The organism is Xanthomonas sp. D-99 (assembly GCF_017746145.1).
Classification (GTDB): domain Bacteria; phylum Pseudomonadota; class Gammaproteobacteria; order Xanthomonadales; family Xanthomonadaceae; genus Xanthomonas; species Xanthomonas cissicola.
In genome coordinates this window covers 1-56751 of sequence record NZ_JAGHWU010000005.1, presented here as the reverse complement: position 1 = coordinate 56751, position 56751 = coordinate 1, and the positions used below count along the sequence as shown (strand labels likewise).

Here is a 56751-nt window from a genome sequence, read left to right as displayed (position 1 = left end):
GGCGCAGGGAGGCCGGCGTGTGGGATGGAGGTGGTGCGATGCCGAGTGGATCGGCTTGCGCTGTTTGCGCCGTGTACTCCACGTCATCCATCAATATGCGGCACAGCGCGTGCAGTGGGTCCAACCGCCGCAACACGTGCGTTTCAGATTCCCATGCTGTGCCGTTGCGTGTTGGCGTGTTCGCGAAACAGTAATTCCGCGCGTGCGCCATCGCGTTGCTCGATGGCCGACACGATCGCGCCGTGTTGCCTGTGTCCGTAAAACAGATCGTCGTAGGCAAGCGCGGCAGTGCGTTGGCCGAACACGACGTTGACCGGGCTGACGAACGGCACCAATGTGCAGCGTTCCACGGTTTCGGTCAGGATCGGCTTGTTGGCCGCCTCCACGATGGCGCGGTGGAAACGGGCGTTCATTGCGCCATACGCCTGCTCATCGTCGGCGCAGAGGGTGCGGCTGGCCAGGATGCGGTCGCCTTCGCCCAGGCAGGCATACAACGTGGCGAGCAGCTCGGCGGGGGCGCCCCGTTCGGCGACGGTGCGTGCGGCCATGCCTTCCATCACTGCGCGCACTGCCAGTGCATCCAGGCTTTCCTGCTGGCTGAAGCGCCGCACGGCGTAACCACGGCTGCCCGCCTGCACCAGCAGCCCTTCCTGGCATAACGCCGGCAGGGCCTGACGGATCGGCGTGCGCGAAATCGCCAGGCGCTCGGCCAGTGCCGCCTCGGTGACGCGCTCGCCGGGCGCGAAGGTGCCGCACAGGATCAATTCGCGTAGCTGCTGAATCGCTTGCAATCGGTGGTTGTTCGCCATTGGCTCCATTCTCTCGCGCCATACCGCAGCGCACGTTCCTTCGACAGGGAAAACTCGCACTTACGTGTATAAAAACCTTGCGGATGAGATCGCTTGATGGCAATTTGGATCCCAAGGATACCGTTTTGGCGATCCGGAGTCGTTGGTCGCCCTCTTTTGGGATCCATTGCGTTGCAGATCCCGAATCACCCACTGATGCGCGCCTGCCCTGATCAGGGCCCGGCCCGCGTCGCAGGAGCGCAACATGGCAAGCATCATCGGCGGTATCGGGACCTCGCACGTTCCCACCACCGGGGTGGCCTACGACAAGGGCAAGCAGCAGGACCCGGTGTGGAAGCCGTTGTTCGACGGCTACACGCCAGTGGCTGCGTGGCTGGCCGAGCAACGAGCCGACGTGCTGGTGTTCTTCTACAACGACCACTGCACGACGTTCTTCTTCGATCTGTATCCCACCTTCGCGCTGGGCGTGGGCGAGCGCTTTCCGGTTGCCGACGAGGGCGCGGGCCTGCGCAACCTGCCGCCAATCCGCGGCGACGTGCAGTTGCAGGCGCATATCGCCGAATGCCTGGTCAATGACGAATTCGACCTGACCGTGTTCCAGGACAAGCCGATCGACCATGGCTGCGCGGCGCCACTGCCGCTGCTATGGCCGCATGTGCCGGACTGGCCGGGCACGGTGGTGCCGATCGCCATCAACGTGCTGCAGTATCCGCTGCCGACCGCGCGGCGCTGCTATCGCCTGGGCCAGGCGGTGCGCCGCGCGATCGAATCGTATCCGGAAGATCTTCGGGTGGTGGTGGTGGGCACCGGTGGGCTATCGCACCAGATCCATGGCGAACGCACCGGGTTCAACGACACCGAATGGGACATGGAATTTCTGGACCGGTTCCAGCATGCGCCCGAGACCCTCACGCATCTCACCCACACCGATTACGTGCGCCTGGGCGGTGCGGAGAGCGTGGAGCAGATCATGTGGCTGGCGATGCGCGGCGCGCTGGATGGGCCGATCCGCAAGCTGCATCAGAACTACTACCTGATGACCACCACTGCGATGACCGTGGTGCTTTACGAGCCCGGCGAAGAAGCGGCCGGCGCGCCGCGTTCGGCCGAGCTGCTTGCGCGCACTGCCGCCGCGGCCTGAGGAGGTGCTGATGAATCCGCAAACCCATGGCATGGAGCAGATCGGCGGCACGTACCTGTTCGATCTGCGTACCAGCAATCGCGCGCTGCGCCTCAACCGCTTTTTCTGGCACATGATCCGCGCCCCGTGGCGCGATCGGTTCTTGCAGGATGCAGAAGTATTGATGCAGGAAGCCGAACTCACCGAGCAGGAGAAGGCGCTGATCCGTGCGCGCGACTGGCTTGGCCTGGTGCAGTACGGCGCCAACTTCTTCGTCATCGAAAAATTCGCCCGTGTGGTGCGCATGACCAATCTGCAGGTCTACGCAATCATGCGCGGCGAATCGTTCGAAGACTTCATGCAGACGCGGCGTGTGCCCCATGCGCGCTGAGCGGTGCGTATTGGCCGTGCGCTGCATCGCCGCATTACCCGACTTCCCAACGTAAGGCCCACCCCCATGACAATGTCTTCCGTGTTCTTTGAACATCGCATCAAGGTGCGGCACCTGCGTGTTATCGAAGCGCTGGACCGACAGAAAAGCCTGTTGCGCGCCTCACGCGTCCTGAATGTCACCCAGCCCGCGCTCACGCGCGCCTTGCAGGAGATCGAAGAGATCGTCGGTGCGCCGCTGTTCGAGCGGCATTCGCGCGGCGTGCGCCCCAACGCGATGGGCGAGGTGCTGGTGCAGACTGCGCATGTGGTGCTGGGTCAGCTACGACGTGCGCAGGACACCTTCGAAGGGCTGCTGCAGGACGATGCGCTCACGATCACTGTGGGCGCCTTGCCGGTGGCGGCTAGCGGTTTGCTGCCGGCGGTGCTGGCCGCGCTGTATCGCACCGAACCGACGCTACGGGTGCGCCTGCTGCACGGCCGCACCGATGAGCTGTTGCCCAAGCTGGCCGGTAACGAGATCGATCTGGTGGTCGGGCGGTTGTATCCGCTGGCCCGCTACGACGCATTGATTCGCAAGGTGTTGTACCAGGACCCGATTGCGCTGGTGGCGCGCAGCGACCACCCGCTGTTCGCGAATGGGCCGGTGCGCATTGCCGAGGCGGTGGCCTACCGGCAGGTGCTGCCGACCCTGAGCCAGCATGTCGAACGCGACGTGGCGCAGGTCATGCGCGAGCACGGACTTGCAACGCGCGACCAGTTGCGTTCCAGCTCGGCCAGCTTCACGCGCGAAATCCTGCTCGGTACCGACAGCATTGCGGTGATGCCGAGCATGATGGTGGCCGGCGACATCGCACGCGGCGAGTTGCGTGCCTTCCAGTTGCAGCAACCCTCGCAGGCGCGCGCAGGCGGGGTGATCTATCGCGATGGCAGCGCAATCCACAAGCCGGGCGTGCGCTTGCTGATGCGCGAGCTGGAGCACCAGCTGGCCCTCATGGCCGAGCAGGGCGCGGTGTGGGTGGACGACCGCGTTGGCGAAGACGATGTATTGCTGGATGCGTCTGCGTGAGCGCATAAGGCTGGCGCAACGCGCAACGCTTGGCGATGCATGCTGGATTGCATCGACGCCCAGGGGCCATTGAGCGTGGCTGCATACATCGGAACGTGCGCCGCGCCACAGCAACGGGCAGCCCAGGCTGCCCGTCGTGCCGTTGGCGGTGCGCATTCGCGCCCATGCGACGGCACCTCAGGTGTCACTGGCCAAGGTGTCCTTCAAGCGCGCTTTTTGTAATTTGCCGGTTGCCGTGCGCGGCAAGGCGTCCACCACGCGCAGATGCTTGGGCACCTTGTACTTGGCCAGGCGTGCGGCCAGATAGTTGCGGATCTCCTCCAGGTCCGGTGCCGCAGCGGCCGGCACGATCGCCAGGTAACCCACCTCGCCCCATTGCGGGTCGGCCAGGCCGACCACCGCGCACTCGCGGATGTCCGGATGGTCTGCGAGCAATGCTTCGATCTCTGCCGGATACACGTTCTCGCCGCCGGAAATGAACATGTCCTTCTTGCGGTCGACGACCCAGAAGAAGCCGTCGGCGTCGCGCTGCACGATATCGCCGGTGCGGAACCAGCCCTGCCCATCAAGCACCTCGGCGCTTGCCTGCGGGTCGCGCCAGTAACCGGGGCTGAGGTTGGGGCCGCGCAAGAGCAGTTCCCCGGGAACGCCCGCTGGGCAGTCGTTGCCCTTGTCATCGACCACGCGCGTCTGCACCGAGGGCGTTGCGATGCCGGCCGCGCCCAGCTTGTTGCGGATCACATCGCAGTTCACCGACATGCCGAACACCGTGCCCGCTTCGCTCATGCCGAAGCCGCAGACCATCGGGATGCCATCGTCCAGCCAGCCAAGCAGATCGTCGCTGGCGTGCGGCGCACCGCCGCTGACCAATGCGGTGAGATGGCGCAGCGCTGCCGCATCGAAGCCGGGCTGATTGCGAAATGCCTGCATCATCTGCGGCACGCCGACGTAGTGTGTGATTCCCAGCGATGGATCGGCAAGCCAGCCCAACGAGCGTTGGGGCTCGAAGCCATTGGAAACCTGGATCGAGCCGCCCACCGCCAGCGCCGAGCGCACATTGGTGACCAGGCCGATGATGTGAAACATCGGCGCTTCGCACAGAAAGCTGCTGCGTGCGTCCACGCGCGTGGTGACGCCGAAGTTATGCGCGGCGTGCTGCAGATTTTGCTCGCTGAGCATCACGCCCTTGGGCTGACCTGAGGTGCCAGAGGTAAACAGGATCAGGCTCACACGATCCGGTGGAATCGATGGCGTGTCGGCAGGCTCCAGTGCATCGGCACTGGCGATAAAGTCCGCCAGGGCGTCCATGTCCGTGCGAGCGGCCGCGACATCGTCGCCCAGCAACACGCGCGGCGCTGCGCGTTGCAGCAGCGCATCGAGCTCGCTGGCGCTCAAGCGCCAGTTGAGCGGGACATAGATTGCGCCGACCCGCCCGCAGGCAAAGTGCAGGGCCACCTGCCACACCGAATTGCGCGCCAGCACCGCGAGCCGCTCTCCATCGACGCAGCCGCGCCGGCGCAACAAGGCCGCCAGACGGCCCACCAAGGCGTCCAGTTCGGCGTAGGTCCATTCGAGGCCCAGCACTAGGTCGCGTGCGGCAAACTGTTGCGGCGAGAGACGGGCGTGGAAGGCGATCGAGTCGGTCGGCATGGCCATGGCGCGGTCTTCTGGAAGAGTGGGAGGTGACTGGGTGTGGGTGCGGGTGCTGTGTGCGAAAGGTTGAGACGTCGCGCAAAAACGTGGTGCGCGAACGGCCGGTGCCGCCACACGCATGCCGGCGCACGGCAGGCAAGCAGTGTGCAATCGGTTGCTGGTGTGCATGCCAATACCCAGGCAGGCGCGCGTTGCTTGGGCTGTGCGCTAGCTCAGGTAGACGGTCTTGGTTTCGAGGAAGGCCTGCAGGCCTTCGATTCCGCCTTCGCGGCCGATGCCCGAGTGCTTGAAGCCACCGAATGGCATGCTGATATCGACCCACATGCCGTTGATTGCATGACTGCCGCTGCGCACGCGGCGCGCGATGCGATAGGCGCGTTCGGAGTCTTCGCTGTAGATGGTGCCGTGCAGGCCGTAGTCGCTGGCATTGGCCTTGGCGATGAGGTCGGCGTCGTCGTGGTAGTCGATGAAGCTCACCACTGGTCCGAAGATCTCCTCGCGCGCAATGGTCATGTCCGGCGTCACCTCGGCAAACACCGTCGGCTCGACGAAGAAGCCGCGCGACAGGTGCGCCGGGCGGCCTCCACCCATGACCAGGCCTGCGCCCTCGGCCTTGCCCTTGGCGATGTAGGACTGCACACGTTCGAGCTGGCGGCCAAGGGCCAACGGGCCCATGCCGGTGTCTGCCGCAAACGGGTCGCCCAGTTTCACGGCGCTCAATGCCGCGCAATACGCCTGCAGGATTTCTTCGCGGCGCTGCGCCGGCACCAGGACGCGGGTCAACGAGAAACACACCTGTCCGGCGAGCGGCATGGAGTAGGGCACCAGGCTGGGCAGCACCTTGGCGAGGTCGGCATCTTCAAGCACGATCGCTGCCGATTTGCTGCCCAGCTCCAGGCCAACCCGTGCCAGACGCTCGGCGCAGGCAATGCCGATCGAGCGGCCGGCCTGGGTAGAGCCGGTGAAGCTGACCTTGTCCACGTGCGGGTGGCGGATCAATTGCTCGCCCACCTCGCAGCCGGCGGGGAGCAGGTTGAACACGCCATCGGGCACGCCGGCGGCGCTGATGCACTCGGCCAGGATATAGGCATCGATCGAGGTTTCCGGCGAGGGTTTGGCCACCACCGTGCAGCCGGCAGCCAGCGCGGCGGCGACCTTGTAGCACAGCAATACCAGCGGCGCGTTCCAGGGCGTGATTGCGGCGACCACGCCAACCGGCTCCTGCACCACATGCACGCGGCCACCATTGGGGCGCACGCGCGGTTCGACGAATGCGTGGGTGGCAATCAGATCGGCGTAGTAGTCGAATAAATCCGGCGCCTGCTGCGACGCGCGCCTGCTGAAGCCGATGGTGGCGCCCACCTGGCCGGTCCATGCTTCGGCCAGCTCCGGCATGCGTGCACGCAAGTGATCGGCCACCCGCTTGAGCACCACGCTGCGCTCTTGCGCGGAAAGCTGCGGCCAGGGGCCATGGTCGAACGCGCTGCGTGCAGCAGCGATGGCCGCTTCGGTATCTGCGTGCGAGGGCTCGGTGTAGCACAGCAGCGGTTGTTCGGTGTGCGGCGCGATCACATCGACAGTGCGATCGCCGGTGCTTGCGCGCCATTGCCCATCGATGAACAGGCCCAGGGGACTGCGCGCGGCGATCCCGCGCAGCGTTTCGGACAAGGCTTCCATACTCCCTCCTCGGTGCAGAAAACCACTGGCAGCGCCAGCGATGCACGCAACGCGCACCGCTTCGGACGCCGTAGGACGCGCTTACGCGCTGTGTTTGCTGAGGTCGTACTCGCCCAGGCCGGGCTTGTAGCTCTTCTCGTCGATGAACTGACGGATGCCTTCCTTGCGGGCGTTGTTGTCGAACGAGTTGGCCGCTTCCTGCATGCGTACCAGGTAATCTTCGGCTTCGTCGTAGGTCATGGTGCCGACGCGGCGCACCGCATCCTTGGCGTACTTGAGCGCGACCGGGTTCTTGCGCAGCAGCAGTTCGGCCACCTCGCGGGTGCGGGCTTCCAGGCGTTCCAGCGGCACGCTTTCGTTGATCAGGCGCCATTCGGCCGCTTTCTTGCCATCCACCATTTCGCCGGTCAGCGTCATCCACATCGCATCGCGCATCGACAGCAGTTCCACCGCGACCTTGGTGACGCCACCACCGGGCAGGATGCCCCAGTTGATTTCCGACAGGCCAAACTGCGCCTCATCGGCGGCAATCGCCAGGTCGCAGGCGAACAGCGGGCCGAAGCCGCCGCCGAAGCACCACCCGTTGACCATGGCAATGGTCGGCTTCTGATACCAGCGCAGGCGACGGAACCAGCCATACGATTCACGCTGCGAGCGCCGCACGCCGCGCAGGCCCTGCGCTTCGGTTTCGCGGAAATATTCCTTCAGGTCCATGCCCGCCGACCAGGCGGTGCCTTCGCCGCCGAGCACCAGCACGCCGACGTTGTCGTCGAACTCCAGCTCGTCCAGCACGTCCATCATGCGGCGGTTGAGCGCCGGGCTCATCGCGTTGCGCTTGTCGGGGCGAGCGAACTTCACCCAGGCGATCCGGTTTTCGATGCGAACCGATACCACGTCATGCTCGTTCAAGCGGCGTCTCCTTCGAGTCGTGAGAGTGCTGATGTGTCGATGGGCTCAGAAAGCTTCGGCCAGCGCGCTATCTGGCGCGGCGGCGCGCTCCAGTGCAGCGCTGGCGTTCAACTTGCAGAGCAGGCGCAGCAGCGTCTGTTGTTCGCTGGCCTGCAGGCCGGTGCAGGTGCGTTCGCCTGCGCGCGCCAGGCAGCCCTGTGCAACCCGCAGCGTGCGTTCGCCCGAGTCGGTCAGGTACAGGCCCTTGCTGCGACGGTCGCGGCCGGCGAGGCGTTCGATCAGGCCTTGCTCGGCCAGCGCATTGGCGATCTTCATGCCGGCGGCGCGGTTGACCAGCAAACGGTTGCCCAGCTCGGTCTGGTCGCAGCCGGGTTGGTCGCGGATGTGGATCAACGCGGTCACGCGCGCCGGGGTGAGCTGTAGCTCGGCCAATTCCTGGCGCGCGGCGTGGCTGGAGGCCAGGGCGGCCAGTTGCAGCTGGTAGCCAAGGTCGGCGGCAAGTGAAAGGCGAGCAGTCATCGATCCGTCCAGATTGTATCCGTCAAATACAATCTGGCCGACCGAAGCGGGCGCTGCAAGAGGGGGCGAAAGCATGATGCGAAGCACAGTGCGCGGCTGCGTAGTAGCGCCGCGCCTGCCGTTACGACGATCAGCGAATCAGCCAGCCGGCGAGCTGTTCGCGGGTCAGGTACCCGCTGTGACGGGTGTCGAGCGCGTCGAATTCATCGGCCAGGGCAGGGTTGGCCTGCGCCTCCGCACGGCTGATGCGGCCATCGCCATCGGTATCCATGGCTTCGAAATCGATGCGATAGCTGCCGACCACGCTGCTGGGCTGGATCGAACGCACGATCACGCTGGATTCCCCGCGCGGGCGTTCCAGTTCGGTTTGATGGGTGACCTCGCCACTGGACAGCGGCTGGGTGCGGATGGCACTGGGCACGTCGATCAGCGGCATGCTGCTGGCCGGCGTCGTGGGCGCCTGTTGCGCCTGTGCGGCAGTGCAGAGCAAGAGCGACAGCGTGGAAACGAGTGTGGCAAGACTGCGGGTAGTCATCAGATCCCCCTGATGCGGAACAGCCCACAATCATAGGGCCTGGCGGCCTGTTGCGCTGGGCGTGACGGCGGCGCTGCGCTTGGCGGCCGGGATACGTTGCTGGAGTGTCACAAGCGGCGAACATGCCTTGTCGCGCTGCTGCGCAGTCAGCGTGAGGCGAGCACTGCGCATCGCATCGCGCAGTGCTCTGGTGAGCGCCACTCAGCCGGGGATGAAGGGGAACACGATCTTCAGCAACCCCTTCAGGCCGCCCTCCGCCGTGCTCGTCACCGCCTTGGCACCCAGGCTGTTGAGTGCCCGGCGCACGTCGTCCCAGCGCACCTGCGCGATGTCCTTCTTGAGCAGGTCCGACACCTCTTCTGCGGTGGGTGTGAGTTTCTGCAAAGCGCGCACGGTGGCTTGCGGATCCGGTTGCAGGTAGCCCCAGCGCTCGGCGATTTTCAGCAGCGTGTCGAAACGCACCGCGACCACTTCGCGGTTGCGTTCGTACACCGGCAGTGCACCGACATCCAAAATGGCTTGTTCGAACTGTTGCGCGTCGTCGGGGTGTTCGATGCGCACCGCCAAAAAGCCTTCCTTGCGGCTGCGTTCGCTGACATGTTTTGCGCCGGAGCGCAGATTGTCTTCGGTGAGCACGTTGGCGACGATCCGCTGCATCGCCGCGTCGCCCTCTTCGGGCACCAGCGAGCGCCAACGCGCATAGCCATCGCGCCGCAGCGCCTTGACCTTGGCCGAGGTTACCCGCAACTGCAATGCGACCGCCGCGTTGGAGCTGTTGCGCGAGATGGCGCCATCGCGTTCGAGCAGCACGAAGATCAACAATTCCAGGTCACGCTTGGTCAGCGACTGAAACCCCTGCAACAGGGTCAGGCGCAGAAATTGGCTGCCGAAGGCGGCCGCGTCCTTCAATTCGATCGGTTGCATGGGGAGTCCTCCACAGGTGACCTGCAGCATGCCAGGACGCTGTTGCGCGGCCTGAGAACCAATGCGACGCACACGCCAGTTTCAGTGTCCGGTTTCGCGCCCGCGACGATCGGACCTGAACGTTTCAACTGCGCCACGATCCTGCAAGGTGACGAACACCTGCTTGCCATCGGCACCGCCGAAGGCCACGTTGCTGGCCTTGCGTCCCTTCAATGCAACCGTGCGCAGCAGCTTGCCCTGCGGCGACACCACTGCAATCTGCCCGGCATCGTAGCGGGCGATGTACAGATTGCCGTCGGCATCGCAGCGCATGCCGTCCATGCCGAAATCGGCAAAGCTGATCAGCAGCCGTTTGTTGCGCAGGCTGCCGTCGCTGCCACGGTCGTAGACCCACACCTTGCGCGACATGCTTTCGTTGACATACAGGTGCTTGCCGTCGGGGCTGACATCCAGGCCGTTTGGCGTGGTCATCCCTGCTTCCAGCAAGCGCACCGCGCCGTCGCGGCCGATGTGCCACAAGCGCCCGCCATTGTCCTTCCAGTTCGGATCGCTGGCGTAGAAGCTGCCATCGGGCGCCAGCGCCAGATCGTTGGGGCCGTCTGCTTCGGGCAACGCCGCAAAGGTACTCACCGCGCGCGTTTGCATGTTCACCTGCAGGATCTTGTGGCCGGTGTAATCGGCGACATACATGGTGCCGTCGCGAAAGCGGATGCCATTGCCGGTGCTTGCCTCGGGCAAGGTAACGAACACTTCGGCACGTGCGTTGCCGTCCGCCTGCAGCGCAATGCGCGCGATGGTGCCGTCCTTGCCCAGGTTCACCGCATACAGCGCGCCATCCGGACCGGTCGCCGGGCCTTCGGCATTGTGTGTGAATGCGCCATCGCCGATCAGATCGCGCGCAACGAAGGGTGTGTCTGCAGCGATGGCGAGCGAACTGGACAACAGCAGTGCCAGCGGCAAACAGCGAAGATGGGCAGCGAGGGTCATGCGCAATGCTCCGGATGTGATCGCCAGCAGTGTGCCAGAACGTGCAGCGCGACCATGGGGGTGATCACACCCGATCAAGTAAGGTGCGCGAGCAGTACGCCCACACCCGCGAAGGAGGTTTGCATGTCCGTGGAATCGATCACACGTCGCCGCTTGCTTGCCGCCTTTGGCGGTGCAGGCATCCTGCTCGCTGCACCGACGTGGGCAGTGCCGAAGAAAAAGCCCGGAAAACCGCTCAATGTCGCGTTGGTCGGGTTGGGAAGTTATGCCAGCGAACAGCTCGCGCCCGGCCTGGCACTGACCAAGCATTGCAAGCTCGCCGGGATCGTCACCGGTACGCCGTCGAAGATTCCGCAGTGGCAATCCAAGTACGGCATCGCCGACCGCAATGTCTACAACTACGAGAACTTCGATCGTATTGCCGACAACGACGACATCGATGTGGTGTACATCGTCACGCCCACGCATCTGCATGCACCACTGACCCTGCGTGCGGCTGCCGCAGGCAAGCATGTATGGTGCGAAAAGCCGATGGCGATGCATGCCGGTGAATGCGAGGCCATGATCGCTGCCTGCAAACGCAACAAGGTGGCGCTGACGATCGGCTACCGCATGCAGCATGAACCCAATACGCGGCGCGTGATTGCGATGGCCAGCGAGAAACCGTTCGGCGCGATGCAGCGCGTGCGTGCCGAGGCCGGGTACAACGGCTACCAAGGCACCGCCAAGGCCGATCGCCCGTGGCGGTTGCGCTCGCAGTTCGGTGGTGGCGCGATGTACGACATGGGCGTGTATCCGCTCAATGCCGCCCGCTATACAACCGGCGCCGAGCCGCTGGCAGTGACGGCCAAGCGCTGGACCGACCGACCCGATCTGTTCGATGAAGTCGACGAGCACATGGACTTCACCCTGGAGTTTCCCAATGCGGTGCGCGCCGAGTGCAAGACCAGCTTCGGCAAGAACATGAATGTGTTGCGCGCCGAATGCGAGCGTGGCTGGTACGAGTTGTCGCCCTTCCAGAGCTACCAGGGCGTGACCGGCAGGGCCAGCGATGGCCGCGTGTTCGACGCCAAGGTGCCGCATCAGCAAGCGCTGCAGATGGACGAAGACGCGCTGGCGATTATGAACGGCACACCATTACGTGCACCGGGCGAAGAAGGTCTGCGCGACATCCGCATCGTCGATGCGATCTATCGCTCGGCGCGCGAGGGCAGCAAGCGCATCGTGCGGTAAGGGTGGCCGGCTCCGTCGATCGGCGGAGTGCGGGCACTGCATGCGCTGACCGGTGGGCTGGCTCAGCGTAGGCTGCACGATGCAGTGCGGGCGCGTTGTAGTGCTTGGTGAGCGCTGCTGCGCGCCCGTGGCTGACCACGAGCGCCGGCTACGCGGGTGAAATGCCACAGTCAGGCGTCTTAGGGAGCATGTGCCAACGCACGGCGGACTGCATCGCCTATCGATCGCATGATCGAAGCACTCTTGATGACTCTCCGCCCCAGCCCCACGCTTTTACGATTCCCGATTCCCGATTCCCGATTCCCGATTCCCGATTCCGCTCAATCCCGCATCGCCAGCACCGTGATCTCCTCTCGATCGTGATAGAGCTGCTTGGCGCGCACGCTCAATGATTTTTCTGCCTGTTGCTCGAACAGGTCCAGGCACAGACGGGTCTCGTCCCAGCGCTTTTTCATCGGTAGCTTGAGGTTGAAGATGGTGTTGCGGCACCAACCTTCGCGCACCCAGGTCGCCATGCGTTCGGCCACACGGCGCGGTTGCTCGACCATGTCGCAGACCATCCAGTCCAGCGGTTGCGCGGGCTTCCAGTGAAAGCCGTCGGCACGCAGGTGTTCCACCAGCCCGGTCTCCAGCACATGCTCGCGCAGCGGGCCGTTGTCCACGCTGGTGACGTGCACGTGCTGCCGCGTCAGTACCCAGGTCCAGCCGCCGGGCGCAGCGCCCAGATCGGCCGCACGCATGCCCGGCTTGACCAGTGCATCGCGTTCTTCGGGCGTGAGCAGCGTCAGCAAGGCTTCGTCGAGCTTGAGGGCAGAGCGCGAGGGCGCTTCCGGCAGCAATTTCAGCCGTGGAATGCCCAATGGCCACGGCGCGCTGTCGGCGCTGTCGGCCACCGCAAGCAGGGCGTGGTCGCCGTCGAGAAAACAGACGTGCAACCGCGGCAGGCGCGACTGCGGCTTGTCGGTGAGCAGGCCGGCCTTGCGCAGAGCCGGGCGCAGCGCATTGCCGAAGCTGCGCGCCAGGCCCGCCAGCGGCTTGCCCGCGTCCGAATCCGGGTGTTCTACCCACAGATCGCCGAAGCGCTGCTGCCCGTCCAACGCGGCCAGGATCGGCGTGATGCGGTCCTTGGGGTCGATGCCTTTCAGCTCGGCAATCACCACCAGCTTTTGCCGGGCGAAGATCAGCTCGCGCCACTGCAGTTTTGCTGCAAGTTGCGCGGCTTCGTCGCAGACGAACAGCACATAGCCGTCGTTGCGTTGGGTGCGCGCATAACCGGCAATGCCGACGAATGCGGCGCGCGCGCTCAGTTCTGCGGCCAGCTCTGGTTCGAAACCCTGCCGGCAGTAACACAGCAGGCCGCTCATCGCTGCACCTGCAGGGCGCCCGCTGCGCCCGCGACATCAATAATGGTCACCGCCGCCCTCGCCGTAGTTGCGCAGCACTGCACACGCCTGGTCGCGCAGTACGTCGCGTACCACCTCGATGCCGCGGCGGCTCAGTTCACCGACCCAGTCGGCCGGCAATGGGCCTTCGTCGAATTGCGTCAGCGCCATCACATCGTCGGCGCGCGCGCCGATCAGCAGGCGGTCGATGCCGGCCCACACGGTGGCGCCGTAGCACTGGCAGCACGGCTGCGCCGAGGTGGCCAGCGTCACCGGCGACAGCACATCGTTCAAACGCGGTGTCTGCAGGCGCTGTTGCGCGAGCATGTAAGCCATGTTTTCGGCATGCGCCAGCGAGGTGGTCTGCGGCACCACACGGTTCACTGCGGCGGCGATGATGCGGTGGTCCGGGCCGAACACCACCGCGCCGAACGGGCCGCCGCTGCGTTCGCGCACATTCATCCGTGACAGCTCGATCGCCAGGGCCACCTTTTCCTCATCGCCGGGATAGGCGCGGCTGTCGTCGACATGCGCGTGGATCCAGTCGGGCAGGGTGAGGTGGACGTGCGCGTAAAGCATCAGTGGACCGTTTCTGTAGGGGGAGTGGCGGGGCGCAGTGTATCGGCCTGCGCGTCCTTTGCGGCACATTGACCGGCGACGCACTGGCAGGCGCTGATCTCGCGGAAGCCGCACACGCTCATCATGCCGCCAGCCTGGCACTGCGCCAGTACGCCTCTGGGGTCGGTGGCGCTGTTGACGTTGACGCAGGCTGGAAACGCACCGCAACAGTTGCCGACGTTCTTCACCGTGCAATCGGCATCGGTGCGGCAGGTGGTGGTGACGATGACCGCTTTGCCGGCTGCCGGGCCGCTTGTCGAGCCGGTTGCCGGAGGCGGCGCGGCGGTATCGGTCGGTGGTGCGGCCACGCAGCCAGTCGACCCAAGGCAGGCCAGCAGCAATAGCATGCTCAGACACCGGGACAAAAGACGGGACATGCGGCCGCTCCGATCAGGATAGGTGAGCGGCCATGGTAAGCCCCGGATGCGCGGATGTGGCGCGCGCTGGATCAGCTACGACCATCACGCGATCCAGGTCTTGCGCGCGTTGCGGCTGATGATGCCAACGACGGCCTGGCGTGTGACCGAAACACGCCCGCAGCCTTGGAGCAGCTAACAAGACTGCTGTGCAGCCGCCAGGCGGGCGCTGCCGCTGCTCGGAATCGGCATGTACCACGCGGACCCTCCGGTTGCTCCGCGCGTCCGCACCCAGCTGATGACTGCTCGCGACGTTTCGTTAGCCGCTCTTGGTGCAGTCAACGCCGTCTGCGCAGTGCCCTGTGGCAGCGCGTGGCAAGGTCCAGTTGCTGCATGCTTTCGTCGCGGCGATCGCTGGGCAGATCGTCATCTGGCCGACCCGGCAGAAGCGTGCAGAACACCTCGGCCGGGGTCGCCGCGTTCGAGACGGGCGGCTGCGGCGAGCAGGCCGTCAGGCCGATCGACAGCGAAAACACCGCGCTGCGCAATGTGTTTGCAGGTGGGCGTAAGCATGGTGATGGCAGGCACATGGCGGCATCGCTGGCTGACACAGCCTGCAATCTAGGCCGATGCGTGCATCAGGTGCCGAGGTCATTTCGCTTCCGCATGCAGTGCTGCGCACCACAGCACGCCGACCAGCAGGCAGGCGATGGCGGCCAGCTCCAGTGGCGTAGGCAGGCGCATTTCCCAGGCGAAGCCGTACAGCAGCGCAAACACCGTCTCGAACACGATCATCTGCCCGACCAGGGTCAGCGGCAGCAAGCGGCTGGCACGATTCCACAGCGCGTTGCCGATGATCGAGGCCAGGATGCCCAGCAACAGCGACACGCCCCAGAAACTGGCCCACTCGAGCGGTGCATGCGCTGCACTGCCGATGAGGGCCGCCGGCGCCAGCAACAATGCCAGTGCGCCGGTGACCACGCCGGTGAGCAGCGACCAGTCGCCGCCGGACAGATCCGGGCGCCGTCGCAACCAGCGTGCGTTGGCGATCGAATAGGCCGACCACGACACCAGCGCACCGGCCGCGCACAGCAGGCCGGCGATCCGCGTCAGGCGATCGTTCACCTGTTGGCCGGAGTCGTCCTGCACGGTGTCCAGTGCCACCAATGTCACGCCGATCACGCACAGCACGCAGGGCGCGGCCAGACGTCGCAATTGCACCGCACCGGCGGCACGCGTCCCGATCACGGTGACCACCACCGGCAACAGCCCGATGATCAATGCCGTTGCCGCGCTGCCCGCCCACTGCACGGCGCTGCCAAGCAGCACGTAATAAACCAGATTCCCCATCAGGCTCAAACGCACCAATGCCCACCATTCGGCAGCGCCCAGCCGGGCAGCGGTCTGCCGCGCGCGTGGCGCCAGCAACAAGGCCGCGACCGTGCCATACGAGAGATACCGCGCCACCGCCAATTGCAGCGGCGTAAAAGCGCCCAGCAATTGCGGTGCCAGAAACACCAGCCCCCACAGCGCACCCGCACCGATTCCGCAGGCGACACCCACCATCAAGCGTTCACGCATCGTGCTGTTCCTCAGGGCGCGCATTGCAGCGTGCCGTGCGGCAGGGAGTTGATCAAGCCGAGCGCTGCAGCCGGAGGCAACACCGCCACGCCGCAACGGTGCGCTGTTCTAGCCGCTGTGATGTCCTCGGCCACACGCACAGCGCCGCGTGGGAACGATGGCACGGTGCAATCAGTGGGATGTCTTCGCAGTGCGTGCGCGACCGCCAAAACCGTGATGGTCTGGAGCGATCCACGGCGTGGCTGGCAGTGTGCGACGCATCGGCGCTGCGGCAGGAAGGGTGCGTGATGACGCAGATGCCGCCTCTGCAGCCGTGCACCCGCCGCCCGGTCCTCGGTAGCAGCGACGCCCGCCTTGCAAGGGCGCCGCTGTCCTGCGCGGTTACTTGGCCCAGGTGTCGCGCAAGGTCACGCTGCGATTGAAGACCGGCGTGGCTGCGCTATGGTCTCGACGGTCGGCAACGAAGTAACCGGTGCGTTCGAACTGGAACGCCTGCTCGGGCGCTGCCATCGCAGCGCTCGGCTCTACGTAGCCGCGCACGTTGCGCTTGGACTCGGGGTTCAGGTAATCGCGGTAGGTCTTGCCCTCCGACTCGTCGTCAGGCTTCTCCACCGAGAACAGGCGGTCGTACAGGCGGATTTCCGCTTCCACCGCGTGTGCCGCGCTCACCCAGTGGATGGTGCCCTTGACCTTGCGGTTGGCACCTTCCATGCCCGGTCGCGATTCCGGATCCAGCCAGCCGCGCAGTTCGACGATCTCGCCGTCAGCGTTCTTGATCACCTCGTCCACGCGCGCAATGCCTGCACCGCGCAAGCGGATTTCGCCGCCCGGCACCAGGCGCTTCCAGCCCTTGGGCGGAACCTCGGCGAAATCCTCGCGCTCGATCCACAGCTCGCGCGCAAACGGCACCTCGCGTGTGCCGAAGCTGTCGTCCTTGGGGTGGTTGGAAAACTGCAGCGTTTCGGTGTGGCCTTCCGGCAGGTTGGTCAGCACCAGCTTGAGCGGGTCGATCACGGCCATACGGCGCGGCGCCGCTGCGTCCAGATCCTCGCGCAGGCAACCTTCCAGCACCGAGAAATCGATCAGCGAGTTCTGCTTGCTGATGCCCACGCGGTCCACGAACAGGCGCATCGCCGCCGGCGTATAGCCACGCCGGCGCAGGCCCTGCAGGGTGTACATGCGCGGGTCGTCCCAACCGTCCACCAGCTGCTCTTCCACCAGCGCGGTGAGCTTGCGCTTGCTCATCACCGTGTAGTTGATGTTGAGGCGCGAAAACTCGATCTGACGCGGCTTGGCCGCTTCGCGCGGCAGGCCCTTGTCCAGCAGCGGCTGCAGCAGTTCCGGGTGACCGGCCAGGTCCACCTTGTCCACGCACCAGTCGTACAGCGGGCGGTGGTCTTCAAATTCCAGCGTGCACAGCGAGTGGGTGATGCCTTCCACCGCATCGCCGAGCGAATGCGCGAAGTCGTACATGGGGTAGATCGGCCACGCGTTGCCGGTGTTCTGATGCTCCACATGCTTGATGCGGTACAGCGCCGGGTCGCGCAGGTTGATATTGCCGCTGGCCATGTCGATCTTGGCGCGCAGCGTACGCGCGCCGTCGGGGAATTCGCCGGCACGCATGCGCGCGAACAGGTCCAGGTTTTCTTCGACACTGCGTTCGCGGAACGGCGAATTGCGGCCGGGCTCGGTCAGCGTGCCACGGTATTGGCGCACCTGTTCTGCGGACAGGTCGCACACGAAGGCATGGCCATCGCGGATCAGCTTCTGCGCGGCCAGGTAATACACCTCAAAATAATCCGAGGCGTGGCGCAGCTGCGCCCAGTCATAGCCCAGCCAGCGCACGTCGTCCTGGATGGCGACCACGAACTCGGGGTCTTCCTTGGCCGGGTTGGTATCGTCCAGGCGCAGGTTGCACAGCCCGCCGAACTCGGCGGCCAGCCCGAAATCCAGGCAGATCGCCTTGGCATGGCCGATGTGCAGGTAGCCGTTGGGCTCGGGCGGGAAGCGGGTGCGGATGACCGTGTGCTTGCCGCTGGCCAGATCCTCGCGGACGATCTGGCGGATGAAGTCTTTCTTCTCCGCCGGGGCGGTGGCGTCGGTGGCTAGGGTCTCGGACATGCGCGCATCAGCAATAGGTAAACCGCAAGTTTAGGCGGTGGCACCGGTTAGGGGTAGGCGCGGGGCTGCGGGCCGGCGTTTGGCAGCGTCTTGAGCGGGTGCAGCGGGCTGGAGCGCCCGCGGCGCCGGTGGGCGCTGCCGGTGCCGCTGGTGGCCACACTGCGGTTGGCCGGCGCGGTCACCTTGACGGACCCCCACGGCTGGCAATGCTCTGCGCGGTTGTGGCGCGCTGCTGCTTGAGTGCCGCGACCGCTGATCAGGAGCGATACGCGCGCGTAGCCAGCCGTTTGCGTGGCTGCAGACTGCGCAGTTCCCGCAATGCGTTGCCCTGACCATGCCGCAAGGGCACCGTCTGCACCGGCCCGACGCTACGCGCAGCCCTCTCGATGGCGGTTCCTGGGCAAGGCATGCCGCGCGCGGCCGGGCATGGCTGGCGGGCATCGGCCGCGACGCGTACGCTGCGCCGACCCCGTTGGAGCGCTCCTGCGATGCCACTGCCCCGCCTGGTGATCGGCGACAAGACCCTGTCTTCCTGGTCGTTGCGGCCGTGGCTGCTGTTGCGACACTTCCAGGTACCGTTCGAGGAAGTCGCGCTGCCGCTCAACACGCCCGTATTCCAGGCGCGCATTGCCGGGTATTCGCCAACCCGCCAGGTGCCGGTGCTGTGGGACGACGCCTTGCATGTATGGGATTCGCTGGCGATCTGCGAGTACATCAACGAGCGTTGGCTGGCCGGCCGCGGCTGGCCGGCCGACCTGGCCGTACGCGCGCAGGCACGCGCCGCCGCGGCGGAAATGCATTCCGGTTTTGCAGCCCTGCGCAGCCAGCTGCCGATGAATCTGGCCCGCACGCCAGGCCCGGCGCAATGGGATGCGGCCGCCGAGCGCGACATCGCCCGTGTCCAGGCGCTGTGGGCCAGCCTGCGCGCCGAACACGGTCACGCCGGGCAATTCCTGTGTGGCGACTTCGGCATCGTCGATGCGATGTTCGCGCCGGTGGCGCTGCGCTTTTCCAGCTACGGTGTGCCGCTGTTCGAAGCGGCCGGCGATTATCTGGCGGCACTGGATGCATTGCCGGCGCTGCGCGACTGGCGCAACGGCGCGCAGCGCGAATGCGCAGCGCGCGACTGAGATGCAGATCGCCTACCGCGCCAGTCACCTCATCGATGCGCATCTGGCCAAGCACGCGCTGGAAGATGCCGGCATCACCGCGTTCGTCTTCGGTGAATCGCTGCTGGGCGGTGCCGGCGAGCTGCCCGCCTTCGGCATGCTGCAGGTCTGCGTGGCCGACATGCATCTCAGCCAGGCCCAGGCGGTGCTGGCGGACATCGGACTGTGCGGGCAGGTCACGCGGGCGCTGTAGCGCAGCGCCAGTCGTAGGAGCGCACCAGGGCGCGACGAGGCTCTGCCGATAAACGCCACGTCGCGCCCTGGTGCGCTCCTACGATGTATGCCCATCAACTCTGCTGACGCCACCCCGGCGGCGCTGCATCCGGCGCGGCCAGTGCGCGCAGGCGCTTGAACAACACCGTGGTTTCGGCCACGTTCCAGACCCGCAGTGCGACTTCGAAAGTATCCAGCGGCTTGGTCAAAAAGTCCTTGGCGCCCAGGCCCAGGGCGCGGTGGCGCGCGCTGCGGCTGGGGTCGGCGGTGAGCACGATCACGGGCAGGAACTGGCCCGGGTCTGACAGCCGCGCCAGCTGTTCCAGCAGCGCGTAGCCGTCCAACTCGGGCATCTTCAGATCCAGCAGGATCAGGTCCGGCGCAAATGCCGAGACCAGGCCCATGACCCGCAACGGATCAGTGGTGGCGATCACTTGCTGGAAGCCTTCGCGTTGCAGCAGGTCTTCGAGCAACCGCACGTTGGCCGGCTCGTCGTCGACGATGAGGATGCGGGAACCGAGGATTTCTTCGCGTGTCATGCCAGCAACCCCTCGATCACGGTGAAGAATTCCGCCACATCGAGCGGCTTGGTCAGATAGGCGCGCACGCCTTGATTACCCACGCGCGCCAGTGTGGCGGTGGTGGCATCGGCACTGATCACCACCACCGGGATGGCCGCCAGCGCCGGCTGCGCCTGCAATTCGCGCAACAGCTCTTCGCCGTTGCCATCGCTCAGATGCAGGTCCAGCAGAATCAGGTCCGGCGCGCCGTGCTGCAATAGCGCACGCGCCTGCGCCAGGCTGGCCGCTTCGAGCAGTTGCCATTGCGGGCGACGTTCGGTGAGCGTGCGGATCAACGCCTGATTGGATGGATTGTCTTCGATACTCAACAGCCGGCACACGCCGCTTCCGGCACTGCTCGGCGGCACCAGCGGCCGCGCCGGTTCGCTGTGCTGATGCTCGCCCTGCGGCAGCGAAATCCAGAACCGCGCGCCGTTGCTGCTGCTGTCCACGCCAATCTGCCCACCCATCGCCTCGATCAAGCGCTTGCTCAGCGCCAACCCAAGCCCGGTGCCCTCCACCGCAGAGCGCTCGGCGCCCAACCGCTCGAACGGGGTGAACAGGCGTTCGATCTGGGCCGGGGTCAGCCCCGCGCCCTGGTCGGCGACCGTGATACGTACCTGCTCGCCATCGGCCTGCGCGCTTACCTGTACCTGCCCGCCAGTACGATTGAACTTGACCGCGTTCGACAGCAGATTGAGCAGCACCTGGCGCAGCCGCTGCGCATCGGCGCGCACCGTCCACGGTCCGTCGATGGAGGTCGGCTGCAGCGCAATGCCATGCTTGTCGGCATCCGGTGCGATCAGCCCCAAGGCTTCGTGCACGGCCGCGCGTACCGAGATCGGCTCCGGGCTCAGATCAAGTTGATCGGCTTCGATACGCGCGATGTCCAGCAGCTCGGTGATCAACCCGAGCAAGTGCCTGCCGGCACCCAGAATGTGCTGCAGATGCCGCCGATGATCCGGCTCGGGCAGATCCATTTCCAGCACCTGCGCATAGCCCAGGATCGCATTGAGCGGCGTCCGCAGTTCATGGCTGCTGCGCGAGAGAAATTCGGTTTTTGCGCGGTTGGCGGTTTCGGCCTCGCGCCGCGCCAGTTGCGCTTCGGCTGCGCGTGCGGCCAACAGTTCGCTGGCTTGCGCCAGACGCTGCCCGACCTGGCCCAGCTCGTCGCCGGCACGCGGTTGCGGTGCCAGCGGCAGGCCTTCGCCCAGCCGGTCGGCGTTGGCGGCCAGGGTGCGCAGGCGCCCGGACAATGCCGAGGCGAACCATGCCACCGCAAATACCGCGCCCAGCCCGCCCAGCATCGCCGCGCTCAAGGTGATGATGAGGTTGCGCTGGCGCAGCCCCTGCGCCTTGGCGGTACGCACCTGCAACTGCGCGGTTTCGTAATTGCGCAACTCGCGCAGCTCCGCGCGCAGGATGTCGAGTTTGTACTTGCCATCCCACAGTTGCCGAATCTCTTCTTCGCGGCTCAGATCCGGTGCCAGCAATCGGCGCCAACCCTGCATTTTTTCCGCAAAAAGTGGCTTGATGCGCGCAAAGCGCTGCGCTTGGCTGGGGTCGGTGATGCGTTGCGAAAGACGGTCGGCCACGCGCTGCAACCGCGGCTCGGCATCGCGATACGGGGTCAGAAATTCATCGCGCCGCACCAACCGATAGCCGCGCACGCCGGCCGCGGTTTCGGCTAACAGTGCGTGCGCTTCGTACAGATCGCTGAGCACTTCCAGGGTCTGCCGCACGTCGTTTTCGGCGGCGATGTTCTGCCGTTCCACGCTGTAGATCGCCATCAATGCAACGGCCAGCAACAGCAGTGGCAGGGTGACGACCGCCAGGCTTTTGCGGGTAATCGGCCAATCGTTCCAACGCACCGCCAATGCATTCATAGCGCAAGTCCGGATTGGACCGCGTACACCGCGGCCTGGGTGCGATCTTTTACCTCAAGTTTCTGCAGGATTCGCTCCACGTGCACTTTGACCGTGCCGGGAGAAATCCCCAGTTCAGCTGCGAGGGTCGCGTTAGTGAGTCCGCGCGGGAGCAACGACAACACCTGTTTTTCGCGCTTGCTCAGCGCGCCCAGACGGTCGTCCTGCAGCGGTTTGCGCCGCCGTGTGGCAACCGGTTTGGCAGGTTCCGCCACCATCGCCGGCAGCAGCAGCGCGAACGCCTGCAGCGCCTGCACGTCGTCATTGCCGGGGGCCGGGCGGCCTTCGCTCCAGGCCACGCACAGCATGCCGTGCGTGGTGCCCAGCGCGTGGATCGGCACCCTGGCTTCGCGGAGATCGGACGGGCGCGGTGGCATCAACCAGGCCGCCTCATGGCCGTCGCCGGCGGCGCTGGCCCCGGGCGGCAATGCACGGCCGCGGCTGGCCAACACTTGCGCGCGCGGGCCGCGCTGCGCCAGCACTGCGCCGTGTTCCAGGCCCAGTAACAGCAGCACCCGCCCGAGGACCGCATCGCAGGCCTGCTCGGGGCTCTGCACCTGGCGCAGCGCAACGGCAGCTTCCCAAAGCGCCTGCCAACGCGCGCTATCGGAGGCCTCGCGGCGCAAGGTCAGGCGCCAATCGCCAGCATTGGTGGGCGTCTCCATGGTTTCGCTCTAGGCCGATCAGCATATTTGAGTATATGCCACTCGGCAGCATTGTTGGGGCTGCTTGATTTCGATACTGAGCCTGCCCGATGAGGCACCCCATCAATCACACGGAGATTCCCCATGCGTCGCACACTCTTCTCTCTGGTTCTGGCTCTGGCTGCCACCCCGGCGCTGGCTGGCGGCGTGATGCATTACACCGACAAGGCCAAGCTGCCGGCCGGCGGCGAAGAGCGCGAAGTCGCTGCGCTGTTCGACACCTGGAACGCGGCGCTGGCCACCGGCAACCCGCACAAGGTGGCCGATCTGTACGCACCGGACGGCGTGTTGCTGCCGACGGTCTCCAATGAAGTGCGCGCCTCGCGCGAACAGATCGAAAACTACTTCGAGATGTTCCTGACCAAGAAGCCGCAGGGCGTGGTCAATTACCGCACCGTGCGCGTGCTCGATGACGACAGCGCCGTGGATGCCGGCGTGTATACCTTCACGCTGACCGACAAGGCCGGCAACAAGAGCAGCGTGCAGGCCCGCTACACCTTCGTGTACGAAAAGCGCGACGGCAAGTGGCTGATCATCAACCACCACAGCTCGGCGATGCCGGAAGTGGATACGCGCGCGGCGGTTGCCAAGGCCAAGTAATGCGGCTCGGGCGACAGGCGCTGGCCGGGCAGGCTTGAAAGTGGCTCTGGCCGGCGCCATCCAGCAGGCAATCCTGACGATTGCGGAGCTGCACCATGCTGGGAATCGGCGCCTTCAAACAACGTATGCCACGCCCGGGCGAAGCACTACCCGGGCGCGAGCAAGCGCTGCCGCTGCATAACACGCACCTGGTCAACGGCCATCCGTTGCGCGGGGAATTCACTGGTCTGGCCCAGGTGCAATTCGGGCTCGGCTGTTTCTGGGGCGCGGAACGCAAGTTCTGGAACGTGCCAGGGGTCTACACCACAGCAGTGGGTTACGCCGGCGGACAGACGCCGAACGCGACCTATTCGGAAGTGTGTTCCGGGCAGACCGGCCACACCGAAGCGGTGCTGGTGGTGTTCGACGAACATGCGGTGTCGTTCGCACAATTGCTGCGCACGTTCTGGGAAAGCCACGACCCCACCCAGGGCATGCAGCAAGGTAACGATGTGGGGACGCAATACCGTTCGGCGATTTACTGCACCACGCAGGCGCAGTACGACGCCGCGCTTGCCAGCCGCGATGCGTATCAGCAACAACTGACCGCAGCCGGTTATGGCGAAATCACCACGGAGATTCGTTTCCCGGCGCCCACGTTCTACTACGCCGAAGACGATCACCAGCAATATCTCGCCAAACACCCCAACGGTTATTGCGGGCTTGGCGGCACGGGAGTGAGCTGCCCGATCGGGCTGGATGCCTGACGGAAAGGCGGGCCGGATTGAAACGCTGTCATCCACAAGATCGTGGCAGCGTGCCGATGGCCGACAGTGACCGGCAGCGTTATCACGATCAGGCACCGCATGGGAGTGCGTGCTAGGCAACTTGAATGGCTGCGTCGGAGACGGCGCGGCCATCTTTTTTGCGGAGGTCGCAACACACGCGGGTGAGGGGGCGATACGTCTGTCAGGTGAATCGGCTCGGCGACGCCGTACAGCGAACCAGTGGTGTGAGTTGTTGCAGCGAGCGCCGCAGAAGACCGGGGCAGCAACTCATCGGAGGCTGCTCAGCGCGGGCAATTACTCCTCGTGATTCGCCGCGAACGGTATGGAGACTCGATACAAGCAATCAACACGGCGAGCCAGGACAGCGCATCCGCCGTACCGGCTTGAATCGGTTGGATTAAACGAATTCTCCGGCAAACATGCCGCGCAACTGAGCAAGCATGTCGGTGCGCTCTGGATGCAATTGCCGCATGCACGCCAATGCGAAACCCACCGGGCTGGTGCCGGGTGCGGTGATGACGCCGTCAGCGCTGACGACCTTTTCGTGGCGATAGTGCGCAGCGCCTGCGTACGGCACGACGTGCTCCTGCAAAAATGCCAGCGCGTTGCTGGTGTGCGCGCGCTCATCGAGCAGGCCGGCATAGACGAAGGCGAGGGTGGCGCCGCAAATCGCCGCGACCGGGCGCTGCTGCTGCACGCGCTCGACCAGCAAACCGCTCAGCCCTGGAATTTCGCCGGCCTGCCAGCGTTCGCTGCCGGGCAGGATCCACAGGTCGGCCTGCAGTGGCGCCAGATCGGAAAGGGCAAATACCGGCGTGATGCGCAGGCCACCGATGGACTGCAGCGGTTGCCCGTCGATACTGGCAATGGCGACCTGGTCGCCGAACCATTCGCGTGCTGCCGGCAGCACCACGCCGATTTCCCAATCGGCCACGCCGTCGACCATCACCACTGCAATGTTTGCCATTGTCCGTTACGCCAGTTGAGGGAATCCGGATTCTAGGCAGTGCGCGCGCCGCGGGTGTAAGCGATATGTGGAGAGCAGGGCGTTTGGTCCAAGCGGCACACGGCGCAGGTGTGGCTTTGCTGGGCCGCGGTCTTCTGTCTGTCGTACAGACGCGCTGATATGCGGCCGCCGTTGATCCCCGGCAAAGCCGGCTGCGGAAGCGAAAATTCCCACATTCACGAGCTGCCCGCATCCGTACCCGTTATCGCGACGTAGACCCGCTTGGCCGCACATCCCCATCTAAACCAAGCTCCAAAAACAACACCGCCCGCAGCCGAGCAGCTGCAGGCGGTGCGTGCAGAACAGGCTCGCTGCGTGATCAGCCAGTGAGTTTGTCGGCAATGGTCTTGCGCAGGGCCTGCAAGTCCTTGGCGAACGTGTCGATGCCGCCGGCCAGCTTCTCGGTGGCCATCGGGTCGGCGGCCAGGCCCGAAGCGAAGCTGTCGCTGTCGATCGGGGTGAACTGGGCATTGTCGGCCTGGGCGGGCGAGAGCTTGCGCGGCAACTCGCCGTCCTCGGCGTCGAGCTTTTCCAGCAGGTCCGGCGAAATGGTCAGGCGGTCGCAACCGGCCAGCGCTTCGATCTGGGCGGTGGAGCGGAACGAGGCGCCCATGACCACCGTGGACGAGCCGCGCTGCTTGAACTCGTTGTAGACGGTGCGCACGAACACCACGCCCGGGTCTTCGTCGATGCTGGCCGGGGTCTGCCCCTGCGCCACGTAGTAGTCCAGGATCCGGCCCACGAACGGCGAAATCAGGAACACGCCGGCTTCGGCACAGGCCAGCGCCTGCGAGCGGTTGAAGATCAGCGTCAGGTTGCAGTCGATGCCTTCTTTCTGCAGCTGACGGGCGGCTTCGATGCCTTCCCAGGTCGCGGCGATCTTGATCAGGATCTTGTCCTTGGACACGCCGCGCTCGGCGTACATCGCAATGAACTTGCGCGCCTTGGCGATGGTGGCCTGGGTGTCGTGCGCCAGATCGGCGTCGACTTCGGTGGATACGCGCCCCGGCACCAGTTCGGCCAGCTTGACGCCCACGCCGATGGTCAGGCGATCGGCGACTTCGTTGACGGTGGCGGTTCGATCGTCGCCGCCGTGCTCGCGGCCCCAGGCCAGCTCGCGTTCGATCAGGTCGGCATAGACCGGCAGGTCCAGCGCCTTCTTGACCAGGGTGGGGTTGGTGGTGCAATCGACCGGCTTCAGGCGCTTGATGGCGTCGTAATCGCCGGTGTCGGCGACAACGACGGACAGCTCACGCAGTTGGGCAAGCTTTGAGGGGGATGCAGTCATGCAGGTTCTCTCGAATCGTGGAACGGGTCGGGGATAGGACGCAGCGCGCTACGTTAGCGCGCTGCGCGCCGGAAGTCGCCCGCCGCTGCGGGTTGGTCGTGCACGGCAGTCACGCGCAGGCGCAGGTCGCGTCCGTCCGGCGTGCGCCAATCGATGCTCTGGCCAATCGATAGGCCGAGCAGCGCGCTGCCGACCGGCGCAAGCACCGAGATGCGGCCGTGCTGCACATCGGCTTCATGCGGATACACGAGGGTGAGCGTGTGCCGTTCGCCATGCAACTGGTCTTCGCATTCGATGCGTGAGTGCATGGTGACGACATCGCCGGGAATCTGGTCGGGCTGCAGCACACGGGCGCGGCCCAGTTCGTCGCTCAGCGCAGCGGCAGCGGGATGCTTGTTGAAGGTTGGCGAATCGAGCAATGCCTCAAGCCGGGCAAGGTCGTGGCTGGATACCAGAATGGATGGCGGCAAGCCGCTGTGGTGTTGCGAAGTCATGGCAGTCTCCTGACGAGTACGGCTTGCCGACATGGCAAGCGTGGTTGACAAGATGAGGGCGCCGGCGGCTGATCGCAATGCATGGACGTTGCGGACACAAGGCACCGGCAAGGGCCGCCACGCAGGTGCTGCAGGTCTGGTGCAGCGAGCAGGCGCTGCAGTTGAGACAATCGGAAGGGGAGGGCATAACCGCCGCTGCGAACGAGCCTGCTCACACCGCATGCCGCAAACACCGCACGATCAGTCTCAAGCGAGCGAACCAAGACACTGCTCGCAAATCGCATGGTCGCGTGGGCAGCGTGCTGCCGCCAGCCGCGTCCGGCAGACAGCGGCGGATTGATGCGCAGCCAACCTTCGGGCAAGACTGCTGCGCACAAACAAACAAAAAGCGACGCTCGCGCGCCGCCCAACTCCAAGCCTCCAACCGGCAGTCAAAGCGACCGCAACCGCAATACGCTTTTACGATTCCCGATTCCCGATTCCCGATTCCCGATTCCCGATTCCCTAAGCCGCCACCGCCTTCGGTCCTGTCGCAGGCTGATCCAGCGTGAACAGGCTCTCTGGCAATTCCTTGAACAGCTGCGACAGCTGCTCCAAAAACGTGGTCATTGCCGAACTGCGCCGCCACGCCATCGCAATGCGGCGGCTAGGCTGCTTGTCTTCACGGAAGCGGATCAGGCGGATGTTTTCCGAGCGCGCGACAGGAGGCTTGACCGCCAGCAGCGGCAGCAAGGTCACCCCGACATTGGCCGCGACCATCTGGCGCAGGGTTTCCAGACTGGTGGCCTGAAATTCGGATTTTTCCAGCGCGCCGGCCAGGTGGCAGACATCCAGTGCCTGGTCGCGCAAACAGTGGCCATCTTCCAGCAGCAACAGGCGCTGCTCGGACAAATCGTCCAGGGTCATGCTGTCGTGGCGCGACAGCAGGTGGCCTTCCGGCACTGCCAGCACGAAGGGCTCCTCGAACAGGAATTCGGCATGCAGCTGGTCATCCTGCAATGGCAATGCAAGCAAGGCGGCATCCAGGCGACCTTCGCGCAGCTGGTGCATCAGCTGATCGCTCTTTTCTTCGATCAGCAGCAGTTCCAGACGCGGAAAGCGCTGGCGGATGCGCGGTACCACATGCGGCAACAAGTACGGGGCCAGGGTGGGGAAGATGCCCAGACGCACCGTGCCCGCTTCCGGGTCCTGGCTGCGGCGTGCGGCTTCCTTCATCTGTTCCACCTCGGCCACGATGCTGCGTGCACGCACGGCGGCTTCGCGGCCGGCCGGGGTCAGCATGACCTTGCGCGGTGCACGTTCCACCAGCGACACGCCGAGCTCGTCTTCGAGTTTCTTGATCTGGGTGGACAGCGTTGGCTGGCTGACAAAGCAGGCGGACGCCGCGCGGCCGAAATGCTTGTGGTCGGCCAGGGCTACCAGATATTTCAGGTCACGCAGATTCATATACAGCAGCCTTCATTGCGGTGACGGGGAACGACTGGCGCGTGTTGCAAGCTTAGCGCCCGGGTTGGCCGGGCGCTAAGCGGGCGCTCGCTTATGCGGCCTGGGCCACACTGTCGGCAGTGGCCGGTGCGCTGGTGCGGATCAGATGGTCGAATGCACTCAGCGCCGCCTTGGAACCTTCGCCCATTGCGATCACGATCTGCTTGTACGGCACCGTGGTGGCGTCGCCAGCGGCGAACACGCCGGGTACATCGGTCTGGCCACGGTCGTCGACGATGATTTCGCCGCGCGGCGACAGCGCCACCGTGCCGCGCAGGAACTCGGTGTTGGGGAGCAGGCCGATCTGCACGAACACGCCTTCCAGCTCGATGTGCTGGATATCGCCGCCGGTGCGGTCCTTGTAGACCAGACCGGTGACCTTCTGCCCGTCGCCGAGTACTTCAGTGGTCTGCGCGCTGGTGATGATGCGTACGTTGTGCAGGCTGCGCAGCTTGCGTTGCAGCACTTCGTCGGCGCGCAGCTTGTCGTCGAATTCCACCAGCGTGACATGCGCCACGATGCCGGCCAGATCGATCGCCGCTTCCACGCCCGAGTTGCCGCCGCCGATCACCGCCACGCGCTTGCCCTTGAACAGCGGGCCGTCGCAGTGCGGGCAATACGCCACACCCTTGTTCTTGTACTGGTCTTCGCCAGGCACGTTCATCTGCCTCCAGCGCGCACCGGTGGACAGGATCACGGTCTTGCTCTTGAGCGAGGCGCCATTGGCCAGCCTGATTTCGATCAGGCCATCGGCACCGGCCGGGATCAGCTGCTCGGCACGCTGCAGATTCATGATGTCCACGTCGTACTGGCGCACATGCTGCTCCAGTGCGGCGGCCATCTTCGGGCCTTCGGTTTCCGGCACGGAAATGAAGTTCTCGATGGACATGGTGTCCAGCACCTGGCCGCCGAATCGTTCGGCCGCCACACCGGTGCGGATGCCCTTGCGTGCGGCATAGACCGCCGCCGCCGAGCCAGCCGGGCCACCGCCCACCACCAGCACGTCGAACGCTTCCTTTGCAGCGATTTTCGCAGCGTCGCGCTTGGCGGCATTGGTATCGAGCTTGGCGACGATCTGCTCCAGCGTCATGCGGCCCTGGTCGAACAGCTCACCGTTCAAGTACACGGTGGGCACCGACATGATCTGGCGGGTTTCCACTTCGTCCTGGAACCAGGCGCCATCGATGGCCACGTGCTTGATGCGCGGATTGAGCACGGCCGCCAGGTTCAGCGCCTGCACCACGTCCGGGCAGTTCTGGCACGACAGCGAGAAATAGGTTTCGAACCGGTAGTCGCCTTCCAGGTGCTGCACCTGCTCGATCAGTTCGGCAGCGGCCTTGGACGGATGGCCGCCCACCTGCAGCAGCGCCAGCACCAGCGAGGTGAACTCATGGCCCATCGGCAGCCCGGCAAAGCGCAGCGAGATGTCCTGGCCCGGCGTGGTCAACGCAAACGAGGGCTTGCGCTGGTTGTCGTCGCGGTGGATGTCCAGGCTGATCTTGTCCGACAGCAGGACCAACTCTTCCAGCAGGTCGAGCATTTCGCGCGAGCCGGCACTGTCGTCGATCGAGGCGTTGATTTGAATCGGCCGCGTCACCCGTTCCAGGTAGGCGGTCAGCTGGGTCTTGAGATTGGCATCCAACATGGAGAACTCCTGGGAATGGGCAAGGGGAGGGCATGGCGTCGCTGCGCTGAGGCAGGTCGCCGGGGAGGAAGGGAGTGAACCGCAGCCGGCGCGAGGTCGGGGTGCGTGCTGGCGGCGGCTGACGGGCAGCCCGGCACCGGCTCCGGTTCACCCCCGGCCCGAGTGGGCCGGAGATGACAGCCGGCTTAGATCTTGCCGACCAGGTCCAGCGACGGAGCCAGGGTCTTGGCGCCTTCCTTCCACTTGGCCGGGCAGACCTGGCCAGGATTGTTGGCCACGAACTGTGCAGCGGTCAGCTTGCGCAGCGTCTCGGTGACGTCGCGGGCGATGGAGTTGTCGTGGATTTCCAGGGTCTTGATCACGCCTTCCGGATTGATGATGAAGGTGCCACGCAGCGCCAGGCCTTCTTCTTCAATATGCACGCCGAACGCGCGGGTCAGCTTGTGGGTCGGGTCGCCGATCAACGGGAACTGCGCCTTGCCCACGGCCGGCGAGGTTTCGTGCCACACCTTGTGCGAGAAATGCGTGTCGGTGGTGACGATGTAGACCTCGGCGCCAGCCTTCTGGAAGGCGGCATAGTTGTCGGCGGCGTCTTCCACTTCGGTCGGGCAGTTGAAGGTGAATGCGGCCGGCATGAAGATCAGCACCGACCACTTGCCCTTCAGGCTGGCTTCGGTGACTTCGATGAAATTGCCGTTGTGGTACGCATTGGCCTTGAACGGCTGGACCTGGGTGTTGATGAGAGACATTGAGTTTCCTCGTGCGATGAAAGGGGGCGGGGGATGGAACAGGCGCCATGGTAGGCAGGATCGATAGATTCCTCAAATCGATTAATGGAATTACATAGATAGTCTTTGGCTATCGACTCGTCAGATGGCATCTGGCGCAATCGCGGTGCACGCCATCGTCGATAATGGTCAGCCGATGTTGCGTGTAGGTGAATAGCCCGTATGTCCGACGATCTCGCTGCCATTCCCGCCGATCAGCTGCTTCGCCGCGCCGGCGGGCGGATCGAGCGCTGCGATGCCGAGGCACTGCTGCTGCACGCGCTGGGTCGCGATCGCGCCTGGTTGTTCATGCACGGGCGCGATGCGGTGCCTCTATCGGTCGCGCAGGCCTTCGATGCCTTGGTGCGGCGCCGTGAGGCCGGCGAGCCGGTGGCCTATCTGACCGGGGCACGCGGATTCTGGACGCTGGAGCTGGCGGTCTCGCCGGCCACGCTGATCCCGCGCGCCGATACCGAAACGCTGGTCGAGCTTGCGCTGGAGCGCCTGGACACCCTGCCAGGCCGGCGTGTCGCCGATCTGGGGACCGGCAGTGGCGCGATCGCGCTGGCCATTGCCAGCGAACGTCCGCAGGCGCAGGTGATCGCCACCGATGCCAGCGCGGCGGCGCTGGCGATGGCCCGGCGCAATGCAGACAGCCATGGCCTGCACAATGTCGAGTGCCGCCTGGGCAGCTGGTTCGCGCCCTTGGCTGGCGAGACCTTCGACCTGATCGCCAGTAACCCGCCGTATATCGCCGCGCACGACCCGCACCTGCAGCAGGGCGATCTGCGCTACGAACCGGCCAGTGCGCTGGCCTCCGGCAGCGACGGGCTGGACGATATCCGCCTGATCGTGGCCGATGCGCCTACGCATCTGCGGCCGGGCGGCTGGTTGCTGCTCGAACATGGCTGGGACCAGGGGGCGGCGGTGGCCGAACTGCTGGTTGTGCGCGGTTTCGCTGCGGTGGCCACGCATCAGGATCTGGAGCAGCGCGATCGGGTGAGCTTGGGGCGCTGGTTGCCAGCTGCGGCCCAGGGCGGCTGAGCAACTGCCGGCGGGCTAGTGTCGGCAGACGCGGGGCCGCGCGTTCCGAAGCGGAGTACGCGCCTTCGATAGAGCGGTTGCGCGTATCGAGTGCGCGCTCGCCCGCCGGTCAGCGCAGAAGGTTGGGTGCGCTCTTCCGGGCTTGGCCCATCACGGCGAACCCTTCTCTTCGAATCGCATGGCGCTGCCCGTGTGCGTGCGCAGCTGCCGATACACTAGCGGTTTCCCGCAGGACCGACGCATGCGCACGCTCTATCCCGAGATCACGCCCTACCAGCAGGGCAGCCTGAAGGTCGACGAACGCCACACGCTGTACTTCGAGCAGTGCGGCAATCCGCAGGGCAAGCCGGTGGTGATGTTGCATGGCGGCCCCGGCGGCGGATGCAACGACAAGATGCGGCGCTTCCACGACCCGGCCAAGTACCGCATCGTGTTGTTCGATCAGCGCGGTTCCGGCCGCTCTACGCCGCATGCCGATCTGGTGGACAACACCACCTGGGATCTGGTGGCCGATATCGAACGGCTGCGCACGCATCTGGGGATCGATCGCTGGCAGGTCTTCGGTGGCAGCTGGGGCTCCACCCTGGCGCTGGCCTACGCGCAGACCCACCCGCAGCAGGTCACCGAACTGGTGCTGCGCGGCATTTTCCTACTGCGTCGCTTCGAACTCGAATGGTTCTACCAGGAAGGTGCCAGCCGCCTGTTCCCGGATGCGTGGGAGCATTACCTCAACGCGATTCCGCCGGTGGAGCGCGCCGACTTGATGTCTGCATTCCATCGCCGTCTCACCAGCGATGACCAAGCCACGCGCCTGGCTGCGGCCAAAGCCTGGAGCGTGTGGGAAGGCGCTACCAGCTTCCTGCATGTCGACGAGGATTTCGTCACCGGGCATGAAGACGCGCGCTTTGCCCTGGCGTTCGCACGCATTGAAAACCATTACTTCGTCAACGGCGGTTTCTTCGAGGTCGAAGACCAGTTGCTGCGCGACGCGCATCGCATTGCCGACATTCCCGGCGTGATCGTCCATGGCCGCTACGATGTGGTCTGCCCGCTGCAAAGCGCCTGGGACCTGCACAAGGCGTGGCCGAAGGCGCAGTTGCAGATCAGCCCGGCATCGGGGCACTCAGCGTTCGAACCGGAAAACGTCGATGCATTGGTACGTGCCACCGACGGGTTTGCGTAAGCGCGTGCATGCACATTGATCAGAGTTCGCTTTGGTCGATGTGCATGATCATTCTGCGGGACGCGCTGAGGTGCGATGACATACGCATGACGTGTAGGAGCGCGCTTGCGCGCGACGCGGCGTTACCGGCAACGCTCCATCGCGCGCAAGCGCGCTCCTACAGATTGCAGATGTTCAGCGCGGCTGCGATGCAGCCGCCAAACGCTGTTGCTCAACGCAGCAGCAAGGCATGCGCCAGCGGCGGCAGAATGCGCGCCAGGCGCGCTGCCCAGGCCTGTTGCCCGGCCGCGTCGGCAATCAGGTCCTGGCGGATTTCCAGTTCCACATGCAGCAGGCCGCGGCCTTCGCCATATACCGGAATGGCGTAATCGGTGGCGTCGCTGACCGCATACGGCTGGTTGTCGCCCACCACCAGATCGGGTTCTTCACGCAGCGCCTGCAGCAGGCGATGCGCCAGCCGCGTATCGCGGTGGTAGAGCACGCCGGCATGCCAGGGCCGCGCGTTGCCGGCCATGACGGGGGTGAAGCTGTGCATCGACACCAATACTGTCGGCTGATTGCGCTGTGCACGCGCCTCCAGTTCGGCCGCGATACGTGCGTGATACGGCGCGAAGATCGCATCGATGCGCTGCTGCCGGTCGCTGTCGGTCAGGTGCTGGTTGCCCGGAACCAACGTGCCGTCGCTGACCACAGGCATCAGGCTGGGTGCATCGTGCGGGCGGTTGCAATCGATCACAAGGCGCGAATAGGTCTGTGCGATGGCGAACGCATCCAGCGCCTCGGCCAGCAGGCGGGTGACCTGCGCAATGCCGATATCCCAGCCGATATGACGGTCCAGTTCGTATTGCGGCAGGCCCAGGTCGGCCAGCCGGGCCGGCACGCGCTGGCCGGCGTGGTCGGCGATCAACAGCCACGGCGATGCGGCCTGCGCGTTGTGCACGGTGAACGGCGCCGGGTCGTCGGTACCGAGCAAGGGTTCCATGGCTGCGTCAGCCACGCGGGGTGCCGTCCAATGCATGATCGACCAGATACAGGCCGGCCCACAGCTTGGGGTCCATCTGGTAGCCCTCGGCCATCTTCTGTACCAGCCAGGCGCCGACCTGCGCGCGCGGGATTGCGTGCACGGTGATGTCTTCGCTGGCATCGCCGCCACCGTCGCCGACCTTGCGCAGACCGGTGGCGCGCACGAACGCGATCCTCTCGCTGCTGGCACCGGCCGAGGTGGGGCCGATCATCAGCACTTCGGCGTGTTCGGCGGTCCAGCCGGTTTCTTCTTCCAGTTCGCGAATGGCCGACAGTTCAATCGACTCGTCGGCATGCACATCGCCCACCAGCCCGGCCGGCATTTCGATGGTGCGCGCCTGCAGCGGCACGCGGAACTGTTCGACGAACAACATCGCATCATCCGGCGTTACCGCCACGATGATCGCCGCCAGGCCGCCGGCATGCACACGTTCGGAATACTCCCAGGTGCCACGCACGACCATGCGCTGGTACTTGCCTTCGTAGACCACGGTGGGCGGGGTGTCGGGTCGGTTCATGGGCGGGGACCTTGTGCCAGGGAGACGGGAGGAAACGGTGCGGGGGCGCCGGTGCTGGCGGCCAACAGGCGGCGCCGGGTGAGCGGGCCGAAGCGCAGGCTTTCGCACAACCCGGCGAGCATGTCCGCATCGGCGTGGGCACGCGTGAAGCCGGCCTCGGTGAGCGCCAGCGGCGCGTCGAGCGCGATGGTGGTGAGCTGACGCCACAGCAATGCGTGTTCGCGCTGTTCGCGCAGCCGCACCGCCATTTGCGCCGCGCCGCGCAGGCGCAGGAAGGGAATTTCGTCGATGCGCTCCAGCAGCGCATCCAGGCTGCCGAAGTGCGCCAGCAGCACGGCCGCCGATTTGGCGCCGATGCCGGTCACGCCGGGAATGTTGTCGATGGCATCGCCGCATAACGCCAGGTAGTCGGCGATCTGGTGCGCATGTACGCCGTGGCGCGCCTTGACCCCATCCATGCCCCAGCGCTGGTTGCGCGCGTAGTCCCACTGCTCGTCATGCTCGAGCAATAACTGCGACAAGTCCTTGTCGGCCGACACGATCACCCCGCGCAAGCCGTGCGCCCGCACGCTGTGCAGCGCGCTGCCGATCAGGTCGTCGGCCTCGTAATCGCGGTGGGCCAGCACGCTCAGCCCGAGTGCTGCGCACAGCGCCTTGCAATGCGCGAACTGGCGTCGCAACGCATCCGGCGCGGGCGTGCGGTTGCCTTTGTAGGCCGGGTAGATCGCATGCCGGAAGCAGCTGTCCAGGGCTTCGTCAAAGGCGATGGTGATGTGCTGCGGATCTTCGCGTTCGAGCAGGTCCAGCAGAAACCGCGCAAAGCCGTGCACCGCATTGGTGGGCCACCCCTGCGCATCCTGGAATTCGTCCGGGATGGAGTGCCAGGCACGGAACACGTACAGGCTGGCATCCACCAGATACAGCGGGGACGGGCGCTGGATGGCCAGCGGCGCAGCGTCGAGCGGGTTGGTCGGTGTGGTCACGGCGTCCAGTCGCGCAGCAACGCACGCGGGTCCGGGCGCTCGCGTTCGGGCACCTGCATGCGCGGCGTGCCGATATGGATGAAGCCGGCGATGCGTTCGTTGTCTTGCAGGCCCAGGTAGCCCGTCACCGCCGGGTCGTAGGCCATCCACGCGCTCAACCACTGCGCGCCGAAGCCGTGCGCCTGGGCAGCCTGTAGCAACGCGAAACAGACGCAGCCGGCGGTGAGCAGTTGCTCCTGCACGGGTACCTTGTGCTCCGGGCGCAGCGAGGCGATCACCACGATCACCACCGGTGCGTCGCTGAAGCGTCCACGTTCCTTGGCAAGGGTGGCCGGCGATGCCAGCGGGTCGGCGGCCAGGGTGCGCTCGGCGAGGAACTCACCCAGCGCAGCGCGCGCGGCACCGCTGATGCGCAGAAAGCGGAACGGCACCAGTTTGCCGTGGTCGGGCACGCGCACCGCCGAGGTAAGCATGCGCAGCAAGGTGTCTTCATCCGGCCCGGGCGCGCCGAGTTGTTTGGAGGGAACCGAACGGCGCGCGTCCAGCGCCTGGAGCGAATACGGTGCGTGCATAAATCCGGGTCGGGGCAACGAAGCGTCCAATTATAGACGTGCCCTTCCCAACGCCCGCCGCATTATGGCCGGCCGGGGCCAGCGGCCCCTCTGCGATTCAACCTCCCGTGCCCGTCCAGTGCGTTGTCCAATGACCCAGTTTGTTGCTACCGAACCGCTGCCCAGCCGCAATCCGGACCTGCTCGATCAGGTCCGCGAGGTGGTGCTGGTGCCGTTGGCCGACGCGTTTATGGATGTGCAGGACGCGCTGGCCGAGGCGTTGTTCCGGCTGGCGGCCGACGCGGGCGCGGCGCAGAACGATTTCATGGAAGCGATCCAGGCCCTGCGCCAGCAGCGCGAACCGATCACCGCACGCTTTCGCGGCCATCTGGCCAAGGCGTGGCAGGGGTTGGAATCCGGACGTCCGCTGTCGGCCGAGCGCACCCTGGCACGCGGCGCCACCGGCCTGACCCTGCTGCCGGAGCAGGACCTGGACGTGCGCCTGGCGGTACGCAACCTGGCCGGCGCGCTGCAGCACCAGTGGCGGCCGGAGCTGATGCGGCTCAATCGGTATCTGGGTTTCATCGCCGGTGGGCTGCGCATCGATGGCGACAGCAATCCGTTTGGGCCGGAGCATCTGGGCGTGGCGCTGTACGAGGCGTTCCAGGGCGTGACCCTGGCCCCCAAGGTGCATCTGGCGGTGATCAAGGTCTGCGAGCAGCAGCTGATGGCGCGGGTCGGCCAGCGCTACGACGAGCTGGAACAGGCGCTGGCCCAGGTCGCGCGGCTGCGCGAGCTGCCGCAGGCACGCCAGCGTCAACGCGGTATTCCGCGCCAGGACGCCGCCGCCAGCGACGAGAGCGCCGATGCGCCGGACTGGATCGCACGCTTCTTTGCAGACTGGTCGGGCGGGCAGGGCGCACTGGTCGGCGCACAGGTGATCGATGTGCATCTGCGCAGCGACCGCTAGGTGCTGCCGGCGGGCCTGCACCAGCTGCTGCAGCACGCACGCCGCCAGCGCGAGCCGGATGCCGCCACGTCGGCATCGGGGCAGCAGCGGCTGCTGTCGCCGCGCGAGGTGATGTCGGCGCTGTCACTGCTGCAGACCATGCCCGGCGCCGGTTTCGAGGTCATCGACGGCACCCATCTGGGCCTGGCGCGCGGTTTGCGCCAGCAGTTGATGCGCGCTGCCGCCTCGCTCGGCGTAGACCCGGCCACCACCCGGCTCAACCCCAGTGACGAAGATGCACTGGATCTGATTGCGCTGCTGTTCGAGGCCATCCTGCTGCAGAGCCATCTGTCGCGGCAGCAACGCGACATGCTCGGCCAGTTGCTGGTGCCGGTGGCCAAGATGGCGATGCTCGACGGCCACCTGTTCGTGCGCGATGGCCATCCGGCCCGGCGCCTGCTCAACCTGCTGGTGGATGCCTGCGACGGCAATGGCGGCGAAACCGCTGCCGAACAGGCCCTGCTCGCCCAGGTTGCGGCAGCGGTGGACACCGTGGTGCGCGACTTCGACGAGCATCCATCGGTGTTCCTGGCGCTGGAAGCCGAATTCGGTGCGCAGTACGAGCAGTACCGGCGCCGGGTCGAAATCGCCGAGCGGCGCGCCAACGAATTGCAGCGTGCCGAAGAACGCCGCGAGCGTGCGCGCAGCATCGCCGCGCAGGCGCTGGCCGAGCGCCTGGCGCGCGGGCCGTTGCCGCCGGTGGTGGAACACTTTTTGAGCCGTGTGTGGCATCCGTGCGTGCAACAGGCCGCGTTGCGCGCCGACGGCGCCGGCCCGGCCCTGGACGCCGCGCTGGCGCTCGGCGACGCGGTGCTGCTGCAACTTGGCCGCGTGCACGGCGATGCCGCACTGGAAGCGCATCGTCCCCAGCTGCTACAGGCCTTCACCCTGGCCGGACTGGGGCAGCGCGAGGCCGAACAGGCCCTGCAGGAACTGCAGCGCGCGCTGCTGCCGACCCAACCTGCGCCCGCTCCGGAAGCACTCGCGCCGACCCTGACCGCGCTGACGCTCGCGCCCAGCCCAGCCGACCCGGTGGCAGAGCCGCTGACGCCGATGCTGGATGCCAACGCACAGGTGGAATTCGACCGTATCACTGCAGATTTCTTCCGCGTCATGGCAATCGGCACCAGCCTGGACTTCATCGACCGCGAGGGCCGCGTGCAGCCTGGCAAACTATCGTGGATCAGTCCGATTTCCGGGCGCCTGATGTTCGTCAACCGGCGTGGTGGGCGGCTGTGCGTTTCATCGCCGGAAGAACTCGCGATGATGGTGTGGCTGGACCGCCTGCGCCTGCACCGCGACGACGACGCCTTCTATAGCGCGATGCAGGACGTGGTGGACGGGCTGGATGCGCCCGCGAAGCTGAAGGCTTAACACCCGCGGGCGCAGAATGATGGCCGGCAAGCTCCACCGCGATGTTGCGAGCTAGGATGGCCGCTTGACACGCAAACCCTGGGCGGTCACGAGTAAAGTGAGTAAAATGTCACACTTAACGGATGCGCGAACCGCCTACCATGCACAGGCGGAATTTGGGGCCGCGTCTGTTTTTTCTCGTTCGAAAATTTTCACGCCTGCAGAGGCGGGGAGCCTTTGCGCATGACTTTTCAGCCCAGTCCGTCGGGACACCCGGGCCGTGACCAACGCTTGCTCGAGCAGGCGCACGACGTGTTCGTGCCGGCGCTCGCGCAGGTCTTTGCTGCAGCGGTCGCGCATTTCGACGATGTGCTGTTCGACCGTGCCGAATCCGCTGGCGCGTCGCAGTTGCTGTTTCTCGATGGCATGCGCGAATTGCGTCGCAAGCGCGAAGAGGTCGCCCGCCAGTTCCGCCAACAGCTGGAAGACGGCTGGCAGGCGTTGGTGCTCGGCACGCCGTTGTCGGCCGAAGTGGTGCTGGCCGGCGACATGGGCACCGGCCCGCTGAGTCTGGTGCCCGAGCACGTGCTCGAATCGCGGCTGGCAGTGCGCAATCTGGCCACGGTGCTGTTGCGCGATTTCAAACAGGTGCTGGCACGGGTGGACCGCCGCCTGGGCTGGATCGCCGGCGGGCTGGAGCTGATGGCCGACACCAACCCGATTGGCCCCGAACATCTGGGCGTGGCGATCCACGAAGCCTTCGCCACCTGCGACCTGGCGCCGGAAGTGCGGCTGGTGCTGATCAAGCTGTGCGAGCGCGATCTGGCCGAGCCGATCGGCAAGTTGTACGCACGCCTGGACGAAACCCTGGCCAAGGCCGGGGTGATGCCGGAAATTTCGCAGGCCAAGCGCGCCCCGCCGCGCATGCAGTCGCGTGGCGAGATGCCGGAAGAGCGCGCCCAGGCCGAGGCGCAGGGCGCTCACGCCGAGAGGGGCGGCGACGACCAGGGTGATCAGTACGCACCGGCCTGGGCCAACCGTTTTCTTGACCGCTGGGCACATAGCCGCGGCCGCATGCAGGCCGCAACGCAACGCGGCCATGCCGATGGCGGCGGGGATGGCGGCATGGACGGCGAGGCCGACCATCCCGGCGGCAGCCAGGGCATGTTGCTTGAGGCACTGCACGAATTGCTGCAACAGACCCGCAGCGTGCGCGACACCGCCGCGTCTGCCGCCACCGTCGCGGTAGGGCAGCAACGCCCGTTGAGCCAACGCGAAATGATGTCGGTGCTGTCGCTGCTGCAGGCCACGCCCAGCGCGACGCTGCAGGCGGCCATCGGCGACGACACCGAATCGCTTGCGCAGCGGTTGAAGAACGAGGTGCTTTCCAGCGCCACGCGACTGGGCGTGGACCCGGCCACCGCAAAACTCGACCCGATGGACGAAGATGCCATCGACCTGGTCGGCATGCTGTTCGATGTAATGCTGGACGAGCGCGATCTGGAAAATCGTTCGCGCGAAATGATCGGCCGCCTGGTGGTGCCGTTCGTCAAGGTCGCACTGCTGGACCGCAAGATGTTCGTGCAGAAGACCCATCCCGCGCGGCGCCTGCTCAACTCGCTGGCCGAGGCCTGCGAAGGCAACAACGGCGACAGCGCTGCCGAGCGCGTGCTGATGGGCAAGGTCGAAGAAATCGTCGACCGCCTGGTGGCCGAATTCAACGAAAATCTGGCGATCTTCCTCACCCTGGAAGAAGAATTCCGCGACTTCCTGTCGCAGCACCGGCGCCGGGTGGAAATTGCCGAGCGTCGCGCCACCGAAACCCAGCGCGGGCAGGAAAAGCTCGAACTGGCGCGCAGCCGCGCCCTGTTGGAACTGGAGCAGCGTGCGCCCGAAGGCGCGGGCCTGCCCAAGGCGGTGGATGACTTTTTGCGCCAGCCGTGGCTGCATCACCTGACCATGGCGATCCTGCGCGACGGCGAGGAAGGTCCCGGCACCATCGAGGCCCTGGCGGTGGCCGACGGCGTACTGGAAGAACTGGCCGAAGCGCGCCGCCATATCGTCGGCAAGCCATGGCTGCAGGTCTGGCAGCCGGCGTTGCACCGCGTGTTCGCAAGCGTAGGCCTGCACGGGGATGCGGTGGTGGTGGCGATCACCGCCTTGCACGACACCTTGCAGGCGATCGCCGAAGCACGCCCGGAACTGGAAAAAGCCCTGCCGGAACTGCCGCAGGTCAATCTGCCCCCACCGGCTGCCGAAAGCGTCAGCGTGGTGCTGGGTGCCGAAGCGGTCGCGCAGAGCATCGACAGTGCCGATGCCGAACGTTTCCGCGCGATGGATATCGGCACGTGGCTGGATTTTGTCGACAAGGACGGCAAGGTGCAGGCCGGCAAGCTGTCGTGGGTGAGCCCGATTTCGCAGCGTCTGCTATTCGTCAATCGACGCGGCGTGCGTTTCTGCGTCGCCTCGCCAGAAGAACTGGCGGTGATGGTGCGCCTGGGCCGCCTGCGCGAGCACATCAACGACGGCGCTTTCGACAGCGCGATGCAGGGTGTGATCGATCGTCTGGATCCGTTGCAGAACAACAGCACGGTGCACTGAGCTGTTCCACGCGCGTATGCGGTTAACGGCCGTGCGCCTTCGACGCTGCGGGGTGCAGGGCGCGAGTGCTGGACCCATTGCCGCATAACCGCGGCGCGGTGTGTTGAGCGATTCAAAGCGCGTGTGCGGCCGCCAGGCCGCTCGCTTCCCACAGCGCGATGCAGGCTGTGACCGACCTGCAGGCCCGATTACTTGGCGATGCAGTGCACTGGGCGATCCGGCGTGTGTGCATTTGCCGAGCGGCGCGATGGAACAGGGAAAGCACGTTCTGCGGTGCGAGGCCTTGCCACCGAGTCCATGCTGCTGAGGTGCTGCGCTCGGAGGCGGCTCGCTCGCAGGACAGACACAGCAATGACATAAACGCGCTGCGTCGCTTGTTTGCCCAAGACCTCATCGATGCGCGCTGCGATGACTGCTGCCTCGGGCTGCGGCCACAATCGCAGAGTTTCTCGTATGTTTCTTCAGATCATGCCGGCCCGATGAACTGCATCGCCCGCTCGATCACCGAGGTGTGATCGACCATGCGGTTATGGCCTAGCCCTTCGGTGGTGAACAGTTGCGCGCCCGGCCACAGGCTGGCGAAACGCGCGCCTTCGTCCCACGGCGTTTCGCGGTCGCGACGGTCGTGGATGATCAGCGCCGGGCGATCGAACTGCGGCAAGCGCGGCGTCGCATCGAAATCGGAAAAGCGCTTGCCCGTGAGGTCTGCCAGCCAGTTTTCGAACGGTGCGAACGCGGCAGGCGCAATGCCGAATGCGCGAAACTGGCGCTGCGCACTGGCGGCCGGCGCCAGCAACGGTGCGATCAGCACATAGCGCGCGGGGCGCCAGACCGGGTCGTCGGCAAATACCACCGAGGCCGCGCCGAGCGAGTGGCCGATAAATGCGGCCGGGCGGCCGAAGCGGCTGCCGATGACACGCAACATTTTCACGAAATGCGGCATATAGCTGATTCGTCCGCCGCTCAAGCCGTGCGCTGCCTGGTCGAACGCCACGACCGCATAGCCGAGTGCGCGCAACTGCGGCACCCAGGCCGCAAAGCGCAGCGCATAACTGGCCCAGCCATGCGACAGCAGCACATACGGCTGCTGCGCCGGATCGCCCCACTGATACATGGCGATGTCGATGTCATCGATCCGCAGCGTGTGACGCTGCATGTCGGTCAATGTGGCCGCGATCGTGGCCGCCTGCCGGCGCCCAAGCGCTGCCGGGGAGACGAAGCGACGTGCCAGATAGCGGCCGGTGGGTCCAGGAGCCAACCGACTGGCGCCGGCCAGGGAGCTGCGTAACAGGCGCGTGCGCAGCGTGGCGATGGATGAGCTCAAGAGGCATGTCCTGCGAAGAGAAGCGGTATCTAGTCGATGACAAGATGTGCCATCAGTCTGGTGCGCATATCTTGTCAACGTCAAGATGGTTTGATCCACTGCTGTTGCCATACTCGAAGCTGCCCATGCCGACCTCGTCCACCACCGCTGCCTACCACCACGGCGATCTGCCGGCCGCGCTGCGGCGGGCGGGCTGGGACTTGCTGGGCGAGTCCGGTTTGCGCGGGCTCACCTTACGTGCCTGCGCGCGCCGCGCCGGTGTGTCGCACGCCGCCCCCGCGCACCACTTCGGCTCGCTGGATGGGCTTTTGGCGGACGTGGCGGCTGACGGTTACGAGCGCATGCTCGCGCGCATCCTCGCCACGCAGCGTGAGGTGGACGACCCGTTGATGGGCTGCGGGCTGGGCTATATCCGGTTTGCGCTGGAGTTTCCGCAGCATTTCCGGCTGATGTTGGGCCTGGATGTGCGTGCATTGCGCTGGCCACGCTTGACCGAAGCCAGCGCTGCGGCGATGGCGTGCCTGCGCGAGACGGTGCGTGCGCAATGGATTGCCCGGCACGCTACCGACCCGGGTGCCGCGTTGCTCGAGCAGCGCACCGTGCTTGCTTGGAGCGCCGTACATGGTTACGCCTCTCTTGCCATCGACGGGAAGCATGAGGCGTTGCTGGGCGTTGCCCCCGAGCTGGTGTTTGCGCCGCTGCTGAAAGGGTTGTTTGAGCCCTAGTGCGCCCTCTTCGACGTTTCGGAGCATCGACGGTCATGCCGGGACTGCATGCGCTAGGAAAATGGCTGGGAGCGCGATGAGGCATGCGTTCAACGTCGGCATTGCCTGCACCTGCACAGCCGCACGGGTCTGGAATGCGATCTGACGCCGGCATGACGTGTTTTGAAGCGGAATACGCATTCGATGCGGAATACGTGCCGGTTGCGGTCTTGTATGCGGCAGCCGGCCGCCGTTTCCCAGCGAGCGGCTGCGGCCGCGCGGCCGTTGATTTGCAGGGCAGGGCGATTACGCGTGCGTGTTGACGCCGGAATCAGCGCCGTGCCGCAGGCAACATCCATGATCTGCGTATCGTCCCGTTGGTGTGTCGCGCAGTGCAGCTGCTGCGCCGTCTTCCAGAACGATTCTGCGAGTTGCCTCGGGTAACTCCTCGAAACTCGTCATCCAGCTCACGGGTGCCACCAAGCCAAATGCGCGCTGGACCGATGCGTCAGCGGCAGCTCACCCTCAGCCACTGACGCTCTCGCCGAGAGAATGCTCCAAGCTTCGCCACCTGCGCGCGCACCGCGCTCTGCTAGCATCGCCGCGACTGGGCGCAAGACCGGAGCAACGCATGGCTATGCAGGTGCTGGTGCTGAAAGAACGGGCCGCCGGCGAACGCCGTGTGGCCGCGACGCCGGAAACGGTCAAGAAACTGGTCGCGCTCGGTGCCGGCGTGTGGATCGAACCGGGGGCCGGCCAGGCCAGCAGCATGGACGATGATGCGTATCTGCAGGCCGGTGCGCAGCCTGCCGGCGCCGACGCCGTGGCGCAGGCCGAGATGGTGCTGTGCGTGCAGGCGCCTTCTACCGACACGTTGCTTCGGTGCCAGCCGCACGCGGTGGTGATCGGCATGCTGGCGCCGGATGCAGACCCTGCGCGTGCCCAGGCGTTTGCCGCGCGGCAATTGATTGCGTTTCCACTGGAGCGCCTGCCGCGCACCACGCGCGCGCAATCGATGGATGTGTTGAGCTCGCAGGCCGGCATGGCGGGCTACAAGGCAGTGCTGATTGCCGCGCAGCTGGCGCCGCGCTTTTTTCCGATGCTGACCACCGCGGCCGGCACCATGCGCCCGTGCAAGGTGTTGGTGATCGGCGCGGGCGTGGCCGGCCTGCAGGCGATCGCCACTGCCAAGCGGCTGGGCGCGCAGGTGGAAGGCTTCGATGTGCGGCCGGAAACGCGTGAGCAGATCGCCTCGCTGGGTGTGCGATTTGTGGACCTGGGCGTGAGCGCTGCCGGCGAAGGCGGCTACGCGCGCCAGCTCAGCGACGACGAACGCGCCGAACAGCAGCGCCGTCTGGCCAAACACCTCACCGGTGTGGATGTGGTGGTGTGCACTGCTGCGGTTCCGGGCCGGCCGGCACCGAAGATCGTGACCACCGGGATGGCACGCGGCATGCGCGCCGGCAGCGTGATCGTGGACCTGGCGGCGGAAACCGGCGGCAATTGCGCGGCCACCCGCCCGGGGGAGACCTATGACCTCGACGGCGTGGTCATCGCTGGCCCGCTCAATCTGGCCAGCCAGGGCGCAGTGCATGCCAGCGAGATGTTCGCGCGCAACGTGTACGCCTTCGCCGCCTTGTTGATCAAGGACGGTGCGTTGACGCTCGACTGGGACGATGAGTTGCTGGCGAAGACGCGGTGGTCGGCGCCGGTCGCAACCACCGCCTAGGCGTCGCAGAAAGTTCGGTGCGCGCAATCCAACAAGGACAGCGCGCTAGCGTATCGCAAGCCGTCGTCAATCCGGCGCTGGCGACCGATGCGCCAGGCAGGTTGAGGCGTGGCGCGGTCAGTGATTTCGTCGTTGTCACTGCAACCAACGACGTAGCGAAGCCATCGATGCAACACGGGTGTTGGCGCGCGAGTCGGTTGCTGCGACATGTTGCAGCTGCGTGCGCTACCAAACTTACGCCACCTCGCGCGCGGGTACGCGGGGTGCGCAGTCTGCGCGTCGCTGCAGTGGGTAGCCTTCGCGTGCTGCAAGATGCCAGGCGCGACGGCTGATCAATGTCCATCGCCCATCGCAACCATGCGCGGCGCTTGAACAGGCGCCATCATCCGCCGGGCAATTTCTGGGAAACGTCAGTCCTCGACCGGCGGATGCTCGCGTAACCAAGCGCTGCGTTCGGCCGGGCTCATCTTCTGCCAGCGTTGCTGCAGTTCGTTGCGCTGTTGCGGGTTGAGCGTGCGCATGCGGTCGAACAAGGCCTTGGCCTCGCGGCGTTGCTCCGGACTCATGTTGCGGAAGCGGTCCATGCCGGCTTTAGCCTGCTTGCGCTGCTCGGGCGTCATGTCCAGCCAGCGGCGGGCGTGCCGGTACATCCTGGGGCGTTCTTCGGGCACGTCGTCCCAGCGCTCGCGCAGCGCATCGATCATGACCTGGCGTTGCTGCTTGGTCAGTTGGTCCCACTCGGGCATGGGCGTCTCGTCACGGGGCCCCTGGCCGCGTGGGCCAGGCGCGTCCATGGGCGGACCCGGTGGAGGAGGTCCGGGCGGGCCGTCCTGAGCCAGCGTGGAGGCGCATGGCCCGGCGCTCAGCAACAGGGTCAACAGCAGGCGGGTGGTGTGGGTCATCGTGCTTATTCCATGGCCAGGGCGGTGTCGGAGCCGAGCCAGACATACAGGTCCGGGTTCTGGGCCAGCAGGTCGTCTGTCTCGGTGGTGGCGCTGGTGCTGGCAACCGGCGAGGTCGACGCGGCGCCAGATGAGACGCTTTGGCTGGGGTGCAGCTGCAGGCCGATGCCGATTGCCAGCAGGCCCGAGCACGCGGTGGCCAGCAACCAGTAGCCACGTCGGCTGCGCGTGGGTGCCGAGGCATGGCGGGCCTGGCGCAGGCGCGCCAGTGTCTGCGGCGGCAGGCTGGTCAGCGCGGTGGCATGCAGCTGGCGCAGCTGCGCATCCAGCCGGGCGGTGTCGTGGGAGCGGTTCACAGGAAATCCTCGAACTGTTTTTGCAACGCGTCGCGCGCGCGCGACAGGTGGGTTTTGACCGAGCCTTCGGAGCAGCCCATCGCCTTGGCAGTGGTGGCCACGTCCAGGTCTTCGAGCACGCGCAGGGTGAAGGCTTCGCGTTGGCGCGCCGGCAGTGTGCGCAATGCATCGACCAGCCGTTGGTAGGCCTGTTGATGCTGTTGTTCGTCGACCGGTCCGGTGCCGGGGTCGGCCCAGTCGATCGGGCCTTCGTCGTCGGCGCGCTCGGCCGGTGCCCAGAACTTCAGGCGAAAGCTGCGTCGCCGCTGCAGGTCGATGATGCGGCTGCGCAGGATGCTCCAGAACAGCGGCGTCCATTCCTCGGCTGGCCGTTCGCGATAGCCCAGCAGCTTCACCATGGCGTCCTGCACGGCGTCCAGCGCATCTTCGCGGTGCCGCAGGCCGGCCTCGGCAAAACGGAACGCACGCGGCCCGATGCCGGCCAGAAAGGCGTCCAACGACACCGGCGCGGTGGCGGCCGGTGCGGTAGCTTGCGGATCGAAAGGAGTTCCCACCAGCACAGCGTAGCTTCCGCGGAGACGATACGACGTCAACGGGCGAGCGCGGATTCGGTTGACAGGCGCCCGCACGGGCGTGGCGTGGGTATGATCGGCGGGCCGCACCGACCAGTGGAGCCAGAGACGATGAGCGACGGATTCGTAGCGCTGTACATCTTCATGCTGGCGGCCATCGCCGGCCACGTGATCATCTCGCGGGTGCCGGTGATCCTGCATACGCCGCTGATGTCCGGTTCCAACTTCATCCACGGCATCGTGCTGATCGGGGCGATGGTGGTGCTCGGGCATGCCGACACCACGTTGGAAAAAGCGCTGGGATTTGTCGCAGTGGCGTTAGGTGCGGGAAACGCGGCGGGGGGCTACGTGGTCACCGAGCGAATGCTGGAGATGTTCAAGTCCAGCAAGAAGCCGCCTGGCGGGGATAGGTCATGAACGTCTCCACTGCCGAGTTGCTGTCGTGGGTGGTCAAGTCCAGTTACCTGGTTGCAGCCACCTTGTTCCTGCGTGGTCTGCAGCGGATGGCGTCTCCATTGAGCGCGCGCAGCGGCATCCGTTGGGCCGGGCTGGGCATGTCGATTGCCACGGTGGCCACGTTTTTCCTGCCCGAGTTGCACAACGTGCCGTTGATCCTGGCGGCGTTGGCGATCGGCACCGGCGTGGCGTGGTGGTCGGCCAGGAAGGTCGCCATCACCGACATGCCGCAAATGGTGGCGCTGTACAACGGTATGGGCGGCGGCTCGGCGGCGGCGATCGGCGCGGTGGAACTGCTGCGGTTTTCGTTCTTCGCCAATCGCGACACGGCGCATTGGAGCGCCCAGGCGATTGCAGAGCTGGCGGCGCGGCAGCCGGACACCACCACGGTGCCGCTGGCGGTGATCGGCTCGGCGATCGGGGCGGTGGCGTTATCGGGGTCGATCATCGCGTGGGCCAAGCTCGATGGCCGGCTGGACCGGCGGGTAACCTTTCCGGGGCAGCAAGCCTTCAATCTGGTGGTCGCAGTGGCGGTGCTGGCCCTGGCCATCTGGGCGGCGAGCAGCCTGCAGCCGTTGGCGATCATCGCGTTCTTCGTGGTGGCGTTGGCCTTGGGCGTGCTGATGACGCTACCGATCGGCGGTGCCGACATGCCGGTGGTGATTTCGCTCTACAACGCGTTTACCGGGTTGGCGGTGGCGTTCGAGGGGTATGTCCTCGGCAACGAGGCACTGATCATCGCCGGCATGATGGTCGGCGCGGCCGGCATCCTGCTGACGCGGTTGATGGCCAAGGCGATGAATCGGCCGATCAGCGGGGTGCTGTTTTCCAACTTCGGCGGTGGCGCGCAGGTGCAGGAAATCAGCGGTGTGCAGAAGCCGATCGAGGCCGGCGATGTGGCGGCGATGATGGCCTTTGCCGAGCGGGTGGTGATCGTGCCCGGCTATGGCATGGCAGTGGCGCAGGCACAGCACAAGATCTGGGAGCTGGCGCAGCGCTTGATGGCGCGCGGTGTCAAGGTGAAGTTCGCGATCCATCCGGTCGCCGGGCGCATGCCGGGGCACATGAACGTGCTGTTGGCCGAGGCCGGTGTGCCCTACGATCTGATCGCCGACATGGACGACATCAATCCGGAATTCGCCAGCACCGATGTGTCGTTGGTGATCGGTGCCAACGACGTGGTCAATCCGGTCGCCAAAACCGATCCGGCCAGCCCGATCTACGGCATGCCGATCCTGGACGTGGTCAATTCCCGCAACACGGTGGTGATCAAGCGCGGCAAGGGAACCGGTTTTGCCGGCATCGAGAATGCGCTGTTCTACGCCGACAACACGCGCATGTTGTACGGCGATGGGGCAGAAGCCGCCGGTGCGCTGGTGAGTGAATTGAAAGCGCTGGATGGCGGCGGGCATTGAGTGTTGGTGTGTCGCCAGCCGCGCTCAAATGCTTAAGGCAACGCAGGGTCGGTCGTGTCCTGTCGCGTTACCGGGGGGCTTACACGCGCGGATCAAAGCCGGGTTAGTCGAAGGCGCGGCGCCCTCACCGCTTGCGGGACACGCCGTAAATCCGTCTCTGGAGGCTCGATGGCGGCACCCATGCCGCCATCGGTCCCGCAAGCGGCAAGGGCCCTGCTGCAAACGCGCAGCGCTTTCCCATGTATCTCTGAGAGCGATGGTGTTTGACGAGCCGCGGCGCACGAATCTGTGCAGCTGACGCATCAGCTGCAGCGACGTCCGACGTTGGCTACCGAAACAATCGCGCCTGACTCAACGCGCCGCCCACCAGGCCACGAGCAGTGCCGCGACGTAACACAGCAGGTCGAAGCCGTTGTTGGCCAGTTGCAGCAGCGTCCAGGCCAGGCCGGTGCCCATCTTCTGAGCCGAGGTCCACGGGTCCAGGCCCAGCGGTCCGCCCAGTTGGGCCGAGGCGATGCCCCAGTTGGCGCCAGCGATGATCAGCGCGGTCGCCACGACGGCAATGCCGATGCGTAACCGACCGGCGCGCAGGGTGCCCAGGCGCAGCATCCAGACGATCTCCAACGCCACGACCACAGCCATCCAGCCGGCCTGGTTGCCCAGGGCCAGGGCGATGAGCAGCCAGGCGATGAGGGCGGTGACGCATCCCAGCAGCAGGAGCGGGGGCCAGAGCCAGTGGGCAGTTCTGGCGGACGCGGTGGTGGGCGGCATTGGAGCTCCTGACAGTGCGCACATGATAGTGCGCGGGCCGGCCTTTGCGAGGGGCGGCACGCCACGGCAGTGCGGCCGATGGAATGCAGCGTCGTCCCCGGCTGGCACGGTGGCCGGCGGCGGTGGCGTCGTGGTCGGCTAGAATGGCCCACTTGCGCGCGACCTGCGCGGCCCCATATCCAGCCCATGTATTCCCGTAGCAGCGAACCCGTCCAGTTCGAACGCGATTGCGATGCCGTCATGGTGCCGCAGGGCGATTCGGTGACCCTGCCCGCAGGCAGTTACGGCTATATCACCCAGGCGCTGGGTGGCAGCTATACCGTCTTCGTCGAAGGCAACCTGTTCCGCATTGCCGGCAAGGATGGCGATGCGATCGGCAAGGAGCCGCCGCCGGGGCTGGAATTGCCCGCCAATGCCAGCGACGAAGAGGTGGAAGCGCTGGTGTGGCAGCAGTTGCGCACCTGTTTCGACCCGGAAATTCCGTTCAATATCGTCGACCTGGGTCTGGTCTACGAGGCGGTGGTCAGCCATCGCGAGGAAGACGATCAGCGCCGGGTCGACGTCAAGATGACGCTGACCGCGCCCGGTTGCGGCATGGGCGAAATCCTGGTCGACGATGTGCGCGGCAAGGTCGAAATGATCCCGACCATCGCCGAGGCCGACGTCGAGCTGGTGTTCGACCCGCCGTGGGGCCGGCATATGATGTCCGAAGCGGCCCGTCTCGAGACCGGCATGCTCTGACCGTCCCGCGCCATGTCCACGATGTGGCGCTGCGTCCTTTCGCCCGCCATACAGGAATCTCCCGGTGTCCGTGTCCTTCGCTTCCACCCGTTCTCCGTCGCCGCGCAGCGCCGACGAACTGTCCGTGATCCTGGCCGCACCCGGTTTCGGGTTGCATTTCACCGACCACATGGTCGCCATCTCCTGGAACAACGAGCAGGGCTGGCACGACGCGCAAGTGCGCGCCTACGGCCCGCTGCAACTGGATCCGGCAGCGTCGGTGCTGCATTACGGCCAGGAGATCTTCGAAGGCATCAAGGCCTACCGGCATGCCGACGGTTCGATCTGGACCTTCCGTCCGCAAGCCAACGGCGAGCGGCTGCAGCGGTCGGCGCGCCGTCTGGCGCTGCCGGAACTGCCGGTGGACCTGTTCGTCGAATCGCTGCGCCAGCTGGTTGCCGTGGATGGCGGCTGGGTGCCGTCGGCACCGGAAACCAGCCTGTATTTCCGCCCGTTCATGATCGCCGACGAGGCCTTCCTGGGCGTGCGCGCGGCGCACAAGGCCTCGTATTACGTGATCGCCAGCCCGGCTGGCCCGTATTTCGCCAAGGGCGTGGCGCCGGTGTCGATCTGGTTGTCCACCGAGTACGCACGTGCGGCCAAGGGCGGCACCGGTGCGGCCAAGTGCGGCGGCAATTACGCCGCGTCGCTGTTGCCACAGCAGAAGGCCTACGCCCAGGGCTGCTCGCAGGTGTTGTTCCTGGACCCGGTGGAAGGCAAGTACATCGAAGAACTCGGCGGCATGAACGTGTTCCTGGTCTACAAGGACGGCACGTTGGTGACCCCGGAACTTTCCGGCAGCATCCTGGAAGGCATCACCCGCGACAGCATTCTGCAACTGGCCCGCGACCGTGGCATGCAGGTGATCGAGCGCAAGGTCGCGATCGACGAATGGACGCAGGGCGTGGCCTCCGGCGAGATCACCGAGGTGTTCGCCTGCGGTACGGCGGCGGTGGTGACCCCGATCGGCGAGCTGAAGGGCGAGGGGTTCGCGGTGGGCGATCTGTCCGCACCAGCAGGCGAGGTGACCATGTCGCTGCGCCAGGAACTGACCGATATCCAGTACGGCCGCGTGCCGGACCGCCACGGTTGGTTGGTGCGTTTGTCGTAAGCGGACATACTTCGCCAAACAAGGGCCTCCGTGTGTCAGCACGGGGGCCTTTTTGTTTGCGCAACAGCAAAAAGAACGTTTTTCGACTGTAAACCAGTCGAATTCAGCATGAGTAAGATGTGATTTGCATCACGCAATTGCATTTTGATTTCGAAAATTACCAACTCCGTATTGTCCAGTCCGGTTTCTTTGAGATAGATTCGCTGAACGGATCGATAACAGGGGCGGTCCGGGGCACTGGGGAAGTCGCCATCGCGACGGTTTCGGAACTACCACTTCGGTGGTTCTCTTGACTGGAAGGGAATTCGATGTCTAACGCGTCGCTTCGTCCGCGCCACCGAGCGCTCGGCATCCTGGGTGCTTCGGCCCTTACCTCGCTGCTGCTGGCAACGCCGGCGTTTGCCGGTGATGTCTACCTGGGTGGCCTGGCCACCGCGCAGACCCACCAGAAGTTCATCGTGACCTACAAGGACGGCAGTAGCGCCCTGAGCAGCCCCAGTGTGTTGACGACCTCGTTGCGCACCGCTGCACGTGCGTTGCCGGCCAAGGCCGGCAAGTCGCTGGGCCTGAACAGCGTGCGTCGTCTGGCAGTGGGACCGGAGCTGGTTCAGGCCGACCGCGCGCTGGATCGCGCCGAAGCCGAAACCCTGATGCGCCAGCTGGCCGCCGACCCCAACGTGCAAAGCGTGGAAGTGGACCAGATGCTGTACCCCACGCTGACCCCCAACGACAGCCGCCTGTCCGAGCAGTGGGCCTTCGGCACCACCAACGCAGGGCTCAACATCCGCCCGGCCTGGGACAAGGCCACCGGTGCCAACGTCGTGGTTGCGGTGATCGACACCGGCATCGTCAGCCATCCCGACCTGGACGCCAACATCCTGCCCGGCTACGACTTCATCAGCGATGCCACCGCCGCGCGCGACGGCAATGGGCGCGACAACAATCCTGCCGACGAAGGCGACTGGAACTCGACCAGTGGATGCGCCACGTCCAATTCCAGCTGGCACGGGACCCATGTCGCCGGCACGGTGGCGGCGGTGACCAACAATACCACCGGCGTGGCCGGCACTGCGTTCAACGCCAAGGTGGTGCCGGTCCGCGTGCTGGGCCGGTGCGGTGGTTCGCTGTCGGACATTGCCGATGCCATCATTTGGGCCTCCGGCGGGACCGTGAGTGGTGTGCCGGCCAATCCCAACGCGGCCGAAGTCATCAACATGTCGCTGGGCGGAGGCGGCACCTGTTCGTCCACGATGCAGAGCGCGATCAACGGCGCAGTCTCGCGCGGTACCACGGTGGTGGTGGCGGCCGGCAACAGTGCCGCCAACGTGTCCGGTTCGTTGCCGGCCAACTGCGCCAATGTGATCGCAGTGGCGGCCACGACCTCGGCCGGTGCCAAGGCCAGCTATTCCAACTACGGCAGCGGGATCGACGTCTCCGCGCCAGGGTCGGGGATCCTGTCCACGCTCAACAGCGGTACCACCACGCCGGGCAACGCCAGCTACGCTTCCTACAACGGCACCTCGATGGCGGCGCCGCATGTGGCCGGCGTTGTTGCCCTGGTGCAGTCGGTTGCGCCCACCACGTTGACGCCTGCCGCAGTGGAAACACTGCTGAAGAACACCGCACGCGCCTTGCCGGGTGCCTGTTCGGGCGGTTGCGGTGCGGGCATCGTCGATGCCGATGCGGCAGTGACGGCGGCCATCGCCGGCAGCAGTGGCGGTGGCGGTGGCGGAACCGGCAACACCTTGACCAACGGCACGCCGGTGACCGGCCTCGGCGCGGCCACGGGCGCGGAGTTGAACTACACCATCACGGTGCCGGCCGGCAGCGGCACGCTGACGGTCACCACCAGCGGCGGCAGCGGCGATGCAGACCTGTACGTGCGGCCGGTAGCGCGCCGACCGACACCGTCTACGCCTGCCGCCCGTATCTCGATGGCAATGCCGAGACCTGCAACATCACCTCGCCGTCGGGAACCTATTACGTGCGGATCAAGGCTTACAGCACGTTCTCCGGCGTGACGCTGACCGCCAGCTACTAAACGCTGGATCGCTGCACGCGTTCCCTGGCATGACGCCAGGGGACGCTGCCTCCTTCGCTTCAACCCCATCTGCGATACCTCGCCCAGGTCTGCCGTTTCGGCAGGCGCAGGCGATGCGTTGCCGCTTGGCCGGAATGGACGCCGGTCAGTCGCTCCGACGGGTCTGGCGCCCGTGCAGTTTCCGGCCCCGAACCGCAGCCTGCGGCAACGGGCCGGCCCTCTCGCCGCAGCTGCGGCACCTCTCCAATAAGGAACGATCGATGTCCAATGTGTCGCAACGTCGTGCGCCCACGCGCGCGCTGGTAGTCCTGGGTGTTTCCGCGTTGACCTCGCTGCTGGCCGTGCCGGCATTCGCCGGTCAGGTCAATCTGTCCGGTTTGGATGCGCAGCCCACCCTGGACCGCTTCATCGTCAAATACAAAGACGGTTCCAGTGCCGCGGTCAGCCCCACCTCGATGCGCGCATCGCTCAATTCCGTTGCCGGTGCGATGCCGGCACGCGCCGGCCGTGCGCTGGGCCTGAACCACGTGCGCCGCACGGCGCTGGGTTCGGAAGTGCTCAAGACCGACCGTGGCCTGGACCGCGCGGACGCCGAAACGCTGATGCGCCGTATTGCTGCCGACCCCAGCGTGGACTACGTGGAAGTCGACCAGATCATGTACCCGGTACTGACCCCGAACGACACGCGCCTGTCCGAACAGTGGGGCTTCGGCACCTCTTCCTCCGGCATCAACGTGCGCCCGGCCTGGGACACCGCCACCGGCACCGGCGTGGTGGTGGCCGTGATCGACACCGGCATCACCAGCCATCCGGACCTCAACGCCAACGTGCTGCCGGGTTACGACTTCATCAGCGATGCCACGCGTGCACGCGACAACAACGGGCGTGACAGCAATCCGGCCGACCAGGGCGACTGGACCACGGCCAATCAGTGCTTCTCCGGTTCGTCGGCCGCCAATTCCAGCTGGCACGGCACCCACGTAGCCGGCACCATCGCGGCGGTCACCAACAACAGCACCGGCGTGGCCGGTACCGCATTCAACGCGCGCATCGTGCCGATCCGTGCGCTGGGCGCCTGCGGCGGCGCCACTTCCGATATCGTCGATGCGATCGTGTGGGCCTCGGGCGGCACCGTGTCCGGCGTGCCCGCCAATGCCAACCCGGCCGAAGTGATCAACATGTCGCTGGGCGGCAGCGGCAGCTGCTCGAGCAGTTATCAGAACGCCATCAACAGCGCGGTGTCGCGCGGCACCACCGTGGTGGTGGCGGCCGGCAACAGCAATGCCAACGTGGCCAACTTCACCCCGGCCAGCTGCGCCAACGTGATTTCTGTGGCATCGATCACCTCGGCCGGGGCGCGTTCGAGCTTCTCCAACTTCGGCACCGGCATCGACATCTCCGCGCCGGGTTCGGCGATCCTGTCGACCTTGAACAGCGGCACCACCACGCCGGGTTCGGCCAGCTACGCCAGCTACAACGGCACCTCGATGGCGGCCCCGCACGTGGCCGGCGTGGTGGCGCTGGTGCAGTCGGTCGCCAGCCGTCCGCTGACGCCCGCTGCGGTGGAAACGCTGCTGAAGAACACCGCACGTCCGTTGCCGGGCGCCTGCTCGGGCGGCTGCGGCGCGGGCATCGTCAACGCGGCCGGCGCAGTCAGCCAGACCCCGTAAACCTGCGCCGACGACCGCAATGCCGGCGCGCAGCCGGCATTGCGTCGGGCCTTTCCCGACACCCGTGTCGGTGGTTTGAAACCTGCACTGCCCCGCTCTACGCGGGGCAGTGTGCGTTCGGGCAGCGGCAACTGCCGCACCGCCAGCCAGGGCCGGGCAGCGATGGCTGAATGAAACGCCCGCCAGCACGGCATGGCCGCTTCAGCGCACCGGTGGCACGCCGATAGCCACCCCACGTGAGGCATGCAACATCTGCATGCACGCGCATCGGGCACGGCGCAGCGCACTGGCGTCAGCGCGTTGCCAACCGGGTTGCCAGATCCTTGGGGAGGGATGGAGTCATGCCGTATCACTCAATAGGCGCACTGCGCCGCGTTGCATTCGTCTGTGCGTTGTCATGCACGTTTCATGCCGCTGCTGGCGAGGTCAATCTGCAAGGATTGAATTCCAGCAATACCCATCAGCGCTTCATCGTCAGCTACAAGAACAGCGTCGGCAGCAGCCGGGCGACCGGGTTGTCTGCGCCATGGGGCGACATCGCGCGTGCCGTGCCGCAAGCGCGCGGGAAGGCGCTGGGCCTGTCGGCCATGCGCCGGCTCAGTGGCGGGCCGATGTTGCTGGTGGCAGACCGCAAGCTGGACCGCGTGGATTCGGAAAGCCTGATGCGGCGCCTTGCCGCCGACCCGGCGGTCAAACGCGTGGAAGTGGACATCCTGATGCGGCCATTGCTGGTTCCCAACGACCCGGGCGTGCCGCAGCAGTGGGCGATGGGCGCGACCGCCGCCAGCCTCAACATCCGTCCGGCCTGGGACCGTTCCACCGGCAAGGGCATCGTGGTGGCGGTGATCGACACCGGCATCACCAATCATCCGGACCTGGCAGCCAATGTGCTGCCCGGCTACGACTTCATCGTTGATCCGGCCACTGCGCGCGATGGCACTGCACGCGACGCAAACGCCGCCGACCAAGGCGACTGGGCCGCGGCCAACGAATGCGGGCCTGGAGCGTCGGCGTCCAATTCCAGTTGGCATGGCACGCACGTGGCCGGCATCGTGGCGGCGGTGGGCAACAACGCGATGGGCGTGGTCGGTACCGCGTTCAACGCCAAGATCCTGCCGTTGCGGGTGCTGGGCCGCTGCGGCGGCTACATGTCCGATATCGCCGATGCGATCGTGTGGGCGTCCGGCGGCAAGGTCAACGGCGTGCCGGCCAACCCGAATCCGGCCACGGTAATCAATCTGTCGTTGGGTGGCGCGGGCACCTGCTCGGCGACGTTGAACAATGCCATCACCGCAGCCGTCACGCGCGGCAGCGCGGTGGTCGTGGCCGCCGGCAACAGCAATATGGACGTCTCCACCAGCGTGCCGGCCAACTGCGCCAACGTGATCGCCGTGGCGGCCACCACCTCGGCCGGCGCCAAGGCCAGTTTTTCCAACTTCGGCAAGGGCGTGGATATCGCCGCGCCCGGGCAATCGATCGTGTCCACGCTCAATACCGGAACCACGGCACCGGGCAATGCGGCATATGCGGTGTATAGCGGCACCTCGATGGCGGCGCCGCACGTGGCTGGCGTGGTGGCGCTGATGCAGTCGGCGGCCCTGAATCCGCTGACGCCGGCAACAGTGAAAGCCCTGCTCAAGGCCAGCGCGCGACCCATGCCGGTGGTCTGCACGCAGGGGTGCGGGGCCGGGCTGGTGAATGCCGATGGCGCGGTGGCGGCGGTGATCGAGTCGACCACCTTGAGCAGGAATGTGGCACGCACCGGGCTGAGCGCAGCGCTTTCCGATTCGCTGTATTACCAGGTCAATGTGCCGGCCGGCACCCGTTCGCTCAAGGTCACGCTCGCCGGCGGCAGCGGCAACGCCGACCTGTCGGTACGGGCCGGAGCGTTACCGACCGACGCGGCGTACAGCTGCCGCAGCATGTTGCGGGGCAACGGCGACAGCTGCACGCTGGCCGCGCCGGCTGCGGGGGTCTATTACGTGCGCTTGAAGGCAACGCTGGGCTTTTCCGGAGTCAGCGTCACTGCGGCGTATTGAGTGGTTCCGGCACGGTGGTGCTGCCGTGCTGCCGTGCCCAGAGGCGCTGCTGCCTGCTCTAGGGAAGGTCTGAACAACGAGACCTGACAGGGCGGAAGGTGGCGTCGTTC

General features: G+C 65.9%; 52 protein-coding genes, 1 other RNA gene and 2 pseudogenes. 22 read left to right on the top strand and 33 right to left on the bottom strand.

The features are described 5' to 3' along the window. Positions 1 to 143: 143 nt before the first annotated feature. On the bottom strand, positions 144 to 818 hold the full coding sequence (locus J7360_RS02525; RefSeq protein ID WP_033481452.1) for a GntR family transcriptional regulator: 675 nt from the start codon (positions 816 to 818) through the stop codon (positions 144 to 146). Positions 819 to 1053: 235 nt separating this feature from the next. On the opposite strand from J7360_RS02525, the gene J7360_RS02520 reads away from it, so the two are divergent. From J7360_RS02520 to J7360_RS02510, 3 genes are all read left to right on the top strand, one after another. Further along, on the top strand, positions 1054 to 1950 hold the full coding sequence (locus J7360_RS02520; protein WP_209033190.1) for a gallate dioxygenase: 897 nt from the start codon (positions 1054 to 1056) through the stop codon (positions 1948 to 1950). 10 nt (positions 1951 to 1960) lie between these two features. Beyond that, positions 1961 to 2320 carry a protocatechuate 3,4-dioxygenase subunit alpha gene (locus J7360_RS02515; RefSeq protein WP_007965260.1) on the top strand — a complete coding sequence of 120 codons (360 nt, stop codon included), beginning with the start codon at positions 1961 to 1963 and terminating at the stop codon, positions 2318 to 2320. 66 nt (positions 2321 to 2386) lie between these two features. After that, positions 2387 to 3388, top strand: coding sequence for a LysR substrate-binding domain-containing protein (locus J7360_RS02510; RefSeq protein WP_007970087.1), 1002 nt, complete (start codon positions 2387 to 2389; stop codon positions 3386 to 3388). 177 nt (positions 3389 to 3565) lie between these two features. On the opposite strand, the gene J7360_RS02505 is transcribed toward J7360_RS02510, so the two are convergent. The 7 genes from J7360_RS02505 to J7360_RS02475 form a co-directional block, all read right to left on the bottom strand. After that, the gene (locus J7360_RS02505; RefSeq protein ID WP_209033188.1) at positions 3566 to 5044 is read right to left on the bottom strand and encodes an AMP-binding protein; all 1479 of its coding nucleotides are present in this window, start codon (positions 5042 to 5044) and stop codon (positions 3566 to 3568) included. 204 nt (positions 5045 to 5248) lie between these two features. Further along, positions 5249 to 6718, bottom strand: coding sequence for an aldehyde dehydrogenase (locus J7360_RS02500; protein ID WP_209033185.1), 1470 nt, complete (start codon positions 6716 to 6718; stop codon positions 5249 to 5251). An 81-nt stretch (positions 6719 to 6799) separates the two neighbouring features. Then, a complete protein-coding gene (locus J7360_RS02495) occupies positions 6800 to 7627 on the bottom strand; it encodes a p-hydroxycinnamoyl CoA hydratase/lyase (protein WP_209033183.1) in 828 nt (275 codons plus the stop codon). Positions 7628 to 7672: 45 nt separating this feature from the next. Next, the gene (locus tag J7360_RS02490; protein ID WP_007965267.1) at positions 7673 to 8146 is read right to left on the bottom strand and encodes a MarR family transcriptional regulator; all 474 of its coding nucleotides are present in this window, start codon (positions 8144 to 8146) and stop codon (positions 7673 to 7675) included. 130 nt (positions 8147 to 8276) lie between these two features. Further along, positions 8277 to 8681, bottom strand: a complete 405-nt coding sequence (locus J7360_RS02485) for a hypothetical protein (protein ID WP_057659524.1) — start codon at positions 8679 to 8681, stop codon at positions 8277 to 8279. A gap of 201 nt (positions 8682 to 8882) precedes the next feature. Further along, positions 8883 to 9605: a hypothetical protein gene (locus tag J7360_RS02480; protein ID WP_057659521.1), complete on the bottom strand. Its 723-nt coding sequence runs from the start codon at positions 9603 to 9605 to the stop codon at positions 8883 to 8885. Positions 9606 to 9686: 81 nt separating this feature from the next. Beyond that, positions 9687 to 10592 (bottom strand): SMP-30/gluconolactonase/LRE family protein, encoded by a 906-nt coding sequence (locus J7360_RS02475; RefSeq protein ID WP_057659519.1) that lies wholly within the window; start codon positions 10590 to 10592, stop codon positions 9687 to 9689. A gap of 123 nt (positions 10593 to 10715) precedes the next feature. On the opposite strand from J7360_RS02475, the gene J7360_RS02470 reads away from it, so the two are divergent. After that, a complete protein-coding gene (locus J7360_RS02470) occupies positions 10716 to 11825 on the top strand; it encodes a Gfo/Idh/MocA family oxidoreductase (RefSeq protein WP_209033181.1) in 1110 nt (369 codons plus the stop codon). Between the two features lie 320 nt (positions 11826 to 12145). Here the strand turns inward: J7360_RS02470 and rlmM are convergent, their stop codons facing one another. Genes rlmM through J7360_RS02455 form a run of 3 tightly spaced genes read right to left on the bottom strand, consistent with a single transcriptional unit; the run spans position 12146 to position 14166 of the window. Beyond that, positions 12146 to 13189 (bottom strand): 23S rRNA (cytidine(2498)-2'-O)-methyltransferase RlmM, encoded by a 1044-nt coding sequence (gene rlmM, locus J7360_RS02465; protein ID WP_007970434.1) that lies wholly within the window; start codon positions 13187 to 13189, stop codon positions 12146 to 12148. A 36-nt stretch (positions 13190 to 13225) separates the two neighbouring features. After that, on the bottom strand, positions 13226 to 13786 hold the full coding sequence (locus J7360_RS02460; protein ID WP_007965277.1) for a nucleoside deaminase: 561 nt from the start codon (positions 13784 to 13786) through the stop codon (positions 13226 to 13228). Next, positions 13786 to 14166, bottom strand: a complete 381-nt coding sequence (locus tag J7360_RS02455) for a hypothetical protein (protein WP_033481634.1) — start codon at positions 14164 to 14166, stop codon at positions 13786 to 13788. The genes J7360_RS02460 and J7360_RS02455 overlap by 1 nt, the downstream gene beginning before the upstream one ends. Positions 14167 to 14431: 265 nt before the next feature. On the opposite strand from J7360_RS02455, the gene J7360_RS02450 reads away from it, so the two are divergent. Next, positions 14432 to 14506: non-coding RNA, sX9 sRNA (locus tag J7360_RS02450), on the top strand. Between the two features lie 13 nt (positions 14507 to 14519). Here J7360_RS02450 and J7360_RS02445 read toward each other — a convergent pair. From J7360_RS02445 to J7360_RS02430, 4 genes are all read right to left on the bottom strand, one after another. Next, the gene (locus J7360_RS02445) at positions 14520 to 14717 is read right to left on the bottom strand and encodes a hypothetical protein (RefSeq protein WP_164514224.1); all 198 of its coding nucleotides are present in this window, start codon (positions 14715 to 14717) and stop codon (positions 14520 to 14522) included. Between the two features lie 115 nt (positions 14718 to 14832). Further along, the gene (locus tag J7360_RS02440; RefSeq protein WP_209033179.1) at positions 14833 to 15762 is read right to left on the bottom strand and encodes a DMT family transporter; all 930 of its coding nucleotides are present in this window, start codon (positions 15760 to 15762) and stop codon (positions 14833 to 14835) included. A gap of 11 nt (positions 15763 to 15773) precedes the next feature. Continuing rightward, positions 15774 to 16037: a hypothetical protein gene (locus J7360_RS02435; protein ID WP_209033272.1), complete on the bottom strand. Its 264-nt coding sequence runs from the start codon at positions 16035 to 16037 to the stop codon at positions 15774 to 15776. Positions 16038 to 16143: 106 nt separating this feature from the next. Further along, complete coding sequence (locus J7360_RS02430) at positions 16144 to 17883, bottom strand: glutamine--tRNA ligase/YqeY domain fusion protein (protein ID WP_057664060.1); 1740 nt, start codon at positions 17881 to 17883, stop codon at positions 16144 to 16146. 488 nt (positions 17884 to 18371) lie between these two features. Here J7360_RS02430 and J7360_RS02425 point away from each other — a divergent pair, with 488 nt between their 5' ends. Beyond that, positions 18372 to 19013 carry a glutathione S-transferase family protein gene (locus J7360_RS02425; protein WP_057664062.1) on the top strand — a complete coding sequence of 214 codons (642 nt, stop codon included), beginning with the start codon at positions 18372 to 18374 and terminating at the stop codon, positions 19011 to 19013. 1 nt (position 19014) lies between these two features. Continuing rightward, complete coding sequence (locus J7360_RS02420) at positions 19015 to 19245, top strand: DUF2007 domain-containing protein (protein WP_042675457.1); 231 nt, start codon at positions 19015 to 19017, stop codon at positions 19243 to 19245. Between the two features lie 94 nt (positions 19246 to 19339). Here the strand turns inward: J7360_RS02420 and J7360_RS02415 are convergent, their stop codons facing one another. The 3 genes from J7360_RS02415 to J7360_RS02405 are packed head-to-tail and all read right to left on the bottom strand — an operon-like array spanning position 19340 to position 22415. After that, the gene (locus J7360_RS02415) at positions 19340 to 19804 is read right to left on the bottom strand and encodes a response regulator (RefSeq protein WP_007965930.1); all 465 of its coding nucleotides are present in this window, start codon (positions 19802 to 19804) and stop codon (positions 19340 to 19342) included. After that, on the bottom strand, positions 19801 to 21711 hold the full coding sequence (locus J7360_RS02410; RefSeq protein ID WP_022558383.1) for an ATP-binding protein: 1911 nt from the start codon (positions 21709 to 21711) through the stop codon (positions 19801 to 19803). Before J7360_RS02410 ends, J7360_RS02415 begins: the two co-directional genes overlap by 4 nt. After that, entirely contained in the window at positions 21708 to 22415 is a 708-nt protein-coding gene (locus tag J7360_RS02405) for a response regulator transcription factor (RefSeq protein ID WP_057663547.1), read from the bottom strand. The genes J7360_RS02410 and J7360_RS02405 overlap by 4 nt, the downstream gene beginning before the upstream one ends. A 123-nt stretch (positions 22416 to 22538) precedes the next feature. Between J7360_RS02405 and J7360_RS02400 the strand changes: the two genes are divergently transcribed. Together J7360_RS02400 and msrA are read left to right on the top strand one after the other, a co-directional pair. Beyond that, complete coding sequence (locus tag J7360_RS02400) at positions 22539 to 23054, top strand: SgcJ/EcaC family oxidoreductase (protein ID WP_007965927.1); 516 nt, start codon at positions 22539 to 22541, stop codon at positions 23052 to 23054. A 95-nt stretch (positions 23055 to 23149) separates the two neighbouring features. After that, positions 23150 to 23800, top strand: coding sequence for a peptide-methionine (S)-S-oxide reductase MsrA (gene msrA, locus J7360_RS02395; RefSeq protein ID WP_007971463.1), 651 nt, complete (start codon positions 23150 to 23152; stop codon positions 23798 to 23800). 418 nt (positions 23801 to 24218) lie between these two features. Here msrA and J7360_RS02390 read toward each other — a convergent pair whose 3' ends face one another. From J7360_RS02390 to ahpC, 6 genes are all read right to left on the bottom strand, one after another. Next, complete coding sequence (locus J7360_RS02390) at positions 24219 to 24788, bottom strand: type 1 glutamine amidotransferase family protein (RefSeq protein ID WP_209033177.1); 570 nt, start codon at positions 24786 to 24788, stop codon at positions 24219 to 24221. Between the two features lie 358 nt (positions 24789 to 25146). Further along, a complete protein-coding gene (tal, locus tag J7360_RS02385; RefSeq protein ID WP_057662637.1) occupies positions 25147 to 26115 on the bottom strand; it encodes a transaldolase in 969 nt (322 codons plus the stop codon). Between the two features lie 53 nt (positions 26116 to 26168). Beyond that, positions 26169 to 26609, bottom strand: coding sequence for a nucleoside diphosphate kinase regulator (rnk, locus tag J7360_RS02380; protein ID WP_057662640.1), 441 nt, complete (start codon positions 26607 to 26609; stop codon positions 26169 to 26171). Positions 26610 to 27113: 504 nt separating this feature from the next. Beyond that, positions 27114 to 28055 carry a LysR substrate-binding domain-containing protein gene (locus J7360_RS02375; RefSeq protein WP_057662643.1) on the bottom strand — a complete coding sequence of 314 codons (942 nt, stop codon included), beginning with the start codon at positions 28053 to 28055 and terminating at the stop codon, positions 27114 to 27116. A gap of 91 nt (positions 28056 to 28146) precedes the next feature. Further along, positions 28147 to 29739, bottom strand: a complete 1593-nt coding sequence (gene ahpF / locus J7360_RS02370; protein WP_007965921.1) for an alkyl hydroperoxide reductase subunit F — start codon at positions 29737 to 29739, stop codon at positions 28147 to 28149. Between the two features lie 185 nt (positions 29740 to 29924). Next, positions 29925 to 30488: an alkyl hydroperoxide reductase subunit C gene (ahpC, locus tag J7360_RS02365; protein WP_003488826.1), complete on the bottom strand. Its 564-nt coding sequence runs from the start codon at positions 30486 to 30488 to the stop codon at positions 29925 to 29927. 201 nt (positions 30489 to 30689) lie between these two features. Here ahpC and prmC point away from each other — a divergent pair, with 201 nt between their 5' ends. Then, positions 30690 to 31550, top strand: a complete 861-nt coding sequence (gene prmC, locus J7360_RS02360; RefSeq protein WP_057662646.1) for a peptide chain release factor N(5)-glutamine methyltransferase — start codon at positions 30690 to 30692, stop codon at positions 31548 to 31550. 241 nt (positions 31551 to 31791) lie between these two features. After that, complete coding sequence (gene pip, locus J7360_RS02355) at positions 31792 to 32733, top strand: prolyl aminopeptidase (protein ID WP_209033175.1); 942 nt, start codon at positions 31792 to 31794, stop codon at positions 32731 to 32733. A gap of 211 nt (positions 32734 to 32944) precedes the next feature. Here the strand turns inward: pip and J7360_RS02350 are convergent, their stop codons facing one another. Genes J7360_RS02350 through J7360_RS02335 form a run of 4 tightly spaced genes read right to left on the bottom strand, consistent with a single transcriptional unit; the run spans position 32945 to position 35829 of the window. Continuing rightward, a complete protein-coding gene (locus tag J7360_RS02350; RefSeq protein ID WP_042675662.1) occupies positions 32945 to 33730 on the bottom strand; it encodes an N-formylglutamate amidohydrolase in 786 nt (261 codons plus the stop codon). After that, positions 33723 to 34274, bottom strand: a complete 552-nt coding sequence (locus tag J7360_RS02345) for an NUDIX hydrolase (protein ID WP_057662649.1) — start codon at positions 34272 to 34274, stop codon at positions 33723 to 33725. The genes J7360_RS02350 and J7360_RS02345 overlap by 8 nt, the downstream gene beginning before the upstream one ends. Further along, entirely contained in the window at positions 34271 to 35257 is a 987-nt protein-coding gene (locus tag J7360_RS02340) for a 5'-3' exonuclease H3TH domain-containing protein (protein ID WP_057662651.1), read from the bottom strand. Before J7360_RS02340 ends, J7360_RS02345 begins: the two co-directional genes overlap by 4 nt. After that, positions 35254 to 35829 (bottom strand): nitroreductase, encoded by a 576-nt coding sequence (locus tag J7360_RS02335; protein WP_057662653.1) that lies wholly within the window; start codon positions 35827 to 35829, stop codon positions 35254 to 35256. Before J7360_RS02335 ends, J7360_RS02340 begins: the two co-directional genes overlap by 4 nt. A 130-nt stretch (positions 35830 to 35959) precedes the next feature. Between J7360_RS02335 and J7360_RS02330 the strand changes: the two are divergent. Then, a pseudogene (locus J7360_RS02330) lies at positions 35960 to 38191 on the top strand (DUF1631 domain-containing protein). Positions 38192 to 38413: 222 nt separating this feature from the next. Continuing rightward, positions 38414 to 40771, top strand: coding sequence for a DUF1631 domain-containing protein (locus tag J7360_RS02325; protein ID WP_022558390.1), 2358 nt, complete (start codon positions 38414 to 38416; stop codon positions 40769 to 40771). A 466-nt stretch (positions 40772 to 41237) separates the two neighbouring features. On the opposite strand, the gene J7360_RS02320 is transcribed toward J7360_RS02325, so the two are convergent. After that, on the bottom strand, positions 41238 to 42095 hold the full coding sequence (locus J7360_RS02320; protein ID WP_209033173.1) for an alpha/beta fold hydrolase: 858 nt from the start codon (positions 42093 to 42095) through the stop codon (positions 41238 to 41240). 125 nt (positions 42096 to 42220) lie between these two features. On the opposite strand from J7360_RS02320, the gene J7360_RS02315 reads away from it, so the two are divergent. Both J7360_RS02315 and J7360_RS02310 read left to right on the top strand, forming a co-directional pair. After that, positions 42221 to 42820: a TetR/AcrR family transcriptional regulator gene (locus tag J7360_RS02315; protein WP_022558392.1), complete on the top strand. Its 600-nt coding sequence runs from the start codon at positions 42221 to 42223 to the stop codon at positions 42818 to 42820. 610 nt (positions 42821 to 43430) lie between these two features. Beyond that, entirely contained in the window at positions 43431 to 44528 is a 1098-nt protein-coding gene (locus tag J7360_RS02310) for an NAD(P) transhydrogenase subunit alpha (RefSeq protein WP_209033171.1), read from the top strand. Between the two features lie 410 nt (positions 44529 to 44938). Here the strand turns inward: J7360_RS02310 and J7360_RS02305 are convergent, their stop codons facing one another. Genes J7360_RS02305 through J7360_RS02295 form a run of 3 tightly spaced genes read right to left on the bottom strand, consistent with a single transcriptional unit; the run spans position 44939 to position 46346 of the window. Continuing rightward, positions 44939 to 45430 (bottom strand): DUF3106 domain-containing protein, encoded by a 492-nt coding sequence (locus tag J7360_RS02305; RefSeq protein WP_005925947.1) that lies wholly within the window; start codon positions 45428 to 45430, stop codon positions 44939 to 44941. Between the two features lie 5 nt (positions 45431 to 45435). Then, positions 45436 to 45786, bottom strand: coding sequence for a hypothetical protein (locus J7360_RS02300; protein ID WP_022558394.1), 351 nt, complete (start codon positions 45784 to 45786; stop codon positions 45436 to 45438). Continuing rightward, complete coding sequence (locus J7360_RS02295; RefSeq protein WP_003488792.1) at positions 45783 to 46346, bottom strand: RNA polymerase sigma factor; 564 nt, start codon at positions 46344 to 46346, stop codon at positions 45783 to 45785. Before J7360_RS02295 ends, J7360_RS02300 begins: the two co-directional genes overlap by 4 nt. A 123-nt stretch (positions 46347 to 46469) precedes the next feature. On the opposite strand from J7360_RS02295, the gene J7360_RS02290 reads away from it, so the two are divergent. Next, positions 46470 to 46775 carry an NAD(P) transhydrogenase subunit alpha gene (locus J7360_RS02290; RefSeq protein WP_026006968.1) on the top strand — a complete coding sequence of 102 codons (306 nt, stop codon included), beginning with the start codon at positions 46470 to 46472 and terminating at the stop codon, positions 46773 to 46775. Continuing rightward, entirely contained in the window at positions 46772 to 48229 is a 1458-nt protein-coding gene (locus J7360_RS02285; protein ID WP_209033169.1) for an NAD(P)(+) transhydrogenase (Re/Si-specific) subunit beta, read from the top strand. The genes J7360_RS02290 and J7360_RS02285 overlap by 4 nt, the downstream gene beginning before the upstream one ends. Before the next feature lie 351 nt (positions 48230 to 48580). Here J7360_RS02285 and J7360_RS02280 read toward each other — a convergent pair whose 3' ends face one another. Continuing rightward, positions 48581 to 49000 (bottom strand): hypothetical protein, encoded by a 420-nt coding sequence (locus tag J7360_RS02280; protein ID WP_007965888.1) that lies wholly within the window; start codon positions 48998 to 49000, stop codon positions 48581 to 48583. Between the two features lie 186 nt (positions 49001 to 49186). On the opposite strand from J7360_RS02280, the gene sufT reads away from it, so the two are divergent. The 5 genes and pseudogenes from sufT to J7360_RS02255 all read left to right on the top strand — a co-directional run bounded on the left by sufT (position 49187) and on the right by J7360_RS02255 (position 56641). After that, the gene (gene sufT / locus J7360_RS02275; protein WP_057662664.1) at positions 49187 to 49741 is read left to right on the top strand and encodes a putative Fe-S cluster assembly protein SufT; all 555 of its coding nucleotides are present in this window, start codon (positions 49187 to 49189) and stop codon (positions 49739 to 49741) included. 64 nt (positions 49742 to 49805) lie between these two features. Beyond that, on the top strand, positions 49806 to 50891 hold the full coding sequence (locus J7360_RS02270) for a branched-chain amino acid aminotransferase (RefSeq protein ID WP_007965884.1): 1086 nt from the start codon (positions 49806 to 49808) through the stop codon (positions 50889 to 50891). 308 nt (positions 50892 to 51199) lie between these two features. After that, a pseudogene (locus J7360_RS02265) lies at positions 51200 to 52932 on the top strand (S8 family peptidase). A 260-nt stretch (positions 52933 to 53192) separates the two neighbouring features. After that, positions 53193 to 54602 carry a S8 family peptidase gene (locus J7360_RS02260; protein ID WP_057662672.1) on the top strand — a complete coding sequence of 470 codons (1410 nt, stop codon included), beginning with the start codon at positions 53193 to 53195 and terminating at the stop codon, positions 54600 to 54602. 341 nt (positions 54603 to 54943) lie between these two features. Beyond that, complete coding sequence (locus J7360_RS02255) at positions 54944 to 56641, top strand: S8 family peptidase (protein ID WP_057662675.1); 1698 nt, start codon at positions 54944 to 54946, stop codon at positions 56639 to 56641. The last annotated feature ends 110 nt before the right edge of the window (positions 56642 to 56751 follow it).

Coding starts and splice junctions, on each gene's coding strand:
- J7360_RS02525 (WP_033481452.1), bottom strand. CDS start 818: ATGGAGCCAATGGCGAACAACCACCGATTGCAAGCGATTCAGCAGCTA.
- J7360_RS02520 (WP_209033190.1), top strand. CDS start 1,054: ATGGCAAGCATCATCGGCGGTATCGGGACCTCGCACGTTCCCACCACC.
- J7360_RS02515 (WP_007965260.1), top strand. CDS start 1,961: ATGAATCCGCAAACCCATGGCATGGAGCAGATCGGCGGCACGTACCTG.
- J7360_RS02510 (WP_007970087.1), top strand. CDS start 2,387: ATGACAATGTCTTCCGTGTTCTTTGAACATCGCATCAAGGTGCGGCAC.
- J7360_RS02505 (WP_209033188.1), bottom strand. CDS start 5,044: ATGGCCATGCCGACCGACTCGATCGCCTTCCACGCCCGTCTCTCGCCG.
- J7360_RS02500 (WP_209033185.1), bottom strand. CDS start 6,718: ATGGAAGCCTTGTCCGAAACGCTGCGCGGGATCGCCGCGCGCAGTCCC.
- J7360_RS02490 (WP_007965267.1), bottom strand. CDS start 8,146: ATGACTGCTCGCCTTTCACTTGCCGCCGACCTTGGCTACCAGCTGCAA.
- J7360_RS02485 (WP_057659524.1), bottom strand. CDS start 8,681: ATGACTACCCGCAGTCTTGCCACACTCGTTTCCACGCTGTCGCTCTTG.
- J7360_RS02480 (WP_057659521.1), bottom strand. CDS start 9,605: ATGCAACCGATCGAATTGAAGGACGCGGCCGCCTTCGGCAGCCAATTT.
- J7360_RS02475 (WP_057659519.1), bottom strand. CDS start 10,592: ATGACCCTCGCTGCCCATCTTCGCTGTTTGCCGCTGGCACTGCTGTTG.
- J7360_RS02470 (WP_209033181.1), top strand. CDS start 10,716: ATGTCCGTGGAATCGATCACACGTCGCCGCTTGCTTGCCGCCTTTGGC.
- rlmM (WP_007970434.1), bottom strand. CDS start 13,189: ATGAGCGGCCTGCTGTGTTACTGCCGGCAGGGTTTCGAACCAGAGCTG.
- J7360_RS02460 (WP_007965277.1), bottom strand. CDS start 13,786: ATGCTTTACGCGCACGTCCACCTCACCCTGCCCGACTGGATCCACGCG.
- J7360_RS02440 (WP_209033179.1), bottom strand. CDS start 15,762: ATGCGTGAACGCTTGATGGTGGGTGTCGCCTGCGGAATCGGTGCGGGT.
- J7360_RS02430 (WP_057664060.1), bottom strand. CDS start 17,883: ATGTCCGAGACCCTAGCCACCGACGCCACCGCCCCGGCGGAGAAGAAA.
- J7360_RS02425 (WP_057664062.1), top strand. CDS start 18,372: ATGCCACTGCCCCGCCTGGTGATCGGCGACAAGACCCTGTCTTCCTGG.
- J7360_RS02420 (WP_042675457.1), top strand. CDS start 19,015: ATGCAGATCGCCTACCGCGCCAGTCACCTCATCGATGCGCATCTGGCC.
- J7360_RS02415 (WP_007965930.1), bottom strand. CDS start 19,804: ATGACACGCGAAGAAATCCTCGGTTCCCGCATCCTCATCGTCGACGAC.
- J7360_RS02410 (WP_022558383.1), bottom strand. CDS start 21,711: ATGAATGCATTGGCGGTGCGTTGGAACGATTGGCCGATTACCCGCAAA.
- J7360_RS02405 (WP_057663547.1), bottom strand. CDS start 22,415: ATGGAGACGCCCACCAATGCTGGCGATTGGCGCCTGACCTTGCGCCGC.
- J7360_RS02400 (WP_007965927.1), top strand. CDS start 22,539: ATGCGTCGCACACTCTTCTCTCTGGTTCTGGCTCTGGCTGCCACCCCG.
- msrA (WP_007971463.1), top strand. CDS start 23,150: ATGCTGGGAATCGGCGCCTTCAAACAACGTATGCCACGCCCGGGCGAA.
- J7360_RS02390 (WP_209033177.1), bottom strand. CDS start 24,788: ATGGCAAACATTGCAGTGGTGATGGTCGACGGCGTGGCCGATTGGGAA.
- tal (WP_057662637.1), bottom strand. CDS start 26,115: ATGACTGCATCCCCCTCAAAGCTTGCCCAACTGCGTGAGCTGTCCGTC.
- rnk (WP_057662640.1), bottom strand. CDS start 26,609: ATGACTTCGCAACACCACAGCGGCTTGCCGCCATCCATTCTGGTATCC.
- J7360_RS02375 (WP_057662643.1), bottom strand. CDS start 28,055: ATGAATCTGCGTGACCTGAAATATCTGGTAGCCCTGGCCGACCACAAG.
- ahpF (WP_007965921.1), bottom strand. CDS start 29,739: ATGTTGGATGCCAATCTCAAGACCCAGCTGACCGCCTACCTGGAACGG.
- ahpC (WP_003488826.1), bottom strand. CDS start 30,488: ATGTCTCTCATCAACACCCAGGTCCAGCCGTTCAAGGCCAATGCGTAC.
- prmC (WP_057662646.1), top strand. CDS start 30,690: ATGTCCGACGATCTCGCTGCCATTCCCGCCGATCAGCTGCTTCGCCGC.
- pip (WP_209033175.1), top strand. CDS start 31,792: ATGCGCACGCTCTATCCCGAGATCACGCCCTACCAGCAGGGCAGCCTG.
- J7360_RS02345 (WP_057662649.1), bottom strand. CDS start 34,274: ATGAACCGACCCGACACCCCGCCCACCGTGGTCTACGAAGGCAAGTAC.
- J7360_RS02335 (WP_057662653.1), bottom strand. CDS start 35,829: ATGCACGCACCGTATTCGCTCCAGGCGCTGGACGCGCGCCGTTCGGTT.
- J7360_RS02325 (WP_022558390.1), top strand. CDS start 38,414: ATGACTTTTCAGCCCAGTCCGTCGGGACACCCGGGCCGTGACCAACGC.
- J7360_RS02315 (WP_022558392.1), top strand. CDS start 42,221: ATGCCGACCTCGTCCACCACCGCTGCCTACCACCACGGCGATCTGCCG.
- J7360_RS02310 (WP_209033171.1), top strand. CDS start 43,431: ATGGCTATGCAGGTGCTGGTGCTGAAAGAACGGGCCGCCGGCGAACGC.
- J7360_RS02305 (WP_005925947.1), bottom strand. CDS start 45,430: ATGACCCACACCACCCGCCTGCTGTTGACCCTGTTGCTGAGCGCCGGG.
- J7360_RS02290 (WP_026006968.1), top strand. CDS start 46,470: ATGAGCGACGGATTCGTAGCGCTGTACATCTTCATGCTGGCGGCCATC.
- J7360_RS02285 (WP_209033169.1), top strand. CDS start 46,772: ATGAACGTCTCCACTGCCGAGTTGCTGTCGTGGGTGGTCAAGTCCAGT.
- J7360_RS02280 (WP_007965888.1), bottom strand. CDS start 49,000: ATGCCGCCCACCACCGCGTCCGCCAGAACTGCCCACTGGCTCTGGCCC.
- sufT (WP_057662664.1), top strand. CDS start 49,187: ATGTATTCCCGTAGCAGCGAACCCGTCCAGTTCGAACGCGATTGCGAT.
- J7360_RS02260 (WP_057662672.1), top strand. CDS start 53,193: ATGTCCAATGTGTCGCAACGTCGTGCGCCCACGCGCGCGCTGGTAGTC.
- J7360_RS02255 (WP_057662675.1), top strand. CDS start 54,944: ATGCCGTATCACTCAATAGGCGCACTGCGCCGCGTTGCATTCGTCTGT.